General features: G+C 37.6%; 52 protein-coding genes, 1 tRNA gene and 1 riboswitch (1 of these 54 running past the window's edge). Of the genes, 27 read left to right on the top strand and 26 right to left on the bottom strand.

Annotated features, from left to right (window positions below; all coding sequences use genetic code 11):
• Positions 1-96, bottom strand: the 5' end (the start) of a protein-coding gene (locus tag BM141_RS12055) for a geranylgeranylglycerol-phosphate geranylgeranyltransferase (protein WP_177217363.1). Its footprint begins 828 nt before the window's first position; 96 of the gene's 924 nt are visible here — the first part of the coding sequence; its start codon is at positions 94-96; its stop codon lies beyond the left edge, outside the window.
• A gap of 80 nt (positions 97-176) precedes the next feature.
• Positions 177-2,015, bottom strand: coding sequence for a membrane protein insertase YidC (gene yidC, locus BM141_RS12050; RefSeq protein WP_091545623.1), 1,839 nt, complete (start codon positions 2,013-2,015; stop codon positions 177-179).
• Between the two features lie 382 nt (positions 2,016-2,397).
• Between yidC and BM141_RS12045 the strand changes: the two genes are divergently transcribed.
• The 7 genes from BM141_RS12045 to BM141_RS12015 all read left to right on the top strand — a co-directional run bounded on the left by BM141_RS12045 (position 2,398) and on the right by BM141_RS12015 (position 11,712).
• Positions 2,398-3,081 (top strand): response regulator transcription factor, encoded by a 684-nt coding sequence (locus BM141_RS12045; protein WP_091545620.1) that lies wholly within the window; start codon positions 2,398-2,400, stop codon positions 3,079-3,081.
• A complete protein-coding gene (locus tag BM141_RS12040; protein WP_091545618.1) occupies positions 3,078-4,448 on the top strand; it encodes an ATP-binding protein in 1,371 nt (456 codons plus the stop codon). The genes BM141_RS12045 and BM141_RS12040 overlap by 4 nt, the downstream gene beginning before the upstream one ends.
• Before the next feature lie 219 nt (positions 4,449-4,667).
• Positions 4,668-5,375 (top strand): MgtC/SapB family protein, encoded by a 708-nt coding sequence (locus BM141_RS12035; RefSeq protein WP_091545616.1) that lies wholly within the window; start codon positions 4,668-4,670, stop codon positions 5,373-5,375.
• Positions 5,376-5,407: 32 nt separating this feature from the next.
• The gene (locus BM141_RS12030; protein ID WP_091545614.1) at positions 5,408-6,520 is read left to right on the top strand and encodes an efflux RND transporter periplasmic adaptor subunit; all 1,113 of its coding nucleotides are present in this window, start codon (positions 5,408-5,410) and stop codon (positions 6,518-6,520) included.
• A gap of 25 nt (positions 6,521-6,545) precedes the next feature.
• Entirely contained in the window at positions 6,546-9,644 is a 3,099-nt protein-coding gene (locus BM141_RS12025; protein ID WP_091545612.1) for an efflux RND transporter permease subunit, read from the top strand.
• 17 nt (positions 9,645-9,661) lie between these two features.
• Complete coding sequence (locus BM141_RS12020) at positions 9,662-10,960, top strand: TolC family protein (RefSeq protein ID WP_091545610.1); 1,299 nt, start codon at positions 9,662-9,664, stop codon at positions 10,958-10,960.
• An 11-nt stretch (positions 10,961-10,971) separates the two neighbouring features.
• On the top strand, positions 10,972-11,712 hold the full coding sequence (locus BM141_RS12015) for a porin family protein (protein ID WP_091545607.1): 741 nt from the start codon (positions 10,972-10,974) through the stop codon (positions 11,710-11,712).
• A 14-nt stretch (positions 11,713-11,726) separates the two neighbouring features.
• On the opposite strand, the gene BM141_RS12010 is transcribed toward BM141_RS12015, so the two are convergent.
• The 4 genes from BM141_RS12010 to BM141_RS11995 form a co-directional block, all read right to left on the bottom strand.
• Positions 11,727-12,278 carry a rhomboid family intramembrane serine protease gene (locus BM141_RS12010; protein WP_091545604.1) on the bottom strand — a complete coding sequence of 184 codons (552 nt, stop codon included), beginning with the start codon at positions 12,276-12,278 and terminating at the stop codon, positions 11,727-11,729.
• A gap of 115 nt (positions 12,279-12,393) precedes the next feature.
• Positions 12,394-13,386 carry a glycosyltransferase family 9 protein gene (locus tag BM141_RS12005; RefSeq protein ID WP_091545601.1) on the bottom strand — a complete coding sequence of 331 codons (993 nt, stop codon included), beginning with the start codon at positions 13,384-13,386 and terminating at the stop codon, positions 12,394-12,396.
• Positions 13,387-13,418: 32 nt separating this feature from the next.
• A complete protein-coding gene (locus BM141_RS12000) occupies positions 13,419-13,820 on the bottom strand; it encodes a RidA family protein (RefSeq protein ID WP_091545598.1) in 402 nt (133 codons plus the stop codon).
• Positions 13,821-13,868: 48 nt separating this feature from the next.
• Positions 13,869-15,233 carry a dipeptidase gene (locus BM141_RS11995; protein WP_221407676.1) on the bottom strand — a complete coding sequence of 455 codons (1,365 nt, stop codon included), beginning with the start codon at positions 15,231-15,233 and terminating at the stop codon, positions 13,869-13,871.
• A 286-nt stretch (positions 15,234-15,519) separates the two neighbouring features.
• On the opposite strand from BM141_RS11995, the gene BM141_RS11990 reads away from it, so the two are divergent.
• The 12 genes from BM141_RS11990 to BM141_RS11935 all read left to right on the top strand — a co-directional run bounded on the left by BM141_RS11990 (position 15,520) and on the right by BM141_RS11935 (position 27,289).
• Positions 15,520-15,592, top strand: a tRNA-Phe gene (locus BM141_RS11990).
• Between the two features lie 716 nt (positions 15,593-16,308).
• Entirely contained in the window at positions 16,309-17,064 is a 756-nt protein-coding gene (locus BM141_RS11985; protein WP_091545593.1) for a patatin-like phospholipase family protein, read from the top strand.
• A gap of 86 nt (positions 17,065-17,150) precedes the next feature.
• Positions 17,151-17,456: an ArsR/SmtB family transcription factor gene (locus BM141_RS11980; RefSeq protein ID WP_091545590.1), complete on the top strand. Its 306-nt coding sequence runs from the start codon at positions 17,151-17,153 to the stop codon at positions 17,454-17,456.
• Positions 17,457-17,558: 102 nt separating this feature from the next.
• On the top strand, positions 17,559-18,509 hold the full coding sequence (locus BM141_RS11975; RefSeq protein ID WP_091545587.1) for a sulfite exporter TauE/SafE family protein: 951 nt from the start codon (positions 17,559-17,561) through the stop codon (positions 18,507-18,509).
• Positions 18,510-18,685: 176 nt separating this feature from the next.
• Positions 18,686-19,909 (top strand): MFS transporter, encoded by a 1,224-nt coding sequence (locus tag BM141_RS11970; protein ID WP_177217362.1) that lies wholly within the window; start codon positions 18,686-18,688, stop codon positions 19,907-19,909.
• An 89-nt stretch (positions 19,910-19,998) separates the two neighbouring features.
• On the top strand, positions 19,999-21,414 hold the full coding sequence (locus BM141_RS11965; protein ID WP_091545583.1) for an MBL fold metallo-hydrolase: 1,416 nt from the start codon (positions 19,999-20,001) through the stop codon (positions 21,412-21,414).
• A 97-nt stretch (positions 21,415-21,511) separates the two neighbouring features.
• Entirely contained in the window at positions 21,512-22,078 is a 567-nt protein-coding gene (locus BM141_RS11960) for a YeeE/YedE family protein (RefSeq protein ID WP_091545581.1), read from the top strand.
• A gap of 312 nt (positions 22,079-22,390) precedes the next feature.
• Positions 22,391-22,837, top strand: a complete 447-nt coding sequence (locus BM141_RS11955) for a DUF6691 family protein (RefSeq protein ID WP_221407675.1) — start codon at positions 22,391-22,393, stop codon at positions 22,835-22,837.
• 100 nt (positions 22,838-22,937) lie between these two features.
• Entirely contained in the window at positions 22,938-23,996 is a 1,059-nt protein-coding gene (locus BM141_RS11950; RefSeq protein ID WP_091545579.1) for a c-type cytochrome, read from the top strand.
• A gap of 75 nt (positions 23,997-24,071) precedes the next feature.
• The gene (locus BM141_RS11945; protein ID WP_091545577.1) at positions 24,072-25,463 is read left to right on the top strand and encodes an OprD family outer membrane porin; all 1,392 of its coding nucleotides are present in this window, start codon (positions 24,072-24,074) and stop codon (positions 25,461-25,463) included.
• 82 nt (positions 25,464-25,545) lie between these two features.
• Positions 25,546-25,815: a HipA N-terminal domain-containing protein gene (locus tag BM141_RS11940; protein WP_091545575.1), complete on the top strand. Its 270-nt coding sequence runs from the start codon at positions 25,546-25,548 to the stop codon at positions 25,813-25,815.
• A 223-nt stretch (positions 25,816-26,038) separates the two neighbouring features.
• Entirely contained in the window at positions 26,039-27,289 is a 1,251-nt protein-coding gene (locus BM141_RS11935; RefSeq protein WP_091545572.1) for a serine hydrolase, read from the top strand.
• Positions 27,290-27,293: 4 nt separating this feature from the next.
• Here BM141_RS11935 and BM141_RS11930 read toward each other — a convergent pair whose 3' ends face one another.
• Entirely contained in the window at positions 27,294-27,920 is a 627-nt protein-coding gene (locus BM141_RS11930; RefSeq protein WP_091545570.1) for an LON peptidase substrate-binding domain-containing protein, read from the bottom strand.
• 233 nt (positions 27,921-28,153) lie between these two features.
• Here BM141_RS11930 and nadE point away from each other — a divergent pair, with 233 nt between their 5' ends.
• Positions 28,154-30,166, top strand: coding sequence for an NAD(+) synthase (gene nadE / locus BM141_RS11925; protein WP_091545568.1), 2,013 nt, complete (start codon positions 28,154-28,156; stop codon positions 30,164-30,166).
• A 10-nt stretch (positions 30,167-30,176) separates the two neighbouring features.
• On the opposite strand, the gene BM141_RS11920 is transcribed toward nadE, so the two are convergent.
• Both BM141_RS11920 and BM141_RS11915 read right to left on the bottom strand, forming a co-directional pair.
• Positions 30,177-32,975, bottom strand: a complete 2,799-nt coding sequence (locus tag BM141_RS11920) for a CHAT domain-containing tetratricopeptide repeat protein (protein WP_221407673.1) — start codon at positions 32,973-32,975, stop codon at positions 30,177-30,179.
• Positions 32,976-33,277: 302 nt separating this feature from the next.
• A complete protein-coding gene (locus BM141_RS11915; protein ID WP_091545564.1) occupies positions 33,278-34,294 on the bottom strand; it encodes a hypothetical protein in 1,017 nt (338 codons plus the stop codon).
• 131 nt (positions 34,295-34,425) lie between these two features.
• On the opposite strand from BM141_RS11915, the gene BM141_RS11910 reads away from it, so the two are divergent.
• Together BM141_RS11910 and recF are read left to right on the top strand one after the other, a co-directional pair.
• Complete coding sequence (locus tag BM141_RS11910) at positions 34,426-35,268, top strand: endonuclease/exonuclease/phosphatase family protein (protein ID WP_091545561.1); 843 nt, start codon at positions 34,426-34,428, stop codon at positions 35,266-35,268.
• Positions 35,269-35,280: 12 nt separating this feature from the next.
• On the top strand, positions 35,281-36,360 hold the full coding sequence (recF, locus tag BM141_RS11905; RefSeq protein WP_091545558.1) for a DNA replication/repair protein RecF: 1,080 nt from the start codon (positions 35,281-35,283) through the stop codon (positions 36,358-36,360).
• 4 nt (positions 36,361-36,364) lie between these two features.
• Here the strand turns inward: recF and BM141_RS11900 are convergent, their stop codons facing one another.
• The 5 genes from BM141_RS11900 to BM141_RS11880 form a co-directional block, all read right to left on the bottom strand.
• The gene (locus BM141_RS11900; protein ID WP_091545715.1) at positions 36,365-36,889 is read right to left on the bottom strand and encodes an acyl-CoA thioesterase; all 525 of its coding nucleotides are present in this window, start codon (positions 36,887-36,889) and stop codon (positions 36,365-36,367) included.
• A 73-nt stretch (positions 36,890-36,962) separates the two neighbouring features.
• On the bottom strand, positions 36,963-38,765 hold the full coding sequence (locus BM141_RS11895; RefSeq protein WP_091545556.1) for a PAS domain-containing sensor histidine kinase: 1,803 nt from the start codon (positions 38,763-38,765) through the stop codon (positions 36,963-36,965).
• 83 nt (positions 38,766-38,848) lie between these two features.
• On the bottom strand, positions 38,849-39,799 hold the full coding sequence (ftcD, locus tag BM141_RS11890) for a glutamate formimidoyltransferase (RefSeq protein WP_091545553.1): 951 nt from the start codon (positions 39,797-39,799) through the stop codon (positions 38,849-38,851).
• A gap of 85 nt (positions 39,800-39,884) precedes the next feature.
• Positions 39,885-40,901 (bottom strand): zinc dependent phospholipase C family protein, encoded by a 1,017-nt coding sequence (locus tag BM141_RS11885; RefSeq protein ID WP_177217360.1) that lies wholly within the window; start codon positions 40,899-40,901, stop codon positions 39,885-39,887.
• 63 nt (positions 40,902-40,964) lie between these two features.
• Positions 40,965-41,351: a hypothetical protein gene (locus BM141_RS11880; protein WP_091545550.1), complete on the bottom strand. Its 387-nt coding sequence runs from the start codon at positions 41,349-41,351 to the stop codon at positions 40,965-40,967.
• A gap of 67 nt (positions 41,352-41,418) precedes the next feature.
• Between BM141_RS11880 and BM141_RS11875 the strand changes: the two genes are divergently transcribed.
• Positions 41,419-42,066 (top strand): SCO family protein, encoded by a 648-nt coding sequence (locus BM141_RS11875; protein ID WP_091545548.1) that lies wholly within the window; start codon positions 41,419-41,421, stop codon positions 42,064-42,066.
• Positions 42,067-42,081: 15 nt separating this feature from the next.
• On the opposite strand, the gene BM141_RS11870 is transcribed toward BM141_RS11875, so the two are convergent.
• Genes BM141_RS11870 through BM141_RS11855 form a run of 4 tightly spaced genes read right to left on the bottom strand, consistent with a single transcriptional unit; the run spans position 42,082 to position 44,741 of the window.
• On the bottom strand, positions 42,082-43,362 hold the full coding sequence (locus tag BM141_RS11870; protein ID WP_091545545.1) for a sensor histidine kinase: 1,281 nt from the start codon (positions 43,360-43,362) through the stop codon (positions 42,082-42,084).
• Between the two features lie 2 nt (positions 43,363-43,364).
• Positions 43,365-43,934 (bottom strand): carboxymuconolactone decarboxylase family protein, encoded by a 570-nt coding sequence (locus BM141_RS11865; RefSeq protein ID WP_091545542.1) that lies wholly within the window; start codon positions 43,932-43,934, stop codon positions 43,365-43,367.
• Positions 43,935-43,984: 50 nt separating this feature from the next.
• Positions 43,985-44,410 carry an ATP-binding protein gene (locus BM141_RS11860; protein ID WP_091545539.1) on the bottom strand — a complete coding sequence of 142 codons (426 nt, stop codon included), beginning with the start codon at positions 44,408-44,410 and terminating at the stop codon, positions 43,985-43,987.
• A complete protein-coding gene (locus BM141_RS11855) occupies positions 44,379-44,741 on the bottom strand; it encodes an STAS domain-containing protein (protein ID WP_091545537.1) in 363 nt (120 codons plus the stop codon). The genes BM141_RS11860 and BM141_RS11855 overlap by 32 nt, the downstream gene beginning before the upstream one ends.
• Positions 44,742-44,952: 211 nt before the next feature.
• Between BM141_RS11855 and BM141_RS11850 the strand changes: the two genes are divergently transcribed.
• The gene (locus BM141_RS11850; RefSeq protein WP_091545713.1) at positions 44,953-46,338 is read left to right on the top strand and encodes a sulfatase family protein; all 1,386 of its coding nucleotides are present in this window, start codon (positions 44,953-44,955) and stop codon (positions 46,336-46,338) included.
• Between the two features lie 39 nt (positions 46,339-46,377).
• A complete protein-coding gene (locus tag BM141_RS11845; RefSeq protein WP_091545535.1) occupies positions 46,378-47,067 on the top strand; it encodes a response regulator transcription factor in 690 nt (229 codons plus the stop codon).
• A 9-nt stretch (positions 47,068-47,076) separates the two neighbouring features.
• Here the strand turns inward: BM141_RS11845 and BM141_RS11840 are convergent, their stop codons facing one another.
• The 3 genes from BM141_RS11840 to BM141_RS11830 form a co-directional block, all read right to left on the bottom strand.
• On the bottom strand, positions 47,077-47,976 hold the full coding sequence (locus tag BM141_RS11840) for a nucleotidyltransferase family protein (RefSeq protein ID WP_091545532.1): 900 nt from the start codon (positions 47,974-47,976) through the stop codon (positions 47,077-47,079).
• A gap of 67 nt (positions 47,977-48,043) precedes the next feature.
• Entirely contained in the window at positions 48,044-48,883 is an 840-nt protein-coding gene (gene tatC, locus BM141_RS11835) for a twin-arginine translocase subunit TatC (protein WP_245764052.1), read from the bottom strand.
• A 137-nt stretch (positions 48,884-49,020) separates the two neighbouring features.
• Entirely contained in the window at positions 49,021-49,977 is a 957-nt protein-coding gene (locus tag BM141_RS11830; RefSeq protein ID WP_091545530.1) for a hypothetical protein, read from the bottom strand.
• 106 nt (positions 49,978-50,083) lie between these two features.
• Positions 50,084-50,282, top strand: a riboswitch (cobalamin riboswitch).
• A gap of 48 nt (positions 50,283-50,330) precedes the next feature.
• On the opposite strand from BM141_RS11830, the gene BM141_RS11825 reads away from it, so the two are divergent.
• Both BM141_RS11825 and BM141_RS11820 read left to right on the top strand, forming a co-directional pair.
• Positions 50,331-52,208, top strand: a complete 1,878-nt coding sequence (locus tag BM141_RS11825) for a TonB-dependent receptor plug domain-containing protein (RefSeq protein ID WP_143090906.1) — start codon at positions 50,331-50,333, stop codon at positions 52,206-52,208.
• Positions 52,209-52,243: 35 nt separating this feature from the next.
• On the top strand, positions 52,244-53,305 hold the full coding sequence (locus BM141_RS11820; protein WP_091545528.1) for a DUF5074 domain-containing protein: 1,062 nt from the start codon (positions 52,244-52,246) through the stop codon (positions 53,303-53,305).
• Between the two features lie 16 nt (positions 53,306-53,321).
• Here BM141_RS11820 and BM141_RS11815 read toward each other — a convergent pair whose 3' ends face one another.
• The 5 genes from BM141_RS11815 to BM141_RS11795 all read right to left on the bottom strand — a co-directional run.
• On the bottom strand, positions 53,322-53,699 hold the full coding sequence (locus tag BM141_RS11815; RefSeq protein WP_091545525.1) for a DUF423 domain-containing protein: 378 nt from the start codon (positions 53,697-53,699) through the stop codon (positions 53,322-53,324).
• Positions 53,700-53,796: 97 nt separating this feature from the next.
• Positions 53,797-54,357 (bottom strand): ribosome recycling factor, encoded by a 561-nt coding sequence (gene frr, locus BM141_RS11810; protein WP_091545523.1) that lies wholly within the window; start codon positions 54,355-54,357, stop codon positions 53,797-53,799.
• Between the two features lie 86 nt (positions 54,358-54,443).
• Positions 54,444-55,151 (bottom strand): UMP kinase, encoded by a 708-nt coding sequence (gene pyrH, locus BM141_RS11805; RefSeq protein WP_091545521.1) that lies wholly within the window; start codon positions 55,149-55,151, stop codon positions 54,444-54,446.
• A 411-nt stretch (positions 55,152-55,562) separates the two neighbouring features.
• Positions 55,563-57,287, bottom strand: a complete 1,725-nt coding sequence (locus tag BM141_RS11800) for a M1 family aminopeptidase (protein ID WP_143090905.1) — start codon at positions 57,285-57,287, stop codon at positions 55,563-55,565.
• A 47-nt stretch (positions 57,288-57,334) separates the two neighbouring features.
• Positions 57,335-57,671 (bottom strand): transposase (locus tag BM141_RS11795; RefSeq protein WP_143090840.1); only part of this gene is annotated, 337 nt, incomplete at its 5' end.

Below are 57,671 nucleotides of genomic sequence, written 5' to 3'. Positions count from 1 at the left end.
AATAAGTCGAAAAAAATAAAACAAGCGACTACTTCTTTTCAAAGGAAGCAGTCGCTTATCACTTGATACTGTATTTTTTCTACTTTTTTTTGTCAATATCTTTATTTTTCAATCTGTCTTTGATGATAAAACGCCGTTGCGTGGTGTTATCACCCGCAACGCAACATAAACACCTTTTATTTTTTCAATCGGTCTTTGATGCTTTTCTTTTCCTCTTCTTTCTGTGTCGTTTTTTCCTGTTGGGCTCTCATCGCCTCTTGCAGTCGCTGTTGGAAAGAAGAAGGTTTCTTATTCGCATTCTGTTTGCGCTTTTCTTCAATCGTAGCTAATAGCTTGTCATCATTGACAAATGCCTTGATGATATTTTGCTGACCTATGGTTATCAAGTTGGAAATGAAGTAGTAATACGTTAAACCAGAGGAAAAAGAATTAAGAAAGAATATGAACATTACAGGCATAATATAAGTAATCACTTTCATTTGTGCCTGCATAGATACGTTTATCTGGTTATTGTAATAGGTATATGCCAACTGAGAGGCAGTAAACAGCAAAGTAAACAAACTTACGTGGTCGCCATAAAAAGGTATGCTAAAGCCAAAATCCCAAATAGAATCATAAGAGGACAAATCATCTGCCCAGAGGAAAGATTTTTGCCTTAACTGAATGGCATTAGGGAAAAAGTTGAACAAAGCCAAGAATACGGGCATTTGCAAAACCAATGGAATACAGCCACTTAGGGGACTTACTCCCGCTTTCCCATAAAACTGCATGATTTCTTGTTGGGCATTCATGTCATTAGGGTCGCTATATTTTGCCCTAATTTCATTGACTTCGGGTTGCAACACCTTCATTTTTGCCATGCCCACATAAGACTTGTACTGCAAAGGGAAAAGTACTAACTTCACTACTATCACCAAAAGCAAAATAACAATACCGTAGTTATTAGTAACTTTCTCTAATACAGAGAAAAGTGGCATAATTAAGTACTTGTTTACCTGAGCAAAGATAGCCCAACCCAAATATACGTTGCGCTCAAAACTTGGCGTAACTGCCTCACAAATCTTATACTCATTAGGACCGAAGTAAAAGCGAATATTTCTTCCTTCTTTTTCCTTCAAATCTGCCAAAGGAATCTCTAAAGAGGTACTTAGCGTTTTTATGATGTCATCACTTACTATGGGGTTACTTGCTACTTTGACATTGTTAAAAAATCCGTCAGTAATGATAGAAGTATTAAAAAACTTGTGTTTGAAACTTACAAAACGCACAGGTTTTTCTGCTACTTTTTCCTCTAAACCCGAAGCGGTTTCTGATAGCGTCTCGAACTGCTCGTCTTGGGGCATAAAATAATTAACCGTAGTAAAACGGCGAGAGTCTGTCAAATCTTTTTCTAACTGTTTTACATCGTCAGTCCAAGAGAATGACAATTTGTCAGACTTTAATAAACCTTGTGGCGAGCCAACGATGTTGAGTTTGTAATCTACTACGAAGCCTTTTTCTGCTAAGGTAAATTTGTGTTCTAAGTAATTTTCTGTGTCCAGCCCTATCACAAAGGCAACTGTGTTTTTATCAATCTTATTTACATCATAGTACAATTCATTCAAGTTTACGTCACCTAATTCTGTTTTTATCAAGGAGTTAAACTTACTGCTTTGTTCATCTATTAATATCAAAGGTGCTTTTTTGTACGTAATATAATTTTTTAACAATACCTGCTTTACTCTTGCTCCGTAGCTACTCAAAGTAATTTTAATATCTTCATTTTCAAGCACTACACTTTCCTCTTGCCCTTTCATACCTAAGGCAAAAAAGCCCATCTTTTGCTGTAATATTGAATCAGGTTGGTCTTTTAATGTATTCAATTTCACCTGACTTTGAAGCGTACTATCTTTTTTCTCTGTGGTGCTAACTTCTTGCTTGGGTTCTATTGGTGGAGGTTCAGGGCTAAAAAAAGTCAGGTATGCGAACAGCATTACAAATATTAGCACCATGCCAATGGTTTGGTTCTTATCCATTTCTTTTAAGATTATAAGTGATGAGCAAAAGCTATGAAAAGCCGTAATTTTTACTCAAAAACTAATATGACTTATTGATTATCAATATTTTTCAAAAATAGATTTTTGAATATTATATATAAATGCTACTTTTGTGGTGCGAATTTAGCACCATTTTTTGAGAAAATGGCAATTTGGCAGAAACATAATTTTTTTTATGGGTTGAGGGAACTTGGGCAAAGCTATGCACAGACATTCAATTATACCCTAATAAATTAGTTTGCGAATTTATTTGAGTGAAAAAATATTATTATCAATCTTTTTTTATATCTAAAAGGTTTTCGAAACCTCTCAGGCAAGAGAGTATGAATTACTTATAACTTTACATAAATGATTTATGCCAATGAAAATTCTTATCATAGAAGATGACCAAAGAGTAGCCGAACTTATCAAAAGAGGGCTTGATGAACAAGAATTTGACGCTGAGAATGCCTACGATGGACTTTCAGGGAAAAAATTGGCTTTGCAAAGAGAATATGATTTAGTAATTACTGACATTGTTCTGCCTAAGATTGATGGAATTGAATTGTGCAAAGAAATCAAGCAAACTAAACCTAATATTCCGATTATTATGCTTACTGCTCTTGGCACTACTGATGATAAAGTGGAGGGCTTCGATGCAGGGGCAGACGATTACTTGGTCAAACCTTTTGAGATGAGAGAACTCTTGGCTCGCATCAAGGTATTACTCAAACGAAATAGCAGAACTGCCCAGCAGGTAGGTTTTTTACTCAAATATGATGATTTGGAAATGAACCTACACACCAAAGAGGTCAGACGCGGGCAAGCAGAGATTAACCTCACACCCAAAGAGTTTAAGTTATTGGCTTTTATGCTCCAAAATCCAGAAAGAGTACTGTCAAGGGTAGAAATTGCGGAGAAGGTTTGGGATACGCATTTCGATACAGGCACAAACTTTATAGACGTGTATATCAATTATTTAAGAAAAAAAATTGACAAAGACTTTGATAAAAAACTCATTCATACCAAATCGGGCATGGGTTTCATTTTAAAAGCAGGTTTATGAAAATAAAAACTCGCCTTACCTTACTTTTCAGCTTGATAACAGCCACTATTCTGCTGATATTTGTTTTTATTATCTATCAATCAGCCAAATCTAACCGCGAAAAAGAGTTTTTCAATACCTTAGAAAAAGAAGCCGTTACCAAAGCCAATCTATTTTTTAATGCCAAAGTAGAAGCAAAAACTTTGCAAGATATTTACAAAAATAACCGACAAATCTTGAACGAGGTGGAAGTAAGTATTTATGATAATACTTTCCAACTACTTTACCATGATGCCTTAGACATAGACATTGTAAAAGAAACTCAAGGCATGATAAAAGAGATTTTTAAGAAAGGTAAAATAGCTTTTTATCAAGAAGATTGGCAGGTTATTGGGTTAAAATATACTTTTGATAATCAAAACTACGTCATTTTTGCTGCCGCCTACGACCAATATGGCTATACAAAACTTAATAATCTTTTGCAGAATAGCATCATGGTTTTTATTTTTTCTATTTTGTTTATTTACATCGCAGGAAGATTTTTTTCTCAAAAAGCCTTTGAACCCGTCAAAGAGATGACGGAAAAAGCACAACAAATTTCTGCTACCAACCTTGACTTGCGACTGACCACTCATCATAGCAAAGATGAACTTGCCGAGTTAGCCAAGACCTTCAATGAGATGCTGAATCGCTTAGAAAACTCTTTTGAAGCCCAAAAGCACTTTGTTTCTAATATTTCCCACGAGCTAAGGACGCCACTCGCCGCTATCGTTACCGAATTAGAACTCTCGCTAACCAGAGAACGAGCAAGCGAAGACTATAAGATGGCGATTCAGAATGCCCTTTCAGACACCAAAAAGTTAGTTCGCCTTTCCAATAGCCTGCTTGACCTCGCCAAAGCAAGCTATGATACTGCCCAGATTTCTTTCAAAAATGTACGTATAGACGAGATTTTGATAGATGCAAGGCAGAAAGTACAAAGGGCTAATCCTGAGTATAAAATTGCGATTTGTTTTGAAGGAGATTTTGACTATGATGAGCAAATTTCTGTAAACGGGAACGAATACCTACTCAAAGTAGCTTTTGCCAACCTTTTAGAAAACGGCTGTAAGTTCTCTAAGCAAAAACAAAGTAGTGTAGACATCGCCTTTGGAGAGAACCAAATTATTTTGCGTTTTTCAGATGAGGGTATAGGCATTGCAGAAGACGACCTAAGTTGCTTATTTTCTCCTTTTTACAGAGGTAAAAATAAGACTTTTGCGGAGGGCAATGGCATTGGACTTTACCTAACGCAAAAAATTATTTCCTTGCACAATGGCAAAATAGAGGTAGCTTCCAAGATAAATGTTGGCACTACTTTTACTGTCTTGCTTCCACCTGTTCAGTAATTTTCTCTAATAATTTTCTAATTTTTTTCTAAATACTTTCTAATACCTCTCTATTGCCTTCTTGCCTAATTTTGCAAGCGAAATCAAAAAACATTGAAAAATGGCTGACAGTAGTAGTATTCAATTCAATTATTCAATCACACCTGTCATTTCATAGCTTGCTACAAAGTATGTCTATGCAATGAGGTAGGCATATTTTAATCAGAAAGGAGGTAAGCAATGACCATTAACATCTTTATTTTTCGTTTAGGATTGGCTTTTCTTTTAGGAGCATTTATAGGATTAGAAAGGCAATATCGTCAAAAAAGTGCAGGTTTACGCACCAATACTTTAGTTTCTCTCGGCTCAGCAGCTTTTATTTTACTTTCTCTTTCTCTTACTGGCAATGTAGGTGACCCCTCTCGAGTAGCAGGGCAGATAGTAACAGGTATAGGTTTTTTAGGCGCAGGGGTAATTATGAAAGACGGATTAAGCGTACAAGGGCTAAATACTGCGGCAACGATTTGGTGTTCGGCGGCAGTAGGCACGCTTGCAGGCGCAGGTTTGTGGTTACAGGCTGCCATTACGGCTTTCTCTATCATGCTTGTTCATATCGTTTTGCGTCCTATTGGGTTGTTGCTCAACCGCTTGCCTATACAGAAAGAAATGGTAGGTATTTTTTATTATTCTTTCAAAATACGTTGCAAAGAAGAGGTGGAAAATCACTTACGAGTAGTTTTGCTCAATGCTGTACAAGCAGATGAACACCTGCAACTTCGCTCTCTGACAAGTAGCGACAATGGTAATCCTGCCTTTGTATATATAGAAGCAGAAATTTTTGCCAACGGAAAGCATGATGCAGAAATGGAAAAATTAGCCGCTACGCTTACCATTGAGTATGGCGTAACCCAAGTAAGTTGGGAAGTAAATGGACAGCAAAACGATTAAGAAATTAGCATTTATACATAAAAACCTAAATAATGAAACTGCAATCATTCACTCTTATCGCTTTGGTATTATTTATCTGCTCGTGCGATAAAAATACCTCTTCTGAGGAAGCTAATGGAAATTACATTGTCAGAGGGGATACCGTTATTTTAACAGAAAACTCAAATATCAAATCGCGTATTCAGCTCTACACAGTTGAAACCGAGCAGTATCGCTTAGAACTGGCAAGTGTGGGTACGGTAAGGGCTATTCCTAATAATTATGCAGAAATAGCACCTCCCTTTGCAGGGCGTGTATTGAAGTCCTATGTACGACTTGGGCAAAGAGTAGAGCAAGGTTCTCCTATTTTTGATATTAGCTCTCCTGCTTTTTTTACCGCAGAAAAAGAATATTTTGATGCCAAACAAGAGTTCCGATTAGCAGAGTTGAACCTCAAAAGGCAGCAAGACCTCCTAAAAAATGGAGTAGGCGTGCAAAGAGAATTGGAAGCTGCGGAAACGGAATATGAAATTAAGAAAACTACCCTTGAGAATGCCTCTGTTGCTCTTAAAATCTTTAATGTAGAACCTGAAAAACTCTCTTTGGGCAGACCACTGACGGTAGTTTCCCCTATTAAAGGTGAAATTGTGGACAACAAAATCGTTATAGGTCAGTACCTCAAAGAGGACAGCGAACCTATTGCAATTGTGGCAGAGCTAACAAAGGTTTGGATTGTGGGGCAGGTCAAAGAAAAAGATATTCGCTTTATCCACGAACTGGACGAGGTAGAAGTAAAAATTGCCGCCTTTCCTGATAGGGTTATCAAGGGAAAAGTCTATCACGTAAACGAAATGATAGACGAAGAGACCCGAAGCGTGCAAGTACTGATAGAGTGCGACAATAAAGAACGCGATTTGAAACCGGGTATGTATGTAAATGTTCGCTTCATAGATACTCCCGCACCTACCATTCTTGTTCCCTCTCAGGCAGTACTCCAAATGAATGACAACCAGTTTGTATTTGTGCAAGTAGGCAAAGACAGATACCAAAAGCGAAAAATAGAAACCGAAGGAACTTCCAACGGCAAGGTAGTAACCAAATCAGGTTTAAAATCAGGCGAAGTCATTGTAAGTGAAGGAGGTATATATCTGTTAGAAGCGAAATAACATTCAAACTTGAAATTAGAAAGAAATGGATAAACTCATTAATATTGCGATAAAAAAACGCTGGGTAATGCTTTGCTTATTTATCCTGCTTGGTTTCTTTGGCTATTATGCTTGGCAACAGCTTTCTATAGAAGCCTATCCCGACATTGCCGATGTTACCTCCCAAGTAGTAACCCAAGTACCAGGTTTGGCGGCAGAAGAAGTAGAGCAACAAATCACTATTCCCATAGAGCGAGCCTTAAACGGTTTGCCGGGTATGCACGTCATGCGAAGCAAAAGTACCTTTGGCTTGTCTATGATTACCATAGTTTTCAAAGACGGAGTAGATGATTACTGGGCAAGAATGCGTATTCAGGAAAGATTGAACGAGGTAGAACTTCCTTATGGGGCTATCCCGGGTCTTGACCCGCTTACCTCTCCTATCGGGGAAATTTTCCGATACATCATAGAGAGCAATAGCCACGACCTTAGAGAGCTGACTGATTTACAAAACTTTACTATCATTCCTCGAATCAAGCAAGTATCAGGGGTAGCTGACGTAACTAACTTTGGAGGTATCACTACCCAATTCCAAATAGAACTTGACCCGCGCAAGTTAGACCAATACAACCTTGCTCTGGGAGATGTAATAGAAACGATTGAAAAAAACAACGTCAATGCAGGAGGGAGCGTACTCCCCAGAGGGGATTTGGGTTACGTTATCAGAGGCATAGGATTGATAAAAAATTTGGAAGACCTTGGGAAAATAGTAGTCAAAACAGAAAAGGGCGTACCTATTTACCTCAACGACATTGGTAAGCTCAAATATGGAAACATAGAACGCAAGGGCATTTTAGGCTATACAGACCGACAACGAAGTTATTCAGAAAGCATAGAGGGCATCGTGTTGCTGCTCAAGGGACAAAACCCCTCCGTAGTCTTAGAGGGCATTCATCATGCTGTAGATGAACTCAACAATGAGATACTTCCCGAAGGCGTAAAAATTCATGTTTTCTTAGACAGAACGGTATTAGTACATACTACTCTGGACACTGTTTCGCATACCCTCTTAGAAGGCATGACCTTAGTAGTGATTGTACTGATTGTTTTTTTAGGGAGTTGGAAAGGGGCTTTGTTGGTTGCTATCACCATTCCCTTGTCTTTAATGATTGCTTTTATTCTCATGCACTTCACCAATATTCCTGCAAACCTACTTTCTTTGGGCGCAATTGATTTTGGGATTATTGTCGACGGAGCAATCGTAATGATGGAAACTATCTTGAAAAAAAGAGAAGACAATCCTACGCTGGTCTTACAAGAAAAAAGCATTGCCAATCGCGCCATAGAAGTAGCCAAGCCTATCTTTTTTGCTACTATTATCATCATTACGGCTTATTTACCACTTTTTGCTTTTGAGAGAGTAGAGAAAAAACTATTTACTCCTATGGCTTTCACAGTGGGTTATGCACTCTTTGGGGCATTGGCTGTAGCCCTTTTGCTTATTCCGGGTATGGCTTATGTGATGTATAAAAATCCTCAAAAGATGTATCATAACAAATGGTTAGAAAAACTTACGCATATCTATCATGCAGGCATCGTAAAAGTTATGAAAGCACCTCAAAAAGTTTTTCTGCCTTTGGGTATTATCTTAGCTGCTGCCGTAGCACTTACGGTTTTAGTAGGCAAAGATTTCTTGCCACCCTTAGACGAGGGGTCTATCTGGTTACAAGTCCAGCTACCCCCTGGAATTTCTTTACAAAAATCCAGAGAACTCAGCGATACCTTACGAGCAAGAACTATTAAATACCCAGAAGTTACCTATATGATGGTGCAAGCAGGCAGAAACGATGACGGAACTGACCCTTGGACACCCTCTCACTTTGAGGTATCCGTAGGTCTGAAACCTTACAAAGAATGGGAAAAAGGCAAAACCAAATACGACTTGATAGAGGAATTGGCAAAAGAATACGAATCTCTCCCTGGTTTTACCGTAGGTTTTTCCCAGCCTATGATTGATGGAGTGATGGACAAAATTTCAGGGGCGCATAGCGAATTAGTAGTCAAAATTTATGGCGATGACTTCAAAGAAACGCGCAGAATTGCCGAAAATGTTTTGGCAAAACTCAAAACAGTGAAAGGAGCAGTAGATTTAGCCATAGACCAAGAACCTCCACTTCCCCAACTACAAATCCATGCAGATAGAAACAAGATAGCCCAATACGGGCTAAACGTAGCTGATGTAGCTGAATTGATAGAGGTAGCTGTAGGCGGAAAAGCTGTTTCGCAAATCTTTATAGGCAATAAGGTATATGACATCATTTGCAGGTACAACGAAGAGAGCAGGAATACGCCTGAAAAAATTGCTAACCTCATGCTTACCTCGGGGTCAGGAGCTAAAATTCCCCTTTCGCAAGTGGCTGACGTAAGGCTAAGTACAGGGGAAAGTACTATTACCAGAGAAATGAACAAACGCCACCTCACAGTAAAACTTAACCTGAGAAACAGGGACTTAGCCTCTATGCTCCAAGAAGCACAAGACAAAATAGAAAGTGAAATCAAATATGACCATGAAAAATATCATATCAAATGGGGAGGACAGTTCGAGAACCAAAACAGAGCGTATGCACGACTTTCAGTAATTGTCCCTTTAGCTTTGGCGATTATGTTCATCTTGCTCTATGGAGCCTTTGGACGCTTCCGCCAAGCAGGTTTACTCATGAGCATCGTTCCCTTAGCTTTATTTGGAGGAATGTTAGCTCTCAATATACGAGGAATGACGCTTAATGTTTCCTCTGCTGTTGGTTTCATTGCCTTGTTTGGTGTAGCTATCCAAAACGGTGTCATTATGATTTCGCACATCAATCACCTGAGAAAGCAGGGCAAAGATTTGATAGATGCGGTGATTTATGGAGCAGAACATCGCTTTCGCCCTGTACTGATGACGGCTACGGTAGCAGTCTTAGGTCTGCTCCCTGCTTCCTTAGCCACAGGAATTGGCTCTGACGTGCAGCGACCTTTGGCAACAGTAATCGTCTATGGGCTAATGTTTTCTACCGTTATTACGCTATATGCCTTACCTGCACTGTATTATATAATAGAAAGAAAATGGGGGCAGGATTTTAAAAAGGAAGAAGAAGAACTATAAACACAAATTGAGGTTAAATGAATAAGCAATCTTGGGCAAAAACAAATAAGCTATTTTTCATCTGTTTTTTAGCCATTCACTGTCACTGCTTTGCACAAATTGATACTACTTTTAACAAAATAACTATTCGCTATGCTGACTACATCAACTTAGTAGGGAAAAACAACTTAGGCTATGCCGCACAAAAATTCAATATAGACATTGCAGATGCCAATATAGAGAGTGCCAAAGTATTCCCCGACCCCGAATTGGGCATTGGTTGGTTTGATAATGGGCAGAGGAGAATGAACATGGGCTATGGCTACTCAGCACAAGTAGGTTGGCTATTAGAGCTTGGAGGAAAGCGTAAAGCAAGGATAGACTTGGCAAAAAGCGAAAAAGAATTGATACAACTCTTGCTCTTGGACTACTTCCGCAACTTGCGAGCTGATGCAACCATCAGTTTTCTGACAGCTTTGCAAAACAAATTTTTATTAGATGTGCTTTTGAACTCTTACCAAACTATGTACCGCTTAGCTCAGTCCGATAGTATCCGCTTTCGCTCTGGGGCTATTACCCAATTAGATGCAAGACAAAGCAGATTAGAAGCACAAACCATGCTCAACGATGTGTTCCAAGCCGAAGCCGAGTGGAAAGCCTCTTTAGCCAATCTCTCCCTTCTGCTTGGGCAAAAGCAAAAAGATTCGCTGTTTATTGCCTTAGGCAGTTTTGATGGCTTTGAAAGAAACTTTAACCTCTCAGACCTCATTACTACTGCCCAAAACAACCGAGCCGATTTATTAGCGGCACTACAAGGCAAAACTGTTGCCCAAAACTTGCTCAAATTAGCTAAAGCTAATAGAGTAATCGATTTGGGTATTGCCACAGGCATAGGCTATACCTCGTATGTGAGAAATGTGATAGCCCCTACACCCTCCTTTACTCCTGTTACCGCAGGCATCGCTATTCCTTTGAAGTTTTCCAATAACCGTTCTGGTGAACTAAAAGCCGCCTATTATAACAACTTGCAAGCGGAAATCCAATACCAACAAGCAGAGGTACAAATACAGGCAGAAGTTACTCAAGCTTACTTTCAATACCAAGCCACACGCAAGCAAGTGCAACAGTTCAATAACGGGCTTTTGGACGAATCAAGAGCCGTCTTAGACGGCAAGATTTACAGCTATCAGCGTGGAGAAACCTCTCTCTTGGAAGTGCTAAATGCACAACGTACTTACAACGATACCCAACTTGCCTACTATCAAATTCTTTTCAACAATGCCGCTGCCTTAGTAGAATTAGAACGAGCGGCTGGTATTTGGGACATTAATTTTTAAAAGATAAACACATGAATAAGTTATTTTTGATATTGATATTTTCTCTGTTGGCTTTCATCACCAAAGCCCAAATAGATACTACTCAAACCTTTCGCAAAGAATTGTTTAGCAAAGGTTATGTAGCTTTTGGCATCAAAGTCGGCTATTCCAATTCCAATATCTACGGGAAAGACATAGATTTTATTTTTGCAAGCAAGCAGACCTCCACGTTCTCTGCCTTTCATGCAGGAATTTTTGCCGATGCCAATGTAGGCAAGTTTTTTTCGCTAAAACACGAACTAATCATCAACCAAAGAGGCGCAGGAGTAATACTTAATGATACTCTTTTGGGCAACTACGACTCGAAGTTAGCCATGCTCTACCTCGACTTGTATCCCATCAGCCCTACTTTTCACTATAAAAACTTTCAGTTGTATGCGGGTCCTTACATCAGTATGCTTGTCAATGCCTCTGTGCAGAAAAAAGATGCTGATGGTAAACTTTATAAAGATAAATCTATTTTTGGAGAGGCAGGGAACAACGAAAGTGAGCAGAAATATGTGCAAAAGTTTGATTTTGGCTTGAACATAGGCATAGAGTATCAGTTTTCTTTTGGTTTATTGGTAGGTCTAAAATATACGCATGGACTTACCGACATTTTCCAATACGCCAATAGCTATACTTTTGATGACCCCAAAACAGGAAATATTAAGATTTTTAACCAAGCGCTTTTATTTTCTTTGGGCTACAAGCTGACAGGAAAGGGGAAATAATAACAAAATTAGACTTACTTTTTATTTCCCCCTTCCATAAAGCCAAAAACTGCCCCACATACTCCCCCAACAATATGAGCAAATTCAGAAACATTGTTATTTTGAAAAATATTCACTATCTCCTTCCCAAGAAATAAAATTACCACTAATAGGAAGGTAAGAGGTAGCCTTCCTTGGCGTAAGTTGGTCATAGAACTTAATAGTATCATCATAAACACAATACCACTTGCCCCTAACAAACCACTTGAGAAAAAAATGACATTGAGAATACCTGTAATTAAAGCAGTCAAAAACATCATAGTCAGCAAGTTAGCAGAGCCATACTTTTCTTCTAACATAGGACCCAGCAGTAAGATGAGAGTAAAATTACCAAATAGGTGCGCCCAATCCCCGTGTCCAATGGCATGAGAAAATAACCTAAAATAGTCCACAGGATTGGTTAGACTCATGGTAGGATATACTGTGAATAAAGACATCACTGGGGGCATAAAAGAAGAAATCAACAATACAATGGTACAAATAAAAGTGTAAGTAAGTACTACAGGTGAATTATACTGCAACTGCATAGAATTAGATGATTAGATAAATAACTTTTTTACTAAATACGATTCTATCACTCAAAATGTTTTTTGGGTTTTATTAAGTAAGCTAAAAAAGACAAAAGTAGTTCGTTAAAACAACTTATTCGTTAATCTTAACTAATAAGGCTTGTTTTACTTGGAGTGGGCTAATTGATTGAATACAAGCACACTCTATATTTTTTCTACAATCCTCACAGTATTTTTCTATACAAAGAGTTTGAGCTTTTTTGCCTATTGCTTGCCAACGAGCGGGGTGCATAGGGCGAATCGGCGGGAAAAGTCCTATCGCTTTTTTTCCCAAAGCCGCCGCAATGTGCAAAGGTCCTGTACTGCACGCCACCAAGCCATCACAGGCATTAATAAAACTAATTAATTGAGAGAGAGATAACTGCCCTGTCAAATCCTTGGCTCGTTCAAAAATCATAGGCATTTCTTGCCTTATTTTCTCGCCCTCTGTTTCTGTTCCTGTAATAAAACATTCAAAAGTATTGGTGTCTAAAGACTTAATCAGTGAGTCATAATTTTTCAAGTACCATTCTCTTGCACTGCCTTTGGATTTGGGGTGCAAAATCAAGTTAAATTTATGAGAATGAATAAGTTTTGCCAAAGTTACGTCTAACGGGGCTATCCTCGACATTCCATACAAATCTGCAATTTCACTTAATTCATAATCACTTTTTAACTTCAAAGAAGCCAATAGTTTCAAGTTGAGTTGCGCTTCGTGCAAGTGAGAGTTCTTACGCCCAATATTAGGCAAGTGATTGCAAGTAAGCCAATGAAAAACACGATGACTCGTACCTATTCGATGTGGAATTTTTAGCTTTTTTGCCAAATTGGCTATCGCTTTATCAGGAAAAACATGAACAATCGCCGTCGCTCCTATACTCCTCAATAAGTCTGGCTCTTGGAGTACTTCCGCTCTATCAAAAAATTTGTCTATAAAAATACTACTCTCCACGATAGGTTTCGTATAGGCTTTACCAATAAAAAATACTTGGCTATCAGGAATTTGCTTTTTTATAGCACCTGCCATAGGCAAAGTCAGTACGACATCGCCTATATTATCGGTGCGTGATAAAATGATTTTTTGCATCAAACTTTGCTATCTATCAGCTTAAAATTTTACTAATCTATGATGGCAATACATTTGAGTTCTATGGCTATTTCTGTAGGTAGTGCATTTACTTCTACCGTAGTCCTGCAAGGCTGATTTTCCTTGAAATATTCTGCATAAATGCGGTTATATGTAGGAAAATCTCTTTTCATGTCAGTTAAAAATACGGTAACATCTACTAACTTGTTCCACTGACTTCCTGCCTCCTCCAAAATGTAACGCACATTGGCAAAAACTGCATGACATTGAGCCTCAATATCATAATCTATAATATTGCCATGTTCATCTCTTTTCACACCGGGAATTTCTTTGATTCCCCGTTGGCGAGGTCCTACGCCTGAAAGAAACAGGAGATTGCCTACTCTGCGAGTATAAGGGTACGCTCCTACCGGCTCTGGTGCTTTTGATTCCATTATTTTGATAAATTTTATTGTTAAAAAAGAAGATAAGTAATTACCCCCTTATTTTTGGCTCATTTCTGCAAAATATTGATAAAAATAAGGGATAGTTTCTATGCCCTTCAAGTAGTTAAAAATGCCGTAGTGTTCATTGGGCGAGTGAATAGCATCAGAATCCAAGCCAAAACCCATAAGTAGAGAATCCAAACCTAACTCTCTTTTGAACATAGCTACTATGGGAATACTACCTCCTTCTCGTTTAGGAATAGGCTTTCTTCCAAAAGTTTTTTCATACGCTTTTTCTGCAGCTTTATAGGCAACAGAATCAATAGAAACAACTACTGGCTCACCTCCGTGATGAAAACTTACATTTACTTTCACCGTTTTAGGAGCGATAGCTTGAAAATGAGCCGCAAATAGCTGAGAAATTTCTTCTGAGTTTTGATGAGGCACTAAACGCATAGAAATTTTAGCTTGGGCTTTGGAGGGGAGTACAGTTTTTGCTCCCTCGCCTGTATAACCTCCCCAAATTCCATTGACATCAAGCGTAGGACGCACAGATGCACGCTCTAAGGTGCTATACCCTTCTTCACCAAATACTTCCTCTATGCCTAACTCTTTTTTATAGGTTTCCAAATCAAAGGGAGCTTCGCTCATCGCTTGGCGTTCCGCAGGACTAAGTTCTTCTACTTTGTCATAAAAGTGAGGAATCGTAATCCTTCCTCTCTCATCTTTCAAAGAAGCTATCATCTCGCACAATACGTTAAGAGGGTTAGCTACTGCCCCACCGTACACTCCTGAGTGCAGGTCGCGATTAGGACCGATTACCTCTACTTCCATATAAGATAAGCCTCTCAAACCCGTAGCAATAGAAGGTATCTCATTGGAAATCATACTTGTATCTGAGATAAGAATGACATCAGCCTGCAATTTTTCACGATTTGCTCTTACAAAGTCTGCCAAATGAACAGAGCCTATTTCCTCTTCCCCTTCAAGCATAAACTTTACATTGCAAGGGAGTTGTCCGTATTTCATCATGTACTCAAAAGCCTTGATGTGCATGTAAGTCTGCCCTTTGTCATCACAAGCTCCTCTGGCATAAATCTTTCCCTCCCTGATAGTAGGCTCAAAAGGAGGGGTAAGCCAAAGATGCTCAGGGTCAGCAGGTTGGACATCGTAATGCCCATATACTAAAACAGTAGGAAGGTCTTTGCCAATCAGCTTTTCGCCATAAACAATAGGATTGCCTTGAGTTGGACAAACTTCTACATTATCCGCTCCTGCCTCTAAAAGGCTATTTTTGAGAAAATTCGCCGCTTTTACTACTTCGTCTTTAAATTTCTTATCCGTACTGACAGAAGGAATGCGAAGCAAATCAAAAAGTTCTTCTAAGAATCTATCCTTGTTAGCTTCAATATATTGGTTAATGGTCATCATTATTTAGTGAGGTTTTATTCTACCTTACAAACTTAATAAATATAACATATCTATCTCTTTGGATATGATATTTTTCTTTTGATACTTTACGAAAAAGCAAAAGTACCAATCGCACTACCATAAGAAATATCAATCATTTTTAGAAAAATAAGTATTTGCTTATCAACATTTTACTATTAATATCAAAAAAATATTACAAAAAATATACTCTAAGTGCTTGCAAAATACAAAAAACAGCCGTACCTTTGCAACGCCAAATTTGAAAGGGCTGAAAAAAGGTGATGTAGCTCAGTTGGTAGAGCAAAGGACTGAAAATCCTTGTGTCGGCGGTTCGATTCCGTCCATCACCACTAATAGTTTTTGGGTTTAGAATTATTTTGATTGAAGAAAAGGCATCTTAGAAAGATGCCTTTTTTCATTGTTTGTATAGATTAGTTGTTCTACGGATAAATCATTACTTCTAAGTAGCCCTGCAGAATTATACTCAAAATAAAATGATTTTTCAATTCCTTTCTCTTGCTGAGAAAGGGACTTGGGTTCTCTGACACTTTTTCCAATGAACAATACTACATGTAATTTTAAGCCCGTAGGGCTTTCATCTTGGTAGAAAACAATAAGCCCAACCCACCTACAGCAAGTCCATAGTTGTGAAATATGCCACCACTACGCGGTTTTATTCATTATTTTCTACAAAAATAGCACACCTACGTTGTGAGTCAAGGGCAGATGAAAGTCCATTGCTTACCTAAGTTTTACCAGCGAAAGTGTCAGAGAAACGGAACTTTAGAGTAAAGAAAATTGCAAAAACACTTTTGATTAAGTACAGCTTATATTTGTAAATACTCATTAAAGCATTGATTATTACTATTTCGTATTAATTAATAACTAATAATTCATAACTACCTATGCCACTTAACCTTTTCAAATACATTCTCTACTATCAACATAAGTAAATGGGGAAAAAGAAAAAAACCAAATTGTGATTAAAAAGGCGTATCTTTCTTTGGATTATGCTAATTTTGACTTTTGAAACTAATCATTTGTAACTCAAAATACTCGACTATTCATGAAAATAGGCTTAGCATTATCAGGGGGTGGCGCAAGAGGCATATCGCATTTAGGGGTTTTAGAAGCCTTAGAAGAGCATGGGATTCAACCTGCTTTCCTTTCTGGCGTGAGTGCAGGAGCGATTGTAGGGGCTTTGTATGCGGCGGGAAATAGACCTTGGGAAATATTGCACTTTATTGTAAAAACTAAGATTTTTAAATTTTTCAAACCAGATACAAGTCTAACAGGATTACTTAGGATAGAAGCTACAGAAAAGCTATATGAGCAGATGCTCAAAGAAAATTCTTTTGCAAGTTTAAGCATTCCCCTAACGGTTTCTGCTACTGATATAGAATATGGAGAAATAGTATATTTCTCTGAAGGAGAACTCATTAAACCTCTACAAGCCTCTTCTTGTGTACCTGTGCTATTTGCCCCAGTAGAAATCAACGGCAGGTACTATGTAGATGGCGGCGTGCTTAATAACCTACCCGTAGAACCTCTCGAGGGCAAATGCGACTATATTATAGGTGTTCATTCTAACGCTCTGCCTACACATTTCAAAGTTACTAATATTAAGCAGATGATAGAAAGAGCATTACACTTAGCCATTAACACCAATATTGAGGGACGCAGAGGTAAATGCCACTTTTTTATAGAACCACCTAAAATGGCATTTTTTGGTGTATATGACGTAGCCAAAGCCCAAGAAATATACCAAATAGGGTACGAATACACCAAAGAATATCTAAAAAACTTACCGCTCTTAGATTAACTGAATTGTTAAAATATGCAAAAGAATAGTAAAAATTTTTTTACATGAAAATATGTTCATATATTTGTATCGTAATTTGAAATCAAATGGAAATAGTACAACATTTAAGCAAAGAAAAGTTAGAAAAAGCAGCATTTATTTTAAAAACAGTGGCTCACCCTACTCGCTTAGCAGTCATTGATTTGCTGAGCTACAGGGAAAAAATGTCGGTGAATGAGTTATGTAGTGTTTTGGATTGTGAGCAGTCTTTACTTTCGCATCACCTAATCAATATGAAGCTAAAAGGCATTTTGAACTCTCAGAAAGATGGGCAAAATGTATATTACTCTTTGAAAGAAAAAGATGTAGTTAAGCTCATTAGCTGTATAGAAAACTGCGACTGCAATATGTAGTTTTTAGTTTCTGATGTGTGGTTGCTCGTTCTTTTTTATTTTTGATTATATGAATATATTATCATTTGTTTATAAATAAAATATTTTATCTACATTTGAATCATGGAAATTATAGGTTACATAGGAGCATTGCTCATGGGTGTTTCATTAGGCTTAATCGGTGGAGGAGGTTCTATTCTCACCGTACCGATTTTAGTTTATCTTTTTGCGACTGATGCAGTACTTGCAACCGCTTATTCGCTTTTTATCGTAGGGCTAACAAGTTTAGTAGGTTCTTTGAGCCATATCAGTCAAGGAAATATTCATTGGCGCACTGCTTTTGTATTTGGTTTACCGTCTATTATTGGTGTTTACCTTACTCGTTTGTACGTAGTGCCTGTTATCCCCAATACCATTTTTCAAATGGGAGAATTTGTACTCACAAAGCCCTTATTTTTGCTAATGCTATTTGCAGTGATTATGCTCTTAGCTTCTGTTTCCATGATTAGACAATCAAAGAAAGAATTACTAATTACTGATGGTGATTTACCAATAGCAAATGAACAATCAACATTTGCAACTATAAACGATAACAACCAACAACTAACAACCAACAATCGACAATTAACAATTCAAGCAACCTCCAACCATTTCAAACAACCTCAAACAAGTCTACACTTACACGTATCTCAAACCATCGCCTACAATTACCCCTTAATCTTAGCAGAGGGCTTAATCGTAGGTGGAATTACAGGTTTGGTTGGGGCTGGTGGAGGCTTTTTGATTATTCCTGCTTTGGTTCTCTTAGCAAAGTTGCCCATGAAACAAGCCATTGGGACTTCTTTGGTAATTATCGCACTAAAATCTTTGATAGGTTTTACAGGAGATTTGAAAGCAAGTGAAGCAATGAATTGGGAGTTTTTATTGTTCTTTTCTGGAGTAGCGGTAATTGGGATTATTGGAGGAAGTTTGCTTTCCAAAAAGATAAGCAATGAAACCTTAAAACCTGCTTTTGGGTGGTTTGTGCTGGTGATGGGAGTGTATATTATTGTAAAAGAGTTGTTTTTGAAGTAGTTGATTTTAAAGTGTTTGATATAGTTTGAGGTTGTTTGAAATGGTTAAAAGTCTTCTTGTGGTAAACCCTGTATCTTCGTGTATTAGTGCTTAATAAGTTTTACTGTGGACTCAACAAATAAATCGTTGAGAATCAACTTTTCATGTGTTATCACGTGAAAAGCAAAAATAAAAAAATGCAAAATAAAAGTCAAATAGCCTTGCTTACATTGATTAACGCCTTAGTTGGTAGTTTGTTAGGAATAGAAAGAAGCATTATGCCTATGCTTGCAGAACAGCAGTTTGGCATCAAAAACAATATGCTTTTGCTGGCTTTTATTATGGCTTTTGGCGTAAGCAAAATGACGGTGAACTATTGGGGAGGCAAGTGGGCAATGAAAGTAAGCAGGAAAAAGCTTCTACTCATAGGTTGGTATTTAGCGATTCCTGTGCCTTTCTTACTGATTTTTGCCCAGTCTTGGTGGTGGATTCTTTTAGCCAATGTCTTTTTAGGATTGCAACAAGGTTTGGCTTGGTCTATGACTTTACTAATGAAAATAGAATTGGCAGGAGAAAAGAACAGAGGCTTGGTAGCAGGATTGAATGAGTTTGCAGGTTATACAGCTTTGGCTTTGAGTGCTTATCTAAGTGCTTTGATAGCAAAGGAATATAATGTTTTTCCTTATCCTTTTTTCTTAGCAGGAGCTATTGTAGCAGTGGCACTTTTGTTAAGTACCCTTTGGGTAAAGGAAATATCAAAATCACAAGAGAAAAGTCAAACTATTGATTTACAAAACAATAAAACCTATTTTGCTTGTAGTGTAAATTGTATCATAGAGATTTTTCAACAGAAAAACCAGCGTGCAGTTGTCATAGCTGGTTTGGTAAATAACTTGAATGATGCGCTGGCATGGGGAGTTTTTCCAGTATTATTAATAAGCAAAGGCTTTGATTTAGAACAAATTGGATTGATTGCGGCAGTTTACCCTTTGACATGGGGAATCTTCCAATTATTTACAGGAAAATGGTCTGACAGTTACGGAAGAAAACCTTTGATGGTTTGGGGAATGGCGTTGCAAGGAATTGTATTGCTTCTGTTTGCTTGGGCAAATACTTTTATCAGTTTTGCTTTCTTGTCGGCAGTATTAGGCTTGGGAACAGCTATGGTTTATCCTGTTTTTGTAGCGGCAATAGCTGACAATGCTTTGCCTTCTCAAAAAGCAATTCAATTAGGGGTATATCGCTTTTGGCGGGACGGTGGTTTTGTAGTAGGCGCATTACTTTCTGCCTTGCTATTAATCAAGTTTGAAGTAGGCATTACTATCACAATTATTGGCTTACTTACCTCACTAACAGGTGTTTATATTCAATGGAACTTTAAATCGTATTCTATAAAAAATGTAAAGTATGCCACTTCATAAAAAAATATCTTAAATAAATCAATTTCTCACATTTTATGACGTGAGAAGCAAAATAAAAAAATCAAAACAAAACATAAATATTCAAAAAAATGAAAATAGAACAAATTTACACAGGCTGTTTAGCACAAGGTGCTTACTACATCCAATCAGGCAACGAAGCAGCTATCATCGACCCTTTAAGAGAAATTAAGCCTTACTTAGAAAAGGCTAAGCGCAACAATGCCACTATCAAATACATTTTTGAAACACATTTCCACGCCGATTTCGTATCTGGACATTTAGACTTAGCGAAAGCGACAGGTGCACCGATTATTTACGGTCCTAATGCTAACCCTGCTTTTGATGCGCTGATTGCCCAAGATGGTCAAGAGTTCAAGTTAGGCGAGGTAGTTATTCGTGTGCTACATACACCAGGACATACCATGGAATCAAGTTGCTACTTACTCATCGACGAGAACGGCAAAGAAACAGCTATTTTCACAGGCGATACACTTTTCATTGGAGATGTGGGACGACCTGATTTAGCCCAAAAATCTAATTTGACTATCAATGATTTAGCAAGTTATTTGTATGACTCTTTGCATACTAAAATTATGCCCTTAGCTGATGACATCATTGTATATCCTGCTCATGGGGCTGGCTCAGCTTGTGGAAAAAACATGAGTAAGGAAACTTCTGATACTTTGGGCAATCAGAAAAAGACCAACTATGCCCTCAAAGCCGCTACGAAGGAACAGTTTATCAAAGAAGTTACTGATGGGCTTCAGCCACCTCCTTTCTACTTCCCTAAAAATGTAATGCTAAATAAAACAGGTTATGAAAGCGTAGAAAAGGTGATTTCTAAAGGCATGACTCCTCTCTCTCCAGAAGTGATAGAAATGTTAGTGGAAGACCATAATGCTATCGTGTTGGATACTCGCAAACCTCAAGTTTTTAAAAATGGTTTTATTCCTCAATCTATCAACATTGGTATTGACGGAGATTTTGCACCTTGGGTAGGGACTTTGATTACTGATATCAACCAAGCCATCATCATAGTAGCAGACGAAGGCAGAGAAGAAGAAGTAGTTACTCGCTTGTCCAGAGTGGGTTATGACAACACCTTAGGGTATTTAGAGGGTGGCATAGCGGCTTGGGAAAAAGCAGGAAAAGAGTTAGACCATGTAATTTCTATTTCTGCTGAGGAGTTTGCACAAAGAGTAAAAGAAAACGCCGATATAGTAGTAAAAGATGTCCGCAAGCAAAGTGAGTTCGAGGCAGAGCATCTGGAAATAGCACAGAACACTCCTTTGGCATATATCAATGAACACATGGCTTCTTTTGACAAAGAAAAAGACAACTATATTCACTGTGCAGGAGGCTATCGTTCTATGATTGCATGTTCAGTGCTTAAAGCAAGAGGCTACCACAACGTAGTGGACATTGCTGGTGGTTTTGGGGCAATTTCAAAAACTGACATTCCCAAAACGAACTATGTTTGCCCTTCGACTTTGAAAGCAAACTAATACTTTTTATAGCTGACAGGTGTAAAAAACCTGTCAGCATAGATAAGACAATATACCAGTCATAACTAATCGCTTGTAACTCATAACTAAGAAAATTATGTTAGAATTTTTGCAACAGCCTTGGCATTGGTCAGTGGCAGGGGTGATGATAGGGCTTACTGTACCTACTCTACTCATTTTAGGGAATAAAAAATTTGGGATTTCGTCTTCTTTGAGGCACGTATGCGCCGCTTGTATGCCTGCGAATATTCCTTTTTTCAAATATGATTGGAAAAAGGAAGCATGGAATCTATTTTTTGTAGCGGGAATATTTCTGGGAGGTTTTTTTGCACATCTTTTCTTACAAAACCCTGAAGCTATCCAAATTTCAGAAAGCACCCAACAAATCTTAGCAAGCTACGGCATTAGTGATTTTAGTAGCCTTATGCCCGCAGAAATTTTCACTTGGGATAATCTTTTTACTCTCAAAGGTTTCATTTTCTTTGTCTTAGGTGGTTTCTTAGTAGGTTTTGGAACTCGCTATGCGGGGGGCTGTACTTCTGGACATTCTATCATGGGCTTGTCCAATTTGCAAGTACCTTCGCTCATAGCTACTATTAGCTTCATGGTGGGTGGTTTTATTTCTGCTAATGTATTATTACCACTGATTTTCAAGTTTTTATGAGTTTGAATATGCTTATCATGTGAAAACACATGATAAGATGACAAATGGCTCGAGAAACGCTTGTAAAATTGACAAAGAACTAAAAGGAAAACAAGTCAATTTATCACGTATTTTGTACTCGGTACGAAGTACGTGATAAACAAACCGAAAAACACTTGCAAAATTGCAAAACAAATGAGTTAAAAATCAACATCAAGTCAATTTATCATGTGTTATCACATGATAAACAAAATTAAAATTATGGAAAAAACTATCATCAAAACTACTGAAATAGAAGAAATTATCAATGCAGATGTTCGCCATACAGATGCAATGTGTACCAATGAATCTGCCTTACAACACCCTTGGTGGTACAATTTTAAGTACATGGTGGTTGGAATTGTTTTTGGGATTGTCTTTGTCAAGGCGGAAATCATTAGCTGGTTTCGTATCCAAGAAATGTTCCACCTGACCTCTTTCCACATGTACGGAGTGATTGGCACTGCGGTAATAGTAGGGCTTATCTCCGTTCAACTTATTAAAAGACTGAATATCAAGTCTATCTATGGGGAAAAAATCACCATAGACAACAAAGAGTTCAGTAAAGGACAAATCTATGGAGGATTGATTTTTGGTTTAGGTTGGGCGATTACGGGGGCTTGTCCCGGTCCCTTGTTTGCTCAAATAGGCAATGGGTTTGGAGTAATTAGCATTACTTTGTTGAGTGCTATTGCAGGAACTTGGGTATATGGAAAACTTAGAGAAAAATTACCTCATTAAGGTATTATTTTTTACGTGATAACACGTAAAAAATTGAATAACTATCTTTTCAGTTATCACGTGAAAAGCAAGAGTCAATTAATTTTCCAAATTTAAACACATGGAAAACAAAGATTTACAACAAAGGGAAATAGCTAAAATACTTAGGTATGCCAATTTTCTTTTGCTTTTTGTACCTGTGGGCTTACTAACGATTTTCACCTTACTTTTTTTGAGAAATATCGATTTTTCTTGGAAAGAACGGGAAAGGCAAGAAAAAGTAGAAAACTTAGCTACAGTTCAAGGACAAACAACTTTCCCACCCCTTTGGCAAGCCCCAGATACCAGCACAATTCCCCAAGACGAACAGGGTAAGCTGATTCGTTATGGAAGAGAATTGATAAAAAATACCGCCATTTACTTAGGTACAAATGGTTCTGTGGCAAAAATGAGTAACGGAATGAACTGCCAAAACTGTCACTTGGACGCAGGCACAAAGCCTTTTGGAAACAATTACAGCGCAGTAGCTTCTACCTATCCTAAGTTCAGGGAAAGGTCTGGAACGGTAGAAACTATACAAAAACGCGTCAATGATTGCTTTGAACGTAGCTTGAATGGAAAGCCCTTAGACACAGCAAGCAGAGAAATGCACGCAATAGTTGCCTATATCAGCTGGCTGGGCAAAGATGTAAAGAGAGGAGAAACTCCTAAAGGGTCAGGATTAGTAGAACTACCTTACTTGGATAGAGCCGCTGACCCAGAAAAAGGGAAAATTGTCTATGAGAAAAAATGTTTTTCATGTCATCAATTAGACGGAAGTGGCGTTCCTATGCCAGACGGAACAGGCTATCAGTATCCTCCACTTTGGGGAAAAAATAGCTATAACAATGGAGCTGGACTTTACCGACTCTCTCGCTTAGCAAGCTATGTCAAAGCCAATATGCCGTGGGCAGCAAGCTACGATAGACCTTTGGTTACAGACGAGGAGGCTTGGGACGTTGCCGCTTATATCAACAGTATGCCCCGCCCTGACGTAAGAACAACAGTAATGAAAAATGATTGGAAAAACCTTGCAGGTAAGCCTATAGACCACCCTTTCGGTCCATTTGCAGATAGTTTTTCAGAACAACAACATAAGTTCGGTCCCTTTAAACCCATAGCAGAAGCAAGAAAAAAGTAGTTATGAGTTGTTTCAAATTTATTGTTCATTTAAAGTCCCCATAGGGACAATCATTTTGCAGTAAAATAACAAAATATGAAAAACAAATACCTGATATTGAGCCTTTTGCTATTCTTATTTTTATCTAAAAAAGTGGAGGCACAAAATACTACCATTCAAAAAGATAGCACGAACCTGCGACAGGCTTTTACCAAAGGAAAAGTTGGCGGATTGTTCAGAAATTTTCTCATGCTCAACGACAACAATGGACAACTCACTGATTCTTACGGCTACGCAGTAGCGGGAGTTTTGCGCTACGAAACTGCCAAGTACAAAGGCTTTCAGTTAGGGATAGCAGGCTCAGTAACTTATGATATTGCTTCTTCTGACTTTACGAAAAATGACCCACTAACCAACGCCCCAGACCGCTACGTGATTGGTTTGTATGATGTTACTAATTTTTCTCAAAAAAATGAATTGGTGAGGATAGAAGAACTTTTTTTGCGGTATAGTTGGAACAAATCAAGCATTACTTTGGGGAAACAGTTACTTACACTTCCTTACATTCACCCGCAGGACGGCAGAATGCGACCCTCATTTATGGAAGGGCTTTGGATAGACTTGAACCCGAGAAACAACTTGCATTTGGAAGGAGGATATTTGTACCGTTCTGCTCCTCGCTCTACGCAAAAGTGGTACAGCATCGCAGAGTCCATAGGCACTTATCCCACAGGCATCAACCCTGATGGCTCTCGTTCTGGCTATGCTAATAATTTGACAAGCAAGGGATTGCTTTTAATTGGTGGGCATTACCAGTTTAAAAATCAAGTAAAAATTACACTAAGGAATTACTTTTTAGAAAACATTTACAACCTTGCTTTTGCCCAAGTAGAAAGGAGTTTTTCCCTTAAAAATAAGGATAAAATTTTACTCGCCTTCCAAGCCAACCGCCAAGATGCGGTTAATCAAGGAGGAAATGAAGATTTGGCAAGAACATACATTACACCAAACACACACGCTTGGGCATTGAGCGGACGCATTGCTTATCAAAAAAATAACGCTCAACTACAACTCAACTATACCCGCATCACCGCAGACAGTCGTTTTCTTTCGCCAAGAGAGTGGGGATTAGAGCCTTTTTTTACTTTTATGAAAAGAGAACGCAGCGATGGATTTGGAGATGTTCATGCAATAAACTTATACTTTATTCACCAAGTTCCACAAAAAAGACTGCGCTTTGAGGGTGGCATAGGACACTACCAAATGCCTGATGTAAAAAATACCCGTCTAAACAAATATGGTATGCCTTCCTTTTTCCAACTCAATGCAGAAATGCGCTACCGTTTCAAAGGCTTGTTAGAAGGTTTAGACGTACAAGTCTTAGCAGTTTACAAAGTAAACAATGGAGAAATCTATGACAATGAGCGGTATAGGATTAATAGAGTAGATATGGGCAACTACAATGTGGTGCTGAATTATGGATTTTGAGAAGGAGGTTTTTAATTGAATTGGTGAGATTTGAAAGAGAGAAACTTTTTATTAACTTTGGTTAAAAGTTTGAAAAATTACGATGAGAACCCAAAAAAATAAAAGTTCACAGAAGGTAAAAGTTTATAAAAATGGAATTTGGGTGGGCAATCTCTACAAAGAAGTAAAAAACGGAAAAATAAGTTATAGATTCCGATATTATCCAAGATATTTTAATAATCCTACTACACAGGCAATAAGCCTTAGCTTACCCAAAACCAACAAGAATACCAATCAGAGATATTCTTTTTCCTTACTTTTTTGGGCTAATCTCAGAAGGCTTCTACAAGGCGCGCCAAACGAAGATAGATGAAAAAGATTATTTTAAGTTGCTTGTAAAAACGACACGTTATAATACCGTAGATGGAGTTTATTTTAGAGAAAATTTAAGCAGAAAATAAGATGTTACAGTTGTTTTACAATAGAAAAGGAAGGTCAAGACTTTTGCAGTAATTTCAGAAACTTTTAATTTGTTATCTTGTTTAAGTACTCGAGGCTAAACTTTGAAAATAATTTGATAACCCAAAAATTCATTTATGAAAAAAATACTCTTACTCAACTTCTTCCTATTTCAGTTTTTTTTTGCTTTTTGTCAAACTAAAAAAATTGATACACAATTCTTAGAACAGCTTTTGCAGAACAACAAAAACTTTTTTGCCAAAGTACTCCAAAATCCAGCCAAGTATCAAATACAAATCATTTACAGCCAAATAGATAGAGATGAAAACAACCTTCCTTCATTCAAAGACTTCCACTATCGGGTAGATAAATCTTTTTACTTTTATCCTGCAAGCACCGTAAAGATGCCTGCTGCTTTCCTTGCCTTAGAAAAGCTCAATGAGCTGAATATAAAGGGTTTGAACAAATATTCTCGCATGAAGATAGACAGCGGATATACAGGACAAACCAAAGTGGTTTATGATTCCTCAGCTAAAGACTACTCTCCCTCTATTGCTCACTATATCAAAAAGTTATTCGCCGTAAGCGATAATGATGCCTTTAATCGATTATATGAGTTTTTAGGGCAGGAATATCTCAACGAAAAGCTATACCAGAAAGGTTTTCAAGATTTGAGAATTACTCATCGGCTCTCTATTGGAGACGGAGGAGAGCGTGCCAAATACACCAATCCTATGTCCTTCTACGAGGGAGAAAACGAGATTTACAGGCAACCTATGGCTTACAACAAAAAGTCTTATCCCTTCAAACTTAAAAATCAAATCACAGGCAAGGGTTTTATACGTCAGAACGAGTTGGTCAATCAGCCTATGGATTTTACCAATAGCAACTATATTTCTTTGGAAAATCTGCATGAGATACTAAAAGCAGTGATGTTCCCAGAAATTACACCTGAAAATCAAAGATTTAATCTCAGTGAGGAAGATTATCGCTTTTTGTATCAGAGCTTGTCTATCTTGCCAAGAGAGTGCGATTATCCTGATTATAAGAAGGATACAACGTATAATGACTACTATGTGAAATTTTTGATGTATGGAGACGGCAAGAAGAAAGTAGAGCCAGAAAAAATACGCATTTTTAACAAAGTAGGCAATGCGTATGGCTACTTGATTGATACAGCTTACATCGTAGATTTTGAGAATCAAATAGAATTTATGCTCTCTGCCGTGATTCACGTCAATGAAAACCAAATTTTTAATGACGGGGTATATGAGTATGATGGCATAGGCTATCCATTTCTGGCTAATCTGGGCAGGGTAATCTATGAACACGAATTAAAGAGAAAGCGCAGCCATAAACCTAACCTCCAAAAGTATAAAGTACACTAAATATCTAAAACTTGAGTGGGTCTAAGTTTTTGAAGTGTCCATTCATACGGATGACTTGCTTAGTTCGCTCCATTTCTCTGACAATAGGGATAGATTTGCGAAGATGCTCTATCAAATAGTCTATGCGTTCGCTTTCTGCAAGCAAGGTAAGCAGTTCATACTCTTGCTTAAGGGAAAGCCCTATTTTGTGGGCATATTGATAAGAGAGAAAAGGCACATCGCTTTTAAGTTCTGCTTTGACATTCAGAATTTCGTAGAGCTGAGAAACGGCTTCAATAAAAAGCAGGCGTTGCAACATATCCGAGTCTTCCTCTGTTTCAAGAAATTCCACTTCTCCTCCTGCGTGCATTTTGCCGAGCATAGGATTGAAAAAACTTTTTAAACGAAAAATACGCTCTCCGCGTGTTTTGATGTCCATGCGTCCATCGGGATAGCGATTGACTAAGGCAGTGATTTGTACCTCTACCCCTATTTCCTGAATCTTGTTTTCTAAAAATACGGGAATCCCAAAAGTTGCTTTTTGGTTTATGCAGTCATTAACTAACTGCTTGTAGCGTGGTTCAAAGATATGTAGGTTCAGTTCCTCTTGGGGAAAAACGACCAAATTCAGTGGGAACAAAGGTAATACCATTATTGTAAAAGTTTTTAATTATGCTTTTCTCAAAAATAGGCACTTGCCTTGAAATATTCAAATCTAATAAATATTACATAGCAATAAATATCTTTGTAAGTAAATAGTTTTCTAAAAATGTAAAAAATTTTCTTAACTTAATGGCTAATTTTTACGTTGTATTTTTTACACTAAGTTCGTAATATTGTAAATATTTGCAAGGCATTTCTAACACATCTCAAAAAAATAACAATATGAAACTCATCAAAGTAGCAGGGGCTGTACTCAATCAAACTCCTTTAGCATGGGAAAATAATAAGCAAAACATTATCAATGCGATAGAAGAAGCCCGCAAACAAAAAGTGAGCATCTTGTGCTTGCCCGAACTCTGCATCACAGGCTACGGTTGCGAAGACGCTTTTTACTCTATTGGCGTACATCAAACGGCAATGGAGGTCTTGCATGAAATTCTACCGCATACAAGCAACATGGTTGTTTGCCTTGGATTACCTCTGATGTACCAAAATCGCATTTTTAATACTGCCTGTCTTGTGATTAATGAGCAAATCATTGGTTTTGTGGCAAAAAGATTTTTAGCAGGCAATGGGATTCACTACGAACCGCGTTGGTTTACTCCTTGGCCCGAAGATGAGAAAATAGACATTACGATTACAGACAAAAAAGGGAATAAAAAATCTTACCCTTTAGGTGATATTCATTACAACGTAGGGGGAGTAAAAATAGGCTTTGAGATTTGCGAAGATGCTTGGGTAGCCAACCGTCCGGGGCGGAAGTTGTATAAGTTTGGCATAGATTTGATTATGAACCCAAGTGCAAGCCATTTTGCCTTTTCTAAATTAGACATTCGCAAGCGATTTGTATTGGAAGGTTCTCGTGCTTTTGGCACAGCCTACATTTATGCCAATTTGCTTGGGAACGAGGCAGGGAGAGCGATTTATGATGGAGGTACTTTGATTGCTTCCTCCGGTACTTTAGTAGCGGTAGGCGAAAGGCTGACCTTTGATGATTATTTGGTAACGAGTGCAGTGATTGATATTGCAGAGGCTCGCATGGCACAGGCGCAGGCAAGTACCGTTTTTAACGTACCTGATATGCAGGATACTTGCATAGAAGTCGACTTTACCTATCCTCAAATCTTACCCGAAAATCCACAAATTTTAGATAATCCTTGGGAGAAAAGTCAGTATTTGCAAGAAGAAGAATTTGCAAGGGTACAGGCTTTGGGGTTGTTTGATTACATGAGAAAAAGCTATTCTAAAGGTTTTGTGATTTCGCTAAGTGGAGGGGCAGACTCCTCAGCAATTACTTGTTGCTGTTACTTGATGATTAAAATGGGCATAGAAAGTATTGGCTTAGAAAAGTTCAAACAAAAGTTAGCGTATATCAAAGAAATACAACACTGCCAAACTGTAGATGAAATAGCTCACAGGTTAATTACCACGGCTTATCAGCCCACAGAAAACAGTTCTATTGTAACGCAAACTGCTGCAAGAGAAGTAGCTAAAGCCGTCAATGCGAAGTTTTACGAGTTCAATATCAACACCATTTACAAAGAATATACTTACCTGATTTCCAATGCTATAGGTAGAGAGCTAAGCTGGCAGACCGATGATATTCCCTTACAAAATATTCAAGCAAGAGTACGCGCTCCAAGTATTTGGATGCTTGCTAATATCAAAAATGCTTTGTTACTTTCTACAAGCAATCGCTCAGAGGCAGCGGTGGGTTACGCCACTATGGACGGCGATACCTCTGGCGGGCTTAGCCCCATCGCAGGCATCGACAAGGCGTTTTTACGTCAGTGGTTGCGTTGGTTAGAAAAGGTAGGCTATGACCTCAAAGGCACAGAAGAGTTTTTTAGGATTCCTGCCCTCCAATACGTAAACGAGCAACAGCCTACGGCAGAGTTGCGTCCTTTGGAAAACAAGCAAACCGATGAGGACGACTTAATGCCTTACGACTTGCTCGACTCTATCGAGGAAGCGGCGATTCGCGATAAGAAAATGCCTTTGGAATGTTATATCCTTTTGCAGTTGAAATACCCGCAATATACGAAGGCACAACTGAAAACTTGGGTAGCTAAATTTTTCAAACTATGGTGTCGAAACCAGTGGAAAAGAGAGCGTTATGCTCCTTCCTTTCACTTGGACGACAAAAACCTTGACCCTAAAACATGGTGTAGATTTCCCATCCTTTCTGGTGGCTTTGAAAGGGAACTTAGAGAATTAGAGGCTTATGAAGGTTAAGTCATTGTTTTTAATTCGTTACTAATACAAAAGCCCCCCAAAAATAAGGGAATTTATACTTTGCTTTGATGGCATTCTGGGCAAGCATAAAAGCCTTGTTCTTATCATTGGTTTTAAGCCATTGAGTGTAGAAATTTTGCATTAGCTCTTGCGTAGCGGCATCATCTACTTTCCACAAACTCATGATAATAGATTTTGCCCCTGCGATTTGAAAGGCACGTTGCAAACCATACACGCCTTCTCCATGTTTGACATCGCCAAGTCCTGTTTCACAAGCACTTAGCACTACCAAATCAGTATTATCAAGTTGCATAGTCATTACCTCAAAAGCGGTCAGAATCCCGTTGTTATGTCCTCTGACTTCTACATTCTGCTGATTGAGTGCTTTTTCTGCTCCTGCAAGCATAAGCCCAGCGCGCAAGAGGGGATTTTCTTTTGCCTTAGCGGTAGATACCCCAAAAATCTTTTCCCTCCCAAAGTTTTCTAAGTCCACCAAAAAATATCCATGTGTAGCAATGTGTAAAATTTTAGGATTGCTTACTTTTTTTACCTCTTCCTCTGCGGCGGATTCAGCAAGGAATAAGTTAGTTTGTAACTTATTGGTTTTCAAAATCTGGCTGATTTTTTCTACTTCTACCTTCGTACCCGGCAGGGAGGTAATGGTATTTTCATTTCCATAATGCGGGAAACCTATCAAAATGGCTTTTTCTCCTTTGGGACTTGCAGAAACCGCTTTTACGTCAGGCACGTAGCGCGTATTGGCGACTATTTCTATTTCTTTTTCTTCTAATAAGTATTTACCAGAGGGAGCTTGCAAAGTATTGACATTGATTTGGTTATATATGCCGTCGCAAGAAAGATAAACTACTTTTTTGCCTTTTATCAAGCCATCAATCGTTTGCCAATAAATGTTATAGGATTTGGTGTCGTTGATTTTGTTTCTAATGGCATTTTTATAAAATTTAAAATGCTGTGCCTCCATTTCTTTGCCTCTGTCCATGATAGCTATTTCAGGATTTTCCTTTTCCTTAGTCAAAATTAAGGCTACGTATAAGACCTCATTGGTAAATTTTTTATCAAATTTTTGTACTCTTATTATTTCTATAGCGGCTTCTTCAGGATTAAGTATCTGCTTGATAGTCTGCAAGTCATAGATTTTCAGCTCGTATCCTTTGCTAAAAAGAGCAGATTTTTGAGAAAGTTGTTTTTCTATTTGATTATTCGCATTTTCCAAAGAGTCCAGATTGATGCCTTCCTCTGCCAATTCCTCTTTGCTCATGGTATAGTGGCTTGCGAGCATTTCTTTTTGGTCTATCCAAGTCAAATACAAGTCAATCAAGGCTTTGTCATTGCTTGCTAAAATTTGCTCTTTTACTTTGGTGGTTTCATTGAGCAACAAGCCTTTCAGATTGATATGGTAGTTATACATTTCGCTAAGCAAGGATTTATCTTGGTTATATGCTTGACAGACAAGGGAATAAAATATCTGAAATTTTGGACTTATCAAATCCCAAAACTTAGTTTTTTCATATTCGCTCATAGCAGGAAAGTTTGTCCTGACAAGTTCCATATCTTGCTTTAACACTGTGCGAAATTCCTCTACAGCACTTTTCAAATCGCCTTTTTGCCAATGTAATAAAGCTAAGTTTTCATAAGAATCTATATAGTCAGGGTGCTTATCGCCAAGTACAGTTTTGCGAATTTCTAAGGCTTTGACTAATAAAGGTTCTGCTTTGCTTAGTTGGTCATTAATGCGATAAAAATTTCCTAAATTACTGATTGTCTTTGCATACGATGGGTGTTTTTCTCCAAATTTGTCTTTGTAAATGCTCGCCGCTTGCAAAAGCAGTTTTTCTACTTCCTCATTTTTACCAATTTCCAAGTAAAAAGCAGCTAAGTTGTTGAGTAAGTGAGCATAATCAGGGTGTTTTTTGCCTACTTTTTTATCTAAATTGGCTTTTACTTCGTTGAAAATTTGCTCTGCTTCGTTGTATCTTTTCATGTCTTGGTAAAGTAAGCCCAAATTCATTTGCAAGCGCGTATAATTTAAAGACTTTTCTTTCAAAAAAGGTTGAGAAATGGTCAAAGCATTTTTCAAATATTCTTCTGCTTTGTCGTACCTGCCAATAGTTTGATAAATTATTCCCTTGTTATTCAAGCAGATAGAGTATGGTAAGCTATTTTCTCCCTTGCTTTGCTTAATGATGCTCAGGGCTTGCTCTATAAGGGTTTCTGATTCTATGTACCTACCTAAGTCTTTGTAAAGCACTGCTTTATTGTTGAGCGAAGCACCATAAGCAGATTGGGTAGCCCCGATTTGCTTATTTGCCTCCAGACCTGCTTCAGTGAATTTTTCTGCCTGAGCATAGCGTCCTGTGGTATGATACAGCAAGCCTAAGTTGCTCAATGACTGAGCATAAACGGGGTGTGAGGTTTGCCCTATGCCTTCCAAGATAGTTTTTGTTCCTTTGAAGCTCAACTCCGCCATCTTGTACCTATTGTTTGCGTAGAGCATTTCTCCGATGCTATTGCTTTCTCTGGCATTGTCCAAGGGACTTTCTCTCCTTTCATCAGCGCGGTATAAGCCCTTCATTAAGAATACTTTTTGCCTTCCAAAGCGTTCTTTGTTTTGAAAAAGAGCCGCATTGTCGCTCAGGGCAATGGCATAGTTAAAACTTGTCGTGTCGTATTCTTCTTTCATTTTGTTCATCTCTTGAAAAAACCCCTCTTTGGCAGACCTTGCGGCGTTCTTGGCGGCATTCTTGGCTTTGTCTTTCAATCTGTCCAAAATTTGTGCTTGTGCTTGCATGCATACTAAAAGCAAGAGTATCATGAATAAATTTTTTATCATAGTATTTGATTTTCAAGTGTTTAATTTGATTTGCATATTTTTATTAACATTCAAGAGGAATCATTCTTTGAATGTAGCTCTTGTCTGACTTAGAAAGTCAGACCTACGAGGTAACGATTTATTCAAATTTAATATAATTTTGTGCGAAAGCTATACCAGAAGTCTTTGAATCAGAGCAAAAAATTACCTCTTCCTTAGACTTTAACGTAAAATCAAGAAAGAGGTAAAGAAAAAATATAGTAAAAATCATACAATCCCTTTTATTCATCTCTTTTGAGCCTAAAAGGGCTTTCCGAACCATCAGGATTGATGCGTGTTAAATATTTGGGTACTTCCCAAGTAACGTCTTGCCCTAATTTGGGTCTGGCTATGATAATGGCTTCCCCTTCTTTGAACTTGTACTCTGTGTCATATCCTTCTAAGGAATAAACTACTATGTTTCCGTTGCTTTTTTCTTGTTTTTTGATGAGTCGCATAGGGCTTTGTGTAGTAGATTGATAGAAATATTCATTTTCTACCACCTTGTAAATAACGTACTCAACGATGTCTTTGCCATCATGTTTATAAAGTAAATCTCCTACCCCCACTTCTACTCCATTGATTTCATCTTCATCAGTGATTTCTGTATCGCCTTTGTAATACTTCACTGATATACGAGCGTCTTTTATGGCAATCTTGCCTTCGGGAGATAAAGTATAAAAATTATTCTCATTACTTACTTTTGTAATATAAACAGGTTCCATCAAGTGGGTGTCCTCGCTCGTGATTTGCACCATTAGTTCATCTCCTTCCCATTGGAAATAACTTCTGTCCTGTTCCAAAGAACTTGCTTGAAAAGAAGCAAACAATATGTGTGCTATTGGTTTTCCCTCTGGGGTATAGGTAGCAAGGTAGTATTTATGTCCTTCATTGGTAACGGCTGAGTTATCAGCCGCCGTTCCAATCAGCAAAACTATGTATTGGAGACGGATTTGCTTTGCCCTTACCCAAGTAAGGTGATAGTCAGGAAAATCTGATTTTTCCAAGCCTAATTTGAGTTGTTTATCGGCAGAAAGCACCGTTTCGAGTGCTTGTCTTTGCCCATTAATGATTTCTGCTGAGTAGCTTTCCAAATTCTCAAGCATCTTTTCAGTAAATATAGGAATGGGCTTTAAAAGCTCTTGAAAAGCCTTTTCGTCTGTACCTTGCTCATTTTCAGAGGAACAGGAAATGAGTAAAAAGAACAGAGAAATCAATAGGGTTGGAGTAACTTGATAGGAAATTTGATAGTTCATCATATAATATAAAGTTTATTTTGGTTTAAAAACATACCATAGGCAAATTAGTTTGCACAAATTTTATTGGAATATAAAAATACCATTATCAAAGTAATTTTTCTGATATTTGTAATAGATTTTCTTGAAAACAAATGAAAAGCAAAATTTTAAAATTTTTACTACTTTTTTCTTTCATACAGGGAACAAATCTTTTGCATGGGCAAGAAATGAGGCTGATGACTTTCAATATCCGTTTTAATACAGAAAAAGACGGAGAAAATCGCTGGGATAAGCGAAAGGAAAACTTGTGTAGCTTACTTCGCTTTCACGAAATAGAAATTTGCGGAATGCAGGAGGCTTTGTATGGTCAAATTCAAGACATCAGTACGCTGCTTCCTGAGTATGAATATGTAGGAAAAGGGCGAGATGACGGCAAAGAAGCGGGAGAGTTTTCTCCTATTTTCTATCAGAAAGATAAGGTTAGATTATTGGAAAGTCAAACGCTTTGGCTTAGCCCCACCCCAGAAAACCCAAGCAAGGGTTGGGATGCCGCATTGAATCGCATCATTACCTATGCTAAATTTCAAACAAAAAAAGGGAATAAAATATTTTATGTTTTCAATACGCATTTTGACCATATTGGAGAAACTGCAAGGCGAGAAAGTGCAAAATTAGTGATAGCACTGGTCAAAAAAATCGCCAAAGACACGCCTGCTATCATTATGGGAGATTTTAATAGCACCCCACAAGACGAACCCTGTCAAATACTGAATGTAGGCTTGATAAATACGCTTTCGGTAAGTGAAACTCCACACTTCGGTCCCAGAGATACTTTTAATGGTTTTGAAAACAAGGAGCGAGAAAACAGCGAAATAGACCATATATTTTTGAATACTAAAAAGATACGAGTAAAAAAACACGCTACTATTACGCAGACTTGGGCAGGGCGTTTTGCCTCTGACCATCACCCTGTCATGGTAGTCATACAGCTATAAATTTTCAAAGGTTTGCAACTCAAAAAAATACAATTACTGAATTTTAAAAACTACGAAGGACTTGAACTTTCGTTTTCAGAAGGTATCAATGGCATTGTAGGGGAAAATGGGAGCGGAAAAACTAATCTCTTAGATGCCATTCACTTCCTTTGCCTTAGTAAAAGTGGATTTAATTTTTCTGATAGTCAGCATATTAGGCATGGAAGTAGCTTTTTCATGATTCAAGGATTTTTTCAAAAAGCTGAAAAAGAATACGAGGTACATTGCAGTTTGCAAGAGGGAAAATCCAAAACTCTAAAAGTAGATAAAAAACCTTATACTAAAATTAGTGAGCATATAGGGCAGTTTCCTTGTGTACTAATGACTCCTTATGATACCGACCTTATCCGAGAAGGGAGCGAAATAAGACGAAAATTCTTTGACAATACGCTCAGCCAAATAGACCAATCTTATCTAAACAATCTATTGAAGTACAATAAATCAATAGAGCAAAGGAATAGTTTATTGAAACAGTTTGCAGAGAGAAACTTCTTTGATAAGACTCTAATAGAAACTTATGATGCACAGATTTTGCCTTTGGCTCAGAGTATTTTTGAAAAAAGAAATGAGTTTGTCCAATCTTTTATTCCTCTCTTAGAAAATTACTATTTTTTCATTTGTAATCAGAAGGAAAAAATTAGCTTAAAGTACGAATCTGACTTACAGGTAGCTGACTTTGAAAGCGAGTTTTGCCAGCAAATTCAAAAAGACCTTCTCCTCCAACGCACTACTAAGGGCATTCACAAAGACGACTACATTTTCCAAATAGAGAATCGCTCCATCAATAAATTTGGCTCACAAGGACAACAAAAAAGCTACGTAATCGCACTCAAATTGGCTCAATTTGAACTACTTAGCCAACTAAAACACATAAAACCTCTTTTACTCTTAGACGATATTTTTGACAAATTAGACGATAGCCGCATCAAAAAACTCATGGAACTGATGGCAAGTGGCAAATTTGGTCAGGTTTTTCTTACCGATGCTCGTCCTGAGCGTACTAAAAGCCTTTTTGGAGAAATTAAACAAGAGATTTGCCTATTTCACACATAAAAACTTATTTCAAGTCCTCAAATAAAGACTTTAATTCAGTAGCCTCATCAGGTTTCATTCTTCCCGCCAAAATCAAGCGTAACTGCCTGCGGCGTAAAGCACTTTCGTATAGTTTTTTCTCGTCTTCTGTTTCTGGAACCAACCCTGGCACGTGAATAGGATTCCCTGCTTGGTCGATAGCAACAAAGGTCAAAAAAGCCTTGTTAGTCAATATTTTACTGTCTATGGATAGGTCTTCTGCATATACTTCCACATAGACTTCCATAGAAGAATTAAAGGCTCTTGTTACTCGGGCTTCTAAGGTAATAACGCTCCCCAATTTGATAGGGTGATGAAAAGAAATATTATCTACCGAAGCTGTAACTACTATTCGTTGAGAATGTCTTTGTGCCGAGATAGCCCCTGCAATGTCTATCAGGTGCATCATTCGCCCCCCCATGAGGTTGTGCAGTGGGTTGGTATCATTGGGGAGTACCATTTCTGTCATGGTAACAAAGGACTCTTTTGGAGATTTTTGTTTTAATGCCATTGTATTAGTATTGAAAAAAATTGCACTGCAAAGTTGAGTAAAATTAAACACTTTCAAAAAAGTTCGTGCCATTTTATTCGCCATTAGCAGAAGCCAGAGGAATGGTAAAGGAGAAAATGCTTCCTTTGCCTTCTTGGCTAATGATATTTAGTTTCCCTCCATTTTTCTCAACAAATTCTCTACAAAGCATGAGTCCCAGTCCTGTTCCTTTTTCCTTACCTGTTCCTTGTGTGCTGACAAGTTCTTCTCTAAGCAACTTATGTAAGATTCCATCGGGTATGCCTATGCCATAGTCCTTGATACTTATATTGGCAAACTTGTCTTTCGCTTCTACTATTACCTCGATTTTACTGTTGAAGTTACTAAATTTCAAGGCATTAGATAAGAGATTGCGAACTACTAAGTCAATGGTATTTTTATCTGCAAAAACTAACACATCGGTATCATCTGAGAAAAGTTGGATTTGCTTCTGCTCGGCTTGCTTTCTAAGCAAATTAAAATTATTTTCTATGACTTCCCTTAAAGAGAAAGTTTTAGGTTGAATGGTTTGATTTTCTATTTGGCTTCTTGACCATTGCAACAGGTTTTCAAGGAGTTGAGAAACAGAAGTAACACTTTTGGTCAGATCAGTAAGGCAAGCTCTTAGTTCTTGTTCTGTAATAAGTTCTTTTTCAACAATTTCAATTAAAGAAAACAAAGAATTCAAAGGACTGCGGAGGTCATGAGAGATAATAGAAAATAGTTTGTCTTTGATTTTGTTGGCAGCGGCAAGTTTTTTTTCGCTTTCCTTTAAGTCTGTAATATCAGTTACAAATACTGCTAAAAACTGCACTTCTGTATTATTTGAATTAAAAATGGGAGTATATTTCCCGTACGAATAGGTTTTGTGTCCATTAGGTAAAATCGTAAATTCTTCGAAACTACTACCTTTTCCCTCTAATCCTTGCTCTATCAAGGGACGATGATTTTTGACAAGTTCTGGGGTAAGCACTTTGGAATAATGATTACCCTCAATTTGTTCAGTAGGCATTTGGAAAGCATGTTCATACGGCTTGTTGGCAATGATATACTTACCTTCTTTGTCCAATAAGGCAACGAAAATAGGAAGCGCATCTATCAAACTTCTCAATACATTTTTTTGATAATCTAATAGGTCTTGTTGTACTATGAGTTGGTCATTTTGTGCTCTAATCTCCTCATTTTGTGCTCTAATCTCCTCATTTTGTGCTCTAATCTCCTCATTTTGCAAACTAATTTCCTCATTTTGAACTTTGAGTTGTTGCATCAGCTCTTGTAAAGAAGTATTACTTGCAAGTAACTTATTTCTAAAGAAGGTAGTAAAGCTATAAATGCCTACCAACACGATAGAGGTATTGATGAGCGTATGAAAATAAAGCAAATCTATACTGCCTTGCATAAGAATTAGTTTTAGAGCCTTCAGCCCAAATAACAAAGCAGTGAGCAAGAGATATAACATGACTTTGAGCTTTTTTTCAAACAGTAAGACTATCACAATAGCTGTTAAAAATGCAACATTTTCAGTTTCACTGAATCTTTCTGCCTTATAAGCAGTAAGGGTACTCATGACGATTGCGACAAACGCACCAACCGTAAAGTGAATTTTAGCAGCTTGATAGTATTGTTTGTAGTTCCAAATAAAAATAGGTAAGCATAGCAAGAAGATTATCATTAGGTTAGTAAAAGACTGTATATAATTTTGGGAGAAGATATTGGTAAAAAATACCAGCACAAGCATACATAAGAAAATCAGGTTGATGCCATTGATTATCCTAACCGTCTGTTGCTGTTGGGGAGAAAGCAATGGAGTTATTCCCAGCCCGATTATGAAATCTATTTTTTCCTTAAAGTTTTGCATTGTAGCATTAGGTAAAAGGGTTGAATAATATTGGCATTCAGAGCCAATTTATTTTAAAAAATGTAAAATTTCAAATAGTTCCTTTATATTACTTCTATCCCAAGTAGCAATTCTATAATTTTCTTTTCTGGCAGAAAGGGTCTTAGCACATTCAAGCCCAAATAGTCAATCGCTTGGTCTATTTCCATTTTTCCATTGTCAGTAAGAGCATGAAGAGGAATCAATCCTACTAACTCAGAGCCTATGACTTCTGTTTCATATTTTTGTGCTACTTTGCTAATTGTTTGGAAAACCAGATGCAAAGAGGTTTGTCGAAAGTTAGTCAGATTAGTAGATACTTGTGCTATGCCGTAATGCTCCATATACCAACCTATGGCTTTCAAATGATTAAGCCTCCCAATGCCATTTCCAGAGGTTCTTACTTCTGCGGCTATCTTTTTAGCAATAGATACAGACTGGGTATTTAAGTTAAAGTTGTAGGCTATTAAAATATCTCTCGCACCTATCACTGTCGCACCAGACTTAGCATTAAATACAGGGCTACCAAAATCTGGTTGAAAATCAGTATTTTGCACTTTTTTAGCCAATCCTTCGTACTCTCCTTTGCGAATAAAAGCCAAATTTTTACGCTCAGGGCGAAGAGCAGCATACTCATAGCAATAAACAGGAATATTAAGCTCTCTGCCCACCCTATCTGCCAAGCTATGAGCATATCTTACCGTTTCCTCCATAGTGATTCCTTGCAAAGGAACAAGCGGACAGACATCAGTCGCTCCTATACGAGGATGCGTTCCCTTTTGTTGGCTCATATCTATCAGCTCACTCGCTTTGGCTATTCCTGCAAATGCAGCCTCGACAACCGCCTCTGGCGAGCCAGCAAAAGTAATGACAGTTCTATTAGCATCTTCGTTAGGGTCTATCTCTAAAAGTTGAATGTCGTTGTTTGCTTGGATAGCTGAAGCTATTTCACTGATAATTTTCCTGTCCCTCCCCTCTGAAAAGTTAGGTACACACTCTACAATTTGGTGATTCATTAGATTATAGTTTGACAATTTTACGCAAGAAAATATGACTTTTTAAAAGAAAATCAGAATACAGATAAAATAGCTTTATTCCCTTTCAAAAGCCTCCTTCCTCTTTTCTTCTAAATATATTTTTCCCAAAGTAGTAAGTAGGTTTTATATCAGGTATCAAACCTGTATCATGAGAACGTGTTTTGATATTGGGATTTGGCTCTAAGTTATTATCTTCCTCCTCCAGCCTTTTTATTTCTTCCTTATCTGTAGAAAGCAAGCTATCTAAGTTAGGTTGTCCTGCATCTATCCAAGCAGTGTACCAGAAATCCCCTACCATTTGAATAGAAGTACGCATCTGTCGCTCCACCTGCCCCGCTAACGATTGATGATAAGCCGCAGAAAACTCTTTAGAATATACCTTGACCGTAATATTCCCACGTGTTTCAAAGCTAAATTTTTTATCCTCACTGAACTGCTTGGTAAGTTCCTTTTCAAATCGCAAAACCGAATCCAAAGCTAAGTGAGCATTGGTAACTGCTCTCCACGCTCTCTCTGTTACATTTTTGATATACTGGGCTTTTTCAAAAAAATAGTTATAGTCGTCTGCAAAAAGCTCAGGCAAGCGCGATTCCCAGAAGCCATGAATCCCGTACTGCCCAGTTTTTTGCCCATTGTAGTTTTCTGTGGTGTGCAAAGGTACATTTGCATCGCCAATGTAATGTCCCATATCAGCCGAGATTCGCAAAATCTTGATGGCATTTCGCTCTTTAAAGGCATTGACTAACTGAAACTTCATCAATGACAGATGCCAAGGAACTATCCCGTAGGCTCTTAGGGTATCTTCTGTATATTTAGCAACTGCTTCTTCCCAGCGACGTGGCATTTTAAAAATCGCGCTATCCCCATAGACATCTATGTCAATGTAATGCCTTTCTGCCTCGCCTACTACTGCATAGCGTCTTTTGTCAGGATTAACAGCATTTTCGGTAATGTAGCGAATATGATGTTTATAAAAAGTAAACATTTCAGGAGGGAGTGTAAAAACTGCCATGCGGTTGATGCGTTGATGTCCAAAAAAGCCCCAAGCCCAAGCCGATACACTTATTATATTGAAAATCAAAAGAAAAGCTAATTTTTTATAATATCCAAGCATAAACTATAAACCAGAAGCTATAAAACTAATCTACTTTTTCTTATCGTCTAAAAAGCTATCTATTTTCATTAAAATCTTATTTAGCACCATTTTAAAGTTTTCATCTAAGGGAACGTCATTGGGCTTGCTCGCCGTATCTGCTAAGCGTTGAGTTTGTCTTTGAGCAGTTTTCGGGTGATTGAGGTGTTGTATTTTCATCATACCCTCGAGCAGGTCAGGGTCTATACTCGTGATGATAGTTTCCAAGTTTTCTACTCTTTGTTGCAGTTCTTGGATTTTACTTTCCATTCCTTGCAAATTTTGCCGACTACCTCCCCCACTTCCTACAAAAGTCTGCACAATCTTAGAAATGACTAAGCCCATGGTTACTGCCACAGGAATCGCAATAAGTAACATCAATAAAGTATAGTCCGTCATCTGATTTTTCTTTGAAACAAATGTATTAAATTTTGTATTTTTGTAAAAAATAACTCATACCAATTTTATGAAAATCAAAATATTTGTCTTTTTTTATTTTATAGGCTTAGTATTTTTTTCTGCTTGTCAGCAAGAAAGAAAATTACCTATCTTGGGCGAAAAAAAAACAAAAAGTAAAATGATTGATGGAAAAGAAGTAATAGACACTATCTATTTCCAAGTCCCTGATTTTAAATTTATTAATCAAGATAGCCAATGGATTACACAGGAAGATTTTAAAAATAAAGTTTATGTAGTAGATTTTTTCTTTACCTCCTGCCCTACTATCTGTCCTATTATGAAAACGCAAATGCTCAGACTGCACGAGCATTTTAAGCATAACCCTGAAGTAAAAATTCTATCTCATACCATAGACCCCTACCATGACAGCGTAGCAGTTTTAAAAGACTATGCCTCTCGTTTAGAAGTAGATACTAAGCAATGGAACTTTGTTACAGGGGTAAAAGATGAGATTTATCAAATCGCAGAAAAGGGATATTTTGTAGCCGCAAAAGAAGATGCCAATGAAGCGGGAGGTTTTATCCATAGTGGCGCATTTGTATTGATAGATAAAAACCGCAGAATCAGAGGTTACTATGACGGTACTAAAGCCGAGAAAGTTGATTTGCTCATTAAAGATATAGAATTATTGCTCAAGGAAGGACTAAAAAACTAAGCTCGCTTTTTACCTTCAATGAGGCAGTAAGATAGCAAACTTACTGCCTTTGTTTACTTCACTTTCTACATAAATTTTGCCTGATAGCTTTTGTACCAATTTTCTCACCACATATAAGCCAAGTCCGTTGCCTTTGGAATTTTCATTGGCTCTGAAATACATCTCAAAAATATTTTTCTTTAAATTTTCTTCTATCCCTTGTCCGTTATCCTCTACTTCAATAAGCGTATATTTTTCTGATATAGAAATATTTACTCTAATAAATGGGTCTTTTGAGGAAGAAAAATAGATGGCATTTTCTACCAAGTTTTCTATGATAACTGACAAATCTGTAGGATTAGAATAAAAAGTTGGTTGGGTATTATTGATAAACTCAAAGCGAATATTCTTTTGAGAAAGTAAGTGAGTAAACTTATACCTAACTGAATCAATAATTTTACGAAAATCAACTACTTCTGTAATAATTACCTCATCACTTGTGCTAATAGATTGGAGTTTAAGAAGCATTTTCTCCAACTCTTGTACTGTATTAGCTGTTTTTTTAAATAGCTCCAATGCCATTTCATCTTTTATACTCATTTGAGCCAGCTTGACCAAACCCAAAATAGAGGTAAGAGGACGGCGAAAATCATGTGATGTCCTGTAAAAAAGGGTATTAAGTTCTTTATTGGCTTCTTTAAGTTTAAAAGTCCGCTCAGCGACTATCTTTTCTAAGTTAGCATTGATTTGAGTAATCTCCTCATTTGCCTCTGCTAATTCTTGGTTTTTCTTCGCCAAGTTATCTGCTAAAAAAATCTGTGAAATTTTAGTAGACAAAAGTTCTGCTACAGAGCGGAAAAATCTAAAATCTATCTCAGAATATTCGATAAAGTTCTTATTGGCGGCTATGAGAATGGCATTTTCGTTGGCATGAAAAAACAGAGGAAGTATAAAAATCTCATTAATTCTTTCATGAGCAAATAAGGTATTTTGGAAGTTGGCTATGCCGCTAATTTCATTCTTATCAAGTTTGATAGGAATACCCCTATTGCTACATTCTGATTCAAAAGGGGTAATCTCATCTGCTAAATTAAGCCAATATTGATAATTACCCCTAAAGATTTGATAAGTGATTTTGTCAATGTTTTGGGCATAAGTAAAACGAAAAGCAAAAAAATCTACCATAAACTTCAAATGAGCAGTAATAGCCTTACCCACTTCCTTCCAATTTTGTGCTTTATTTACCTCATTGGCTAAGTTGGAGAAAGCCTCATACCGAAGTCTAAGTGATTTTTCTTCTAATGAAATACTACTCATTCCTATTTAGTTTCCATCAACTCATTGTCTATTTTAATCCCTGAAATATCGGCAATCGTATTGAGCATGTTGGTCAAATCTGCCAAAGCCATGAGTTCTTGGATTTCTAAGTCTGAGTAGCCCTCATCTCTGAGCTTTTCAAAATCTTCTTCTGTAGTCGCAGCAGGAGTCAATGCACATTTGGTAACTATATCAATCGCTACTTTATAGCTTGCGGGGATATAGTTACTATTCATATTTTGTGTAATTTTGAAACCCTCTGCCTCATTAAAAGTTTTACTGAAACTATCCGCCATGATTCCGTGAGCATGGGCGCAATAGGTACAGCCTTTTTTCTGAGAAATGTTATAGATAATCAGTTGCTTTAGCACGAAAGGAATTTGCCCTAAGAGCATGGAGGTTTTGAGTTTTTCCCAATTCCCACGTAGTAAGGTGGCATTTTGTCCTTGACACTTAAACCAATTTAGCACGAAGGGAATCCCCATCTGTGCCATAGTCTCGTCGTAAATGGCTTTTACTTCGGGAGATGCCTCTGCATACTCCACGATTTTAAAACGGCTTGTATTTGGCATGATTTGGTTTGTTTGAGCAATAGAAAAATTTAGAAAATAAAAAACTTAACTCAACTATTCGCTTGGGGAATAGATTTATAAAGTCGGCAAATATTATGCCCTTCGCATCTTTCTAATTCTATTTCGTCCATGATTTTTCTTACTAAAATCAAACCCATATTGCCGTTTTTCTTATTAGCAATAATTTGTTGAATATCAGGAACTTTGTATTCTAACAAATTGAAGTTGTCGTTAGATTGGTCATGAATCTCAAAGATAAAGGTGTTTCCCTCGTTTTTAATCTTTACTTCTATGAAGTCTTCATGATTGCAATGGTGAGCGTGTATAATGAGATTTGCACAGATTTCATCTATGGCAAGTTTGATGAAATAAATATCGTCAGTAGATATTTCATATCTATTTAAGGCATTTTCAACAAAATATCTTATTTCTTTTAAATTTTCCTTAGTGCAAGGGACTTGTAAACTGTGCATCATTTGCGTAAATTTTGGCTTCTTCTTTAGTTTTTTTAATTACTATCAGTTGGTCTAAGCCTAATATTTTGAATACATTTTCAATTTTAGGACTCATTCCATAAAGCACTAATTGAATGTTATTTTGGTTACACTCTTCTAATCGGGAAGTAAATGCACCAATACCGGGGGAAGAGATGTAGTCTAACTGTGAACAATCTATCAATATGTTTTTTGCCTTTGCATTAATTGCTTCTTCTAAGGCACTATCAAAGATGACAGAAGAACTTGCATCTAAATCTCCTATGATACTGATGATATGAAACTTGTCTTCGTTTTGTATTAGAAGTTCCATTCTAAATAGTATTTACGTTTTGATACAAAATAGGTTTACAAAATTAGGTCTAATTTTTTACAAAGTAAGTTTTTTACATACTTTTATCAAATATCTTTCAAAATAATTGTGCCAAAATTCTTAAAAAATGTATATCTTGAACATTATTTTAAGTACAACCTTTTATAAGCCTATTTTTTCTTTCCTTATAAATATTTTTTTTAAGAAATGTATGAAGTTTATTTCTATCGTATTATTACTTTTTTTATTTCTTAGTTTTGCCGAGAGGCAGAAAGATACATTTCCTAATGTCATCATTATCTTTGCTGATGACTTAGCTTATGCTGATATTGCTTGCTTCGGTGCAAATTATCCCACCCCCTACTTGGACAAATTGGCTAAGGAAGGCATGAAGTTCACCGATTTTTATTCCCAACCTCAGTGTTCTCCTTCCAGAGCCGCTTTGCTGACAGGTTGTTATCCACAGCGAGTAGGGATTCCTTGGGTAGTAGGTCCCGAAGGTCCTGCATGGACAAAGGATAAATACTTTGTGGGTTTGCACCCAGACGAAGAGACGCTACCCGAGCTTCTTAAAACCAAAAGTTATGCTACTGCTTGTATAGGCAAGTGGCACTTAGGACATCACTCACCACACTTGCCAACCAAGCATGGTTTTGATGAGTTTTTTGGCTTACCTTACAGCAATGATATGTACCCCCTAACACCTGATGGCATGTGGTCAGACCTGCCTTTGATAGAAGGAGAAAAAGAAATAGAGAAAAACCCAGACCAAAGTTTGCTTACCAAGCGTTATACAGAAAAAGCCTTGAACTTTATAGAAAGTAATAAACAAAAGCCTTTTTTCTTATATTTGGCTCATTCTATGCCTCATGTTCCTATTTTTGCTTCTAAAAAATTTGAGGGGAAGTCTAAAAAAGGATTATATGCTGATGTAATCCAAGAGATAGACTGGTCAGTTGGCGAGATAATCAAAGCATTGAAAAAGCATAAATTAGATGATAATACACTGATTATTTTTACTTCGGACAATGGAGCATGGCTTACTTATGGCAATCATGCTGGCTCATCAGGCATATTCCGAGAAGGTAAAGGAACTACCTTTGAGGGGGGAGTAAGAGTACCTATGATTGCTTGGTGGAAAGGTAAAATCCCTGCGGGAAGTACTTGCAATAAGGTAGTAGGTTTGATAGACATTTTGCCTACTTTAGCTCAGATAACAGGTGCTAAACTGCCCAATAAAGCCATAGACGGAAAAAATTTTTTACCTTTATTAGAAAATAACCCACAAGCAAAAAGCCCAAGAGATTTCCATTATTTTTTCCAAATTCATGAATTGCAAGCCATTAGGCAAGGGAAATGGAAACTACACCTGCCTCATACCTACGAATCAGTAGAGAAAGCTGGCAATGACGGGCAAAGAGGGAAAACTATACAAAAACAGATAGAGCTATCTCTGTATGATTTGGAAAAAGACCCAAGCGAGCAGGAAAACTTAGCTAAAAAATATCCTGAAATAGTAGAAAAACTTAAAAAAGAAGCCCTCAGATTCCAAGAAGATTTAGAAAAAAACAAACGCCCTGCGGGAAATTCTTTGTGAGTCTAATACTGTAAAGGAAGGTAAGTAATACATAAATCTATGAAAAAGAGCAAAATACTATATGTAGAAGATGAAATTTTCTTAGCAAAAATAGTGAAGGATACCTTAGAAACCAAAGAATTTGAGGTGATCATGGTATCCGATGGCAAGGAAGTTTTAAGTCATTTTGAGAGGTTTAACCCTGACATTTGTATCCTTGATGTGATGTTGCCCAATCAGGACGGTTTCTCTTTGGCTCTGGCAATTCGCAAAATCAATCCAAACTTGCCTATTCTATTTGTAACAGCAAAAACGCAAACCGAAGATGTACTCAAAGGCTTTGAAGTAGGTGGGAATGACTACATTAGGAAACCTTTTAGCTTAGAGGAACTCATAGCACGCATCAACAATCTACTGCAAATTACCTCCCGCAAAGCCAACCCATTTAGCGGCACTATCCAAATAGGGAAATACGAACTAAACCCTGAAAAATACGAATTGAAGTTAGGCGAACAGGTACGCAAACTCTCTGCAAGAGAAATAGAACTTTTTAAGATTTTTGCTGAAAATCAGAATGTGATTGTGCAGAGAAAAGAAATTCTATTGAGAGTTTGGAATGACGACTCCTTCTTTAACTCTCGGAACTTAGACGTATATGTTACTCGCATGAGAGATTATCTCAAAGACGATGAGAAAATAGAAATTGTTGCTATCAAAGGAGTGGGCTACCACTTTTTGGTAGGCAAATAAGACAATGCCTTAAAACAATTTGCTCGGATACTTTCCTTGAGCGACTAATTCATGAATTTTTTTGGAGGCACTTTCTTTATCTGCCGAGTAGGTAACTCCTATCCACTCATCTTTACTGCTCAACACCTTTACTTTTACAAGCTGATGTTGAATTAAGTGATTGACTACTAAGGGTATAAAAAACTCTGCTTTGGGGTTTTCTGCGTTGTCTTTCAAAAAGTCAGTAAACATTTTTTCTGCATGGTCAAAAAAGGTAGGCGTAAATCCCCAGAAGTTCATAGAAACTAACTCATTTCCCGTCAGGTAGATAGGCTCAGCTTGTAAGTTACAAACTATGCCTTTTTCGGTCTGCTGAATGTCGGTTCGCTCTACAACTGTCGTCAAGTAGCCTTGCTTGTCAGCAGAGCAGACCCCACGAGCCACTGAGCCAGATTCAGAAAGGGTATTTTTTAGATAATAGCCGACCATACAGTACTCATTACTTTGATTATCAACTTTTTCCAATTCCTTGGCAATGACTTGAAAAGCACTTGCTCCATAAAAATCATCGGCATTGATGACCGTAAAAGGTTCTTGGATAGCATAGCGAGCGCACCAAACGGCGTGAGCTGTCCCCCAAGGTTTCTGACGAGCAGTGCCCAAATGAACCAAATCAGGTGGGAGCATATCGTTTTCTTGGAAAGCATATTGCAAAGGTAGATTTTTGAATTTTTCACTAAAAACTGCCTTAAAATCTTGCTCAATACTTCTGCGAATCAGCAAAACAATCTTTCCAAAGCCAGCTCGCAAAGCATCATATATAGAGTATTCTAAGATAGTTGCTCCGTTTACGCCTATGCTATCTATTTGCTTTAGACCGCCGTAGCGGCTTCCTACCCCTGCGGCGAGAATGAGTAAAGTCGGTTTCAAAAGTATATGTGCTATGGTTAAAACCCAAAATTTTAGTAAATTTTATAGATGATTTGAGTGTAAAAAATCAAGATTGCAATTCTGTACTTTGTGCCAACTGGTCTTTAGCTAACTCCTCTACTTCTTCTTTGGCTTGTTTTTTTACTACCCAAGCAGAAATAAAAATACTCATCTCATACAAAAGCAATACAGGCAAACTGATAATCACTTGGCTTAGCACATCAGGCGGCGTAATAATTCCTGCTAATATCAACACCACAACAATTGCATGGCGGCGATAAGTGCGCATGAGTTGAGGTGTAATAAAACCTACTTTTGACAAGAAAAATACCGCTACAGGAAGTTGGAAGATAATTCCACAACCCAAGACCAGCATCATCACCGTAGAAACGTAAGAAACGATGTCAAACTCATTTTTGATGGTAGGAGAAATTTGGAAATTGGCTAAGAAATTGACTGCCAAAGGAGTAAGTATAAAATAGCCAAATAAAATTCCTGCAATAAAAAGAAAGCTGACAAAGAAAACCGCACCTCTTGTTGCTCCTTTTTCATTGTCGTATAGTCCAGGTTTGACAAATCGCCAAATTTCCCAAGAGATGTAAGGAAAGGAACATATCAACCCTACTACAAAAAGCGAGGCAATATACATAGTAAACTGCCCAGTCATCAGGCGGCTCTGGATTTCAAAAGGCAGTTCTTTGATGCAGGTAGCTTCTGAAAGTTGGCAAAGCAAGCGATAAGTAATGAAATCGGGCTTAGAAGGAGCAAAAATAATATGCTCGAAAATGTATTGGTTAATAAAAACAGCTACAATCATAAACACTACTACAGCCCCTAACGACCTGATAATATGCCATCTGAGTTCCTCGAGATGGTCTAAAAACGACATTTCTTTTTCTTCTGACATTTTTACTATTTGGAAACTAAAATGTATCAATCACTTAAAAAAACTTCTTTGGTAAAAGAAAGGCATCACAAAGTTAAGGAGTCGCTTTGTTAAAAACTATCATTTAAGCTAATTTTGAAAATGATAAATTGTTAATTTTAAATCAACTCTTTAATTTTAAATATTTTGTTTTCCAGTACATGATATACTTCGCAATCTTCTATGGCTTTTAAGCGGTTTTTCCCTCTCAAAAAAGTAAGTTCGTTTTGTTGATTGCGAGATTCACGAAACTTTGATTCGGTAAAGCCTCGTTCCAAAGTAAGCGGAGTCAAATTAGGCACAGCATCTAATTTAAGTTTGTCCTTTCTAATGAAATAGGCATTATTTCCCGCACTATTCGTCCCAACAAAATAGTAGCCTTTTTCCTCTGCTAAGTGATACAAGGCACCCAAAGAAGTTCCCCAATACAGATTAGAAAAATGAGCCTTAGTCCTCACAAAATCAGCTTGATAAGGAATAGTAATAGGCAGTAATCCAAAGACACTATTATACTCTACAATCACAATTACTGGATTGACCGAAGCAATCTGCTTCCAGACCCAATAATCATTACCATCTATATCTATGCTCAGCAAACCAATTTCACCTACAAATCCGTGATTTACAAAAATTTGATTGATATTTTCCGCAGTAATAAACGAACAGACTGCCGTCAAATCATATCGCCAGTAAATTTCATCTTGTTGGATAAAATTTATGTTCTTTTCATCACCATCTATTACCAAACCACTCCAATTATTATTCATCAGCAAAAAACGCGTGTTTGATTCGGTGTATCTCTCTACCCCAAACTCTATAAAAACTTGCTGATTGATAGGAATTTGTTGAATCAAGTATTGGATAATCCCATCATCTCCAAACTGAGAAAATACCTGAAACTCTGCCTCTTGAATTGATGAAATATTATTGCATAACTCTTTGATTTGTTGCACTTTAATTTGCCCAAGTAAAAAACGATTGGCTTGTATTTCTTTTTGTAAGAGATGTATCTCTTTTTGAAACTCTGCTTTTGTGATAAAATATTTTTTAAAAAAACTTTTAAAAGAATTGAGCATCGTATACTGTATTTTGAGGTGCTAATATGCTAAAATTAATTGATTTTAAACATTAATAAGTTTTTTACTGTAGCAAAATTTTGTCTTTTTAAAAAAAAACCTACCTTTGCACTCGGTTATCGGTGGCTTGTAAGTAAACCAACTTACTGCCTTAATAAGGGAAGTCCTGTGTAAATCAGGCACTGTTCCCGCAACTGTAAGCTCATTTTTAATATCCTTTTCCATACCTCATTGCCACTGTTCTGACAACGGGAAGGCGGAAAAGAAGAGCAAGTCAGGAGACCTGCCATAGCCCATCGAGTTTCTGGCTTTCGGGTAAAAAGCAAGAAAGTAAAGTAGTCAAAATCAATGCTATGCGTCTATTTTTACTGTGTTTAGTTTTGCTAAGCATGGCTTTTTTTGCTTTTGGACAAGCAGGCAGTCTGCCTCCACAAGCACTCAAAGAAGTGTTTATCCAAGCAAACCGCTTGCACTATTTTTCTTCTGGAAATCACCTCCAAAAGATAGATAGCACTTTGCTTAAAAACTTCCAAATCAATAACTTGGCAGACTTGCTGGCTTCCCAATCGCAGGTATTCATCAAAAGCTATGGCTTGGGTAGCTTAGCAACTCCTTCGCTTAGAGGAACAGGGGCAAGCCATACAGCGGTATTGTGGAACGGATTTAATTTACAAAATTCCATGAATGGCAATGTGGACTTTGCCTTGTTGCCTGTTTTTTTCTTGGAAAATGCTCATATCCAACATGGAGGAGCAGGTGCTTTGTTTGGCAGCGGAGCAGTAGGCGGGGCTATCCATTTGAATAATACTCCCGAGTTTCGCAAAGGACTTCAGTTTTCTGCCAGCCTAAGCGCAGGTAGCTTTGCTGATTTCATGCAAGGTATCAAGCTGAAAATCAGCAAAGAAAAGTTTGTTTCAAGTCTAAAACTCCTGCATCACACTGCTCAAAATAATTTTTCTTTTATCAATATTGCTAAGTTTGGGAAGCCTACGGAAAAGCAAAGCAATAGTGCTTTTTCTCAATACGGTTTTTTGCAAGAAAACTATTTCAAAATTAATGATAATCAGCAACTTGACTTGCAGATTTGGTATCTGAATGCAGACAGACAAATCCCCCCTACCCTAACCACAAGCGAAAGCAAAGCCTCCCAGCAAGATGAAAGCCTCAGACTTACAAGCAATTGGCAACTAAGAAGAAAAATAGTTACTTACTTTGTTCGCGCTGCTTTTTTCAAAGAAAAGTTGGTTTACCAAAATCCTGATATTCAACTAACTGCATTGAGTAAAGCCAATACTTGGATAGGAGAAACAGAAAGTAAAATCCAACTTTCCCCTTACCAACTCTTGAATATTGGCTTGAATCACACCTATTTCCAAGCAGAAACAGATGGGTATAGAGCAGGAAAAATCCAACACAGGACTTCTTTGTTTTTTTCTCATAAAATCAGCAGCCCCAAAGATACTTGGAACATGGTCATTGGGCTTCGCAAAGAATTGATAGATAAGCATTTTGCACCTTTTACACCTTCTTTGGGATTTGAAAAAGTTTTGAACCCGAATTGGACTTTGAAGGGAAATATTGCCAAAACTTACAGAGTGCCTACCTTCAATGATTTGTATTGGCAGGACGGTGGCAATCCAAACTTGCGACCTGAGGATGGCTGGAGCGGGGAAATAGGAATAGAATACGGATTAGGGAAAAACTTGCATACCCGATTTACTGCATTTAATAGCCTCATAGACAACTGGATAGCCTGGTTACCCAATAGCCAAGGGAGGTGGTCGGCAAATAATGTCCTCCAAGTTTGGTCAAGGGGAGTGGAACTAAGTGCTAAAAGTAGTTTGACTTGGCATGACCTGCAAATTCAGCCTAAAATCATGTATAACTACGTGATTTCCACCAACCAGCAGATAGGGCGAGGAGATGAGCAAAGCCTTTACAAGCAGTTGATATACGTACCTAAACATACTGCACAGGCAAGCCTCTCTCTGATTTATAAAAACTTACAAATCTTTTATAATCACAGTATTATAGGAGAACGCTTTACTACTTCGGACAATACGCAAAAACTGCCTGTTTTTACACTTGGTAATCTGTCTATCAGTCAGAAAATCAAATATTTTAGTTTTCAAGTCCAAGTGAATAATCTTTGGAATGTCAGCTATCAGCAAATTGCTTTTAGACCTATGCCTATGAGGAATTGGGTGGGAGTAGTCAGTTATCAATTTTAGAATTATAATTTCTTAACTATCAAATATTTACAAATATGAAAAACTTAAAACTTCAATTTTTCGCTTTTATTTTCTTAGCAATTTTTGCTGTAAGTTGTACTAAAAACGAGGAAACTATCCCCTCAGGCAAATATTCTAACGGTGTTTTTATAGTGAATGAAGGACCTTTCCAAACGGGTACAGGTACGATTAGCTTTTTGAATCGTGAAAGCAAAACAGTAGAAAACGATATTTTCCAAACGGTGAACGGCAGACCACTTGGCAACATAGTCCAATCTATTGGTATTCAAAAAGATAAGGCTTACATAGTAGTCAATAATGCAAAAAAAGTAGAAGTAGTACAAGCATGGGATTTCAAAGAAATAGCCACAATTCAAGGGTTGGAAATGCCTCGCTACTTTCTTGGCATAGACGACAACAAGGGGTATATCTCTGAGTGGGGAGTAGGCGGCATAAACGGTGCTATCAAAGTGATAGACTTGCGAACCAATGCAATTACCAAAACGATTCCTGTGGGCAAGGGGGCAGAAAAAATGCTCAAATTGGACAACAAGGTATATGTTGCTTGCAATGGAGGGTTTGACAATGAAAATAAGGTTGTTGTGATTGATACGCAAAAAGATGAGGTAAGTGCAGGTATCACTACGCCAGACAATCCGAACAGCTTGGTGCTTGATGCTAATAACAAGATTTGGGTAACTTGCTCAGGGAGAAGCCAATGGAATGGAACTGCCTCAGTAACTGTGGCTCCTGCCCAACTTATCCGCATCAATCCTGCAAATAATCAAATAGAGCAAAACTTTGCTTTTAGCAAGCATGGATTAGGTAACTTGATTATTAATTCTGCAAAAAATACTTTGTTTTATATCCATGACAGTAAGGTTTTTAGCCAAAGCATCAATAGTGGTGTGCCTACTAATGCACTCATTCGCAGGTACTTCTATGGCTTGGGTTTTGATACACAAACCAACTTGCTCTATGCGGCTGATGCAGGAAATTTTGTTTCTAATGGTAAAGTCATTCGATACAATGCTAACGGCAGTGCAGTAGATTCTATGAGTGTAGGGATAATACCTAATGGTTTTTACTTTAAATAGCCTCATTCAATCAATCTCATTCTACTCTCTTAATTACAGCGACTACCACTAAAAACCAACCAGCTATCATACATACGCCTCCGATAGGCGTAATTGCTCCTAAAAATGTAATACCTGAAAGGCATAAAGCATACAAAGAGCCAGAGAAAATGATTACGCCTGCTAAAAGACAGTTTCCTGCATAGGATAACCATTTGGAGGGCTGGCGATGGGAGAATAAACCAATAAATAGCAAGCCCAAAGCATGATAAAAATGATATTTTACCGCAGTTTCAAAAGTATCTACTCTACTATTGGCTTCTAAGATAGGTTTGAGGGCATGCGCACCAAAAGCCCCAATCATTACTCCTAACATAGCTAAGATAGCTCCAAGCATGATAAACTTTTTTTGCATAGAAAGTTGATAAATAGTGGATTAAGTATTCATTTTAGAAAGATTGATAAAAAAAGTTCCACTTCTTTTGAGTTGAAATGGAACTTGGGCTGGGTACTTATACCGTTAGCAGTTCTTTTTCTTTGGTGGCTAACATTTCATCTAATTTTTTAATGAACTTATCTGTTAAGTTCTGTACAGTAGTTTCTGCTTTTTTCACATCGTCCTCTGGCGTACCTGTTTTTATCAATTTTTTCAACGACTCATTAGTGTCTTTGCGAATGTTACGCACTTTGATTTTGCCATTTTCAATCTCATTTTTTACCTGTTTTACCAAGTTTTTTCTTCTCTCCTCGCTCAAAGGAGGGAAAGAAACTCTGAGAGTATCTCCTTCGTTTTTAGGGGAAACGCCTAAATCGCTGTTTTGAATAGCTCTTTCTATTTCTATCAAAGTGCCTTTGTCCCAAGGCTTTACCATTAGAGTACGCGCATCAGTGGCGGTAACTGCCGCCATCTGAGGCAGGGGAGTTTGCTGACCATAGTAGCTGACCATAATATTATCAAGCATATTGGGAGAGGCTTTGCCTGCTCTCACTTTTAGTAATTCTGAAGCTGTATGCTTTATCGCTTTCTCCATAGAGTCCTCAGCTTCTTTCAAGTGTTTATTTATATCGCTCATATTGTTTATTATTAAGTTATTATATGCTTTTCACCTATTTTCTAATTCCGATTTAAAAGAATACAGATTTTGATGACTAAAAGATTTTACATCGTAACCAAAGTGCCTACTTCTTCACCTTGTACCAATTTTAGTAAGTTACCAGGGATATTCATGTCAAAAACCACAATAGGCAAGTTATTTTCTTTGCAAAGCGTGAAAGCAGTCATGTCCATAACGTTAAGTCCTTTGTTAAAAACTTCTTCAAAAGAAACGTTCACATAGCGTTTGGCATCGGGATTTTTCTCTGGGTCTGCGGTATAAATGCCATCTACACGAGTTCCTTTAAGGACTACATCGGCTTCTATCTCTATGGCTCTAAGGCTTGCGGCACTATCTGTAGTAAAGTAAGGATTCCCTGTTCCTGCCCCAAAAATGACTACCCTGCCTTTTTCTAAGTGCCTCACAGCCCTGCGTCTGATGAAAGGTTCGCATACTTGGTTAATAGGAATAGCAGATAGCAGACGCGTAAAAACTCCAATTTTTTCTAAGGCACTTTGCAAAGCCATGCCGTTTATCAGCGTAGCGAGCATCCCCATGTGGTCGCCTTGCACTCTGTCTATGCCGATGCGTTCCGATTGCCCTCCTCTAAAAATATTCCCCCCTCCAATGACAATCGCCATCTGAACCCCCTGAGAGGCTACTTTTTTGATTTCCTGAGCATACTGTTCTAAACGACTTGGGTCTATGCCATAGCTCTTATCGCCCATGAGTGCTTCCCCGCTTAGTTTGAGAAGAATCCGTTTATATTTCATCTTTTTTAATTTGTCGTTAAAAATTTTGATTGGCAAATATATAAAAAAAATAAGAGTTTCAAACTTTCCCTAAGAGTTTGAAACGCTTGTTTTTGGTAAATAGTTAATTAATCTTAAAAGTTATTAAAATATGCTAAAAAATCTCTTTGTAACTTTTTGGCTATGAGTGGCTTGCTCTCTCAAGGAAAAAATCTCCGCCAAAGTGGCGGGAATCTTGAAAAAATGCTATATTATTGTAGCCACCAAAGGCTACCGCCGAAACGCCTGAAAGCAGGTAGGCAAAAGTAAGTTTTAAACCTCAATTTTGTAGTTGTTTAGTCTTGTTGGCTCTGCTTCTTCAGTGTATTGATTTTCTTTGCTATAATCGCCGAGTTCCTTCAATTTTGCACGCAGTTTGCAAAATTGCACAATTTATTCCTTTATCATATCATAATAATTCAAAGCCTCCTTGTCTTTCTCCGCACTGCGAATTTCTTGCAAGATTTCCTTTAATCCTTTGACTTTATCCAATCGTTTGAGAGCAAGATAAGCCGAAACACGCGTGGTTGGGTTGGGGTCATTTTTTGCCTTATTTGCTAACAAGTTAGCCCCCTTAGTCTGTACATCTGCCTCTTGATTAGTAAGATAGTTAGCAAAATAATCTAATAAATAGAGCAGTTCTCCTCCAGCACGCTTGTTCATTTTTTCTAAATACCACTCAATTTTGTTTTCTGTATTAAATGCACTATAAAACTCAGCTATAGTTCTCACTATCAGGAAGTTTTCTTCTTTTTCAAACTTTTCTATCACGTCTTGTACGTTTGCCCCTCCCGTATTGGCGTAGGCATACATTGAATTGACTGCTACTGCATAAGAGCTGTCATTGACCGTTTGAAGGTAGATTTCACTACTTTGATTGTCCAGAGCAGCTAAGGCGTTGATAGCCACCGCCCTAACCAAAGACTTTTTATCTTTCAAGACTATTTCTTTCAACTTGTTGATGTATTTAGGGGTATCTTTTTCTCCACTATATTTCTCAAAAGCTCGTGCTGCTTCTTGTCTAATCTGCCAGTACTCGTCATTGAGAGCAAGGAAAATAGTTTCTCTTACTTGCTCATTTTCATTGATTTGGTCAGATAAACGCACTAAGGCTTCTATGCGAGCCAAGTATTTGTCTGAGTACTTATACTGAAAAATATACTCCTCGATACTCCTTTCGTGATTGACTTCGCCTACCAACTGGGTTTCCCCATCAAAGAATACCAAATCTGGTTGTTGATTAGTTTTAAAGCGAAATTCTTGCTCTTTTTGAGTAATAACAATATAATGCCTTGCTTTCTTGCCATTTGTCCAAATATCCACATACAGAGGCAATCTATAAAGTGGCGAATAGGTAAGATTTTGATTTTGAACTACTTTTAAAATTACTTCTCCATTGGCAAAGGTATCGGTAACGGTAAGTTCGGGGTGTCCCGCAGACAAAAACCACTGATTGAAAAACCAATTCCAATCTTCCCCTGTAACTTCCTCAAACGCCATTCTTAGGTGATGGATTTCTGCGGTTTGGTATTGATGTTTTTTCAAATATAAGCTAAGAGCAGTAAAAAAAGCCTCATCACCTACTAACTTCCTGAGCATGTGCAAAGTAAGCCCTCCTTTGGCGTAAGAGTGACTATCAAACATATCCTCCTTGTCTAAGTAATAGTAGCGAATCAGTGGTTCTCTTTTGGTTTCTGCTTCTGAGAGGTATTGACTCAACTCCTCGCTCCACCACGCATCAGCATCACCGTTACCATATTTGTATTCATTCCAAAGATATTCCGCATAGGTAGCAAATGCCTCATTGAGAGGGAGATTTGCCCAAGATTCGGTAGTTACCAAATCGCCAAACCAATGGTGGAACAGTTCATGGGCAATAATACCGTCGTGGTTATCATCTATCAAGTAGCGATTATTGACTTGCAAATGCTCATAAAAAATAGTAGCAGTGGTATTTTCCATCGCCCCAGAAACATAATCCCTAACGACTACTTGGGCATACTTGTCCCAAGGGAAGGGATAATCCAATATTTTAGAGAAAAACTCTATCATCTCTGGGGTATTCCCAAAGATGGCTTTGGCATACTGCTCATATTCAGGCTCAACGTAATAGCTCAATTCTAAATTTCTCCATTTATCTTTAACAATGGCGTATTTAACGTGAATTATTTTACATTTTCTTGAATAAATACAATTTGTTTGTCCTCTAATTTTTGTGGATATGCTTTTATGTTTGGTGTTTTTTCCAAAAATGTATAAGCAATTAAGCCTGCCAGCAAATTAATAAGAAAATTTTTAGGGCTTCTGTGCCTTGAATGTTCTATATTTAGTTGATTTTTAAGTACATCGAAAGCAGTTTCTATCAATCCTCTATGCCTTAAATAATAGGCTTGTGGTTCTGTTAATACTTGATTTTTCTTCATATTAGCTCTTAACTTAGTGATTAAGTGCAAGTTTCTTTCTGCAAATTCTTCTTTTAGTGCAGTAATATAACCCTTATCT

This window comes from Thermoflexibacter ruber (genome assembly GCF_900113045.1).
Classification (GTDB): domain Bacteria; phylum Bacteroidota; class Bacteroidia; order Cytophagales; family Thermoflexibacteraceae; genus Thermoflexibacter; species Thermoflexibacter ruber.
The sequence above is the reverse complement of the archived record's forward strand: the minus strand, read 5'-3'. Positions and strand labels throughout refer to the sequence as shown.

What these genes read in the sequence shown, in the direction of transcription:
- yidC (WP_091545623.1), bottom strand. Translation starts at nt 2,015, where the DNA reads ATGGATAAGAACCAAACCATTGGCATGGTGCTAATATTTGTAATGCTG.
- BM141_RS12045 (WP_091545620.1), top strand. Translation starts at nt 2,398, where the DNA reads ATGAAAATTCTTATCATAGAAGATGACCAAAGAGTAGCCGAACTTATC.
- BM141_RS12040 (WP_091545618.1), top strand. Translation starts at nt 3,078, where the DNA reads ATGAAAATAAAAACTCGCCTTACCTTACTTTTCAGCTTGATAACAGCC.
- BM141_RS12035 (WP_091545616.1), top strand. Translation starts at nt 4,668, where the DNA reads ATGACCATTAACATCTTTATTTTTCGTTTAGGATTGGCTTTTCTTTTA.
- BM141_RS12030 (WP_091545614.1), top strand. Translation starts at nt 5,408, where the DNA reads ATGAAACTGCAATCATTCACTCTTATCGCTTTGGTATTATTTATCTGC.
- BM141_RS12025 (WP_091545612.1), top strand. Translation starts at nt 6,546, where the DNA reads ATGGATAAACTCATTAATATTGCGATAAAAAAACGCTGGGTAATGCTT.
- BM141_RS12020 (WP_091545610.1), top strand. Translation starts at nt 9,662, where the DNA reads ATGAATAAGCAATCTTGGGCAAAAACAAATAAGCTATTTTTCATCTGT.
- BM141_RS12015 (WP_091545607.1), top strand. Translation starts at nt 10,972, where the DNA reads ATGAATAAGTTATTTTTGATATTGATATTTTCTCTGTTGGCTTTCATC.
- BM141_RS12010 (WP_091545604.1), bottom strand. Translation starts at nt 12,278, where the DNA reads ATGCAGTTGCAGTATAATTCACCTGTAGTACTTACTTACACTTTTATT.
- BM141_RS12005 (WP_091545601.1), bottom strand. Translation starts at nt 13,386, where the DNA reads ATGCAAAAAATCATTTTATCACGCACCGATAATATAGGCGATGTCGTA.
- BM141_RS12000 (WP_091545598.1), bottom strand. Translation starts at nt 13,820, where the DNA reads ATGGAATCAAAAGCACCAGAGCCGGTAGGAGCGTACCCTTATACTCGC.
- BM141_RS11985 (WP_091545593.1), top strand. Translation starts at nt 16,309, where the DNA reads ATGAAAATAGGCTTAGCATTATCAGGGGGTGGCGCAAGAGGCATATCG.
- BM141_RS11980 (WP_091545590.1), top strand. Translation starts at nt 17,151, where the DNA reads ATGGAAATAGTACAACATTTAAGCAAAGAAAAGTTAGAAAAAGCAGCA.
- BM141_RS11975 (WP_091545587.1), top strand. Translation starts at nt 17,559, where the DNA reads ATGGAAATTATAGGTTACATAGGAGCATTGCTCATGGGTGTTTCATTA.
- BM141_RS11970 (WP_177217362.1), top strand. Translation starts at nt 18,686, where the DNA reads ATGCAAAATAAAAGTCAAATAGCCTTGCTTACATTGATTAACGCCTTA.
- BM141_RS11965 (WP_091545583.1), top strand. Translation starts at nt 19,999, where the DNA reads ATGAAAATAGAACAAATTTACACAGGCTGTTTAGCACAAGGTGCTTAC.
- BM141_RS11960 (WP_091545581.1), top strand. Translation starts at nt 21,512, where the DNA reads ATGTTAGAATTTTTGCAACAGCCTTGGCATTGGTCAGTGGCAGGGGTG.
- BM141_RS11955 (WP_221407675.1), top strand. Translation starts at nt 22,391, where the DNA reads ATGTGTACCAATGAATCTGCCTTACAACACCCTTGGTGGTACAATTTT.
- BM141_RS11950 (WP_091545579.1), top strand. Translation starts at nt 22,938, where the DNA reads ATGGAAAACAAAGATTTACAACAAAGGGAAATAGCTAAAATACTTAGG.
- BM141_RS11945 (WP_091545577.1), top strand. Translation starts at nt 24,072, where the DNA reads ATGAAAAACAAATACCTGATATTGAGCCTTTTGCTATTCTTATTTTTA.
- BM141_RS11940 (WP_091545575.1), top strand. Translation starts at nt 25,546, where the DNA reads ATGAGAACCCAAAAAAATAAAAGTTCACAGAAGGTAAAAGTTTATAAA.
- BM141_RS11935 (WP_091545572.1), top strand. Translation starts at nt 26,039, where the DNA reads ATGAAAAAAATACTCTTACTCAACTTCTTCCTATTTCAGTTTTTTTTT.
- BM141_RS11930 (WP_091545570.1), bottom strand. Translation starts at nt 27,920, where the DNA reads ATGGTATTACCTTTGTTCCCACTGAATTTGGTCGTTTTTCCCCAAGAG.
- nadE (WP_091545568.1), top strand. Translation starts at nt 28,154, where the DNA reads ATGAAACTCATCAAAGTAGCAGGGGCTGTACTCAATCAAACTCCTTTA.
- BM141_RS11920 (WP_221407673.1), bottom strand. Translation starts at nt 32,975, where the DNA reads ATGCAAGCACAAGCACAAATTTTGGACAGATTGAAAGACAAAGCCAAG.
- BM141_RS11915 (WP_091545564.1), bottom strand. Translation starts at nt 34,294, where the DNA reads ATGATGAACTATCAAATTTCCTATCAAGTTACTCCAACCCTATTGATT.
- BM141_RS11910 (WP_091545561.1), top strand. Translation starts at nt 34,426, where the DNA reads ATGAAAAGCAAAATTTTAAAATTTTTACTACTTTTTTCTTTCATACAG.
- BM141_RS11900 (WP_091545715.1), bottom strand. Translation starts at nt 36,889, where the DNA reads ATGGCATTAAAACAAAAATCTCCAAAAGAGTCCTTTGTTACCATGACA.
- BM141_RS11895 (WP_091545556.1), bottom strand. Translation starts at nt 38,765, where the DNA reads ATGCAAAACTTTAAGGAAAAAATAGATTTCATAATCGGGCTGGGAATA.
- ftcD (WP_091545553.1), bottom strand. Translation starts at nt 39,799, where the DNA reads ATGAATCACCAAATTGTAGAGTGTGTACCTAACTTTTCAGAGGGGAGG.
- BM141_RS11880 (WP_091545550.1), bottom strand. Translation starts at nt 41,351, where the DNA reads ATGACGGACTATACTTTATTGATGTTACTTATTGCGATTCCTGTGGCA.
- BM141_RS11875 (WP_091545548.1), top strand. Translation starts at nt 41,419, where the DNA reads ATGAAAATCAAAATATTTGTCTTTTTTTATTTTATAGGCTTAGTATTT.
- BM141_RS11870 (WP_091545545.1), bottom strand. Translation starts at nt 43,362, where the DNA reads ATGAGTAGTATTTCATTAGAAGAAAAATCACTTAGACTTCGGTATGAG.
- BM141_RS11865 (WP_091545542.1), bottom strand. Translation starts at nt 43,934, where the DNA reads ATGCCAAATACAAGCCGTTTTAAAATCGTGGAGTATGCAGAGGCATCT.
- BM141_RS11860 (WP_091545539.1), bottom strand. Translation starts at nt 44,410, where the DNA reads ATGATGCACAGTTTACAAGTCCCTTGCACTAAGGAAAATTTAAAAGAA.
- BM141_RS11855 (WP_091545537.1), bottom strand. Translation starts at nt 44,741, where the DNA reads ATGGAACTTCTAATACAAAACGAAGACAAGTTTCATATCATCAGTATC.
- BM141_RS11850 (WP_091545713.1), top strand. Translation starts at nt 44,953, where the DNA reads ATGAAGTTTATTTCTATCGTATTATTACTTTTTTTATTTCTTAGTTTT.
- BM141_RS11845 (WP_091545535.1), top strand. Translation starts at nt 46,378, where the DNA reads ATGAAAAAGAGCAAAATACTATATGTAGAAGATGAAATTTTCTTAGCA.
- tatC (WP_245764052.1), bottom strand. Translation starts at nt 48,883, where the DNA reads ATGTCAGAAGAAAAAGAAATGTCGTTTTTAGACCATCTCGAGGAACTC.
- BM141_RS11830 (WP_091545530.1), bottom strand. Translation starts at nt 49,977, where the DNA reads ATGCTCAATTCTTTTAAAAGTTTTTTTAAAAAATATTTTATCACAAAA.
- BM141_RS11825 (WP_143090906.1), top strand. Translation starts at nt 50,331, where the DNA reads ATGCGTCTATTTTTACTGTGTTTAGTTTTGCTAAGCATGGCTTTTTTT.
- BM141_RS11820 (WP_091545528.1), top strand. Translation starts at nt 52,244, where the DNA reads ATGAAAAACTTAAAACTTCAATTTTTCGCTTTTATTTTCTTAGCAATT.
- BM141_RS11815 (WP_091545525.1), bottom strand. Translation starts at nt 53,699, where the DNA reads ATGCAAAAAAAGTTTATCATGCTTGGAGCTATCTTAGCTATGTTAGGA.
- frr (WP_091545523.1), bottom strand. Translation starts at nt 54,357, where the DNA reads ATGAGCGATATAAATAAACACTTGAAAGAAGCTGAGGACTCTATGGAG.
- pyrH (WP_091545521.1), bottom strand. Translation starts at nt 55,151, where the DNA reads ATGAAATATAAACGGATTCTTCTCAAACTAAGCGGGGAAGCACTCATG.